This is a genomic window from Streptomyces erythrochromogenes (assembly GCF_040684695.1).
GTDB classification, from domain to species: Bacteria; Actinomycetota; Actinomycetes; order Streptomycetales; family Streptomycetaceae; genus Streptomyces; species Streptomyces erythrochromogenes_C.
Map to the genome: position 1 here is coordinate 1 of NZ_JBFBGM010000036.1, position 55,465 is coordinate 55,465.

At 72.2% G+C, this 55,465-nt stretch carries 57 protein-coding genes and 1 tRNA gene (1 of these 58 cut by a window edge); 26 read left to right on the forward strand and 32 right to left on the reverse strand.

The features are described from left to right. Positions 1–105 precede the first annotated feature (105 nt). The gene (locus AB0O53_RS34810; protein ID WP_351000232.1) at positions 106–681 is read right to left on the reverse strand and encodes a TetR/AcrR family transcriptional regulator; all 576 of its coding nucleotides are present in this window, start codon (positions 679–681) and stop codon (positions 106–108) included. Between the two features lie 177 nt (positions 682–858). Here AB0O53_RS34810 and AB0O53_RS34815 point away from each other — a divergent pair, with 177 nt between their 5' ends. Further along, entirely contained in the window at positions 859–3,312 is a 2,454-nt protein-coding gene (locus AB0O53_RS34815; protein WP_351000235.1) for a beta-glucosidase family protein, read from the forward strand. 87 nt (positions 3,313–3,399) lie between these two features. On the opposite strand, the gene AB0O53_RS34820 is transcribed toward AB0O53_RS34815, so the two are convergent. Then, on the reverse strand, positions 3,400–4,296 hold the full coding sequence (locus tag AB0O53_RS34820; protein ID WP_351000236.1) for an SGNH/GDSL hydrolase family protein: 897 nt from the start codon (positions 4,294–4,296) through the stop codon (positions 3,400–3,402). Between the two features lie 249 nt (positions 4,297–4,545). On the opposite strand from AB0O53_RS34820, the gene AB0O53_RS34825 reads away from it, so the two are divergent. After that, positions 4,546–5,040 carry a DUF3145 domain-containing protein gene (locus tag AB0O53_RS34825; protein ID WP_351000238.1) on the forward strand — a complete coding sequence of 165 codons (495 nt, stop codon included), beginning with the start codon at positions 4,546–4,548 and terminating at the stop codon, positions 5,038–5,040. Positions 5,041–5,142: 102 nt separating this feature from the next. Here AB0O53_RS34825 and fabF read toward each other — a convergent pair whose 3' ends face one another. The 5 genes from fabF to AB0O53_RS34850 all read right to left on the reverse strand — a co-directional run bounded on the left by fabF (position 5,143) and on the right by AB0O53_RS34850 (position 10,040). Further along, a complete protein-coding gene (gene fabF / locus AB0O53_RS34830) occupies positions 5,143–6,408 on the reverse strand; it encodes a beta-ketoacyl-ACP synthase II (protein WP_076043578.1) in 1,266 nt (421 codons plus the stop codon). Positions 6,409–6,487: 79 nt separating this feature from the next. Then, a complete protein-coding gene (locus AB0O53_RS34835) occupies positions 6,488–6,736 on the reverse strand; it encodes an acyl carrier protein (protein WP_030657054.1) in 249 nt (82 codons plus the stop codon). A 55-nt stretch (positions 6,737–6,791) separates the two neighbouring features. Continuing rightward, complete coding sequence (locus tag AB0O53_RS34840; protein ID WP_351000241.1) at positions 6,792–7,796, reverse strand: ketoacyl-ACP synthase III; 1,005 nt, start codon at positions 7,794–7,796, stop codon at positions 6,792–6,794. A gap of 19 nt (positions 7,797–7,815) precedes the next feature. Next, positions 7,816–8,733, reverse strand: coding sequence for an ACP S-malonyltransferase (locus tag AB0O53_RS34845; RefSeq protein WP_359118845.1), 918 nt, complete (start codon positions 8,731–8,733; stop codon positions 7,816–7,818). Positions 8,734–8,822: 89 nt separating this feature from the next. Continuing rightward, complete coding sequence (locus tag AB0O53_RS34850; protein ID WP_351000247.1) at positions 8,823–10,040, reverse strand: PucR family transcriptional regulator; 1,218 nt, start codon at positions 10,038–10,040, stop codon at positions 8,823–8,825. Between the two features lie 92 nt (positions 10,041–10,132). On the opposite strand from AB0O53_RS34850, the gene AB0O53_RS34855 reads away from it, so the two are divergent. Next, positions 10,133–10,789, forward strand: coding sequence for a pirin family protein (locus AB0O53_RS34855; protein WP_351000250.1), 657 nt, complete (start codon positions 10,133–10,135; stop codon positions 10,787–10,789). A 50-nt stretch (positions 10,790–10,839) separates the two neighbouring features. On the opposite strand, the gene AB0O53_RS34860 is transcribed toward AB0O53_RS34855, so the two are convergent. After that, a complete protein-coding gene (locus tag AB0O53_RS34860) occupies positions 10,840–11,658 on the reverse strand; it encodes a serine hydrolase domain-containing protein (RefSeq protein WP_365201106.1) in 819 nt (272 codons plus the stop codon). Between the two features lie 78 nt (positions 11,659–11,736). Between AB0O53_RS34860 and AB0O53_RS34865 the strand changes: the two genes are divergently transcribed. Then, positions 11,737–12,147: a MerR family transcriptional regulator gene (locus tag AB0O53_RS34865; protein ID WP_351000252.1), complete on the forward strand. Its 411-nt coding sequence runs from the start codon at positions 11,737–11,739 to the stop codon at positions 12,145–12,147. Further along, a complete protein-coding gene (locus AB0O53_RS34870) occupies positions 12,144–13,166 on the forward strand; it encodes an aldo/keto reductase (RefSeq protein WP_365201059.1) in 1,023 nt (340 codons plus the stop codon). The genes AB0O53_RS34865 and AB0O53_RS34870 overlap by 4 nt, the downstream gene beginning before the upstream one ends. Before the next feature lie 13 nt (positions 13,167–13,179). On the opposite strand, the gene AB0O53_RS34875 is transcribed toward AB0O53_RS34870, so the two are convergent. The 6 genes from AB0O53_RS34875 to AB0O53_RS34900 all read right to left on the reverse strand — a co-directional run bounded on the left by AB0O53_RS34875 (position 13,180) and on the right by AB0O53_RS34900 (position 18,409). After that, positions 13,180–14,091, reverse strand: coding sequence for an ABC-2 membrane transporter-related protein (locus tag AB0O53_RS34875; RefSeq protein WP_365201062.1), 912 nt, complete (start codon positions 14,089–14,091; stop codon positions 13,180–13,182). Further along, on the reverse strand, positions 14,088–14,975 hold the full coding sequence (locus AB0O53_RS34880; protein WP_351000256.1) for an ABC transporter ATP-binding protein: 888 nt from the start codon (positions 14,973–14,975) through the stop codon (positions 14,088–14,090). Before AB0O53_RS34880 ends, AB0O53_RS34875 begins: the two co-directional genes overlap by 4 nt. Further along, the gene (locus AB0O53_RS34885; protein ID WP_351000464.1) at positions 14,972–15,325 is read right to left on the reverse strand and encodes a GntR family transcriptional regulator; all 354 of its coding nucleotides are present in this window, start codon (positions 15,323–15,325) and stop codon (positions 14,972–14,974) included. The genes AB0O53_RS34880 and AB0O53_RS34885 overlap by 4 nt, the downstream gene beginning before the upstream one ends. 131 nt (positions 15,326–15,456) lie before the next feature. Then, positions 15,457–16,299 carry a DUF4429 domain-containing protein gene (locus tag AB0O53_RS34890; RefSeq protein ID WP_403142763.1) on the reverse strand — a complete coding sequence of 281 codons (843 nt, stop codon included), beginning with the start codon at positions 16,297–16,299 and terminating at the stop codon, positions 15,457–15,459. 75 nt (positions 16,300–16,374) lie between these two features. Further along, positions 16,375–17,514, reverse strand: coding sequence for an alpha/beta hydrolase (locus AB0O53_RS34895; protein WP_351000470.1), 1,140 nt, complete (start codon positions 17,512–17,514; stop codon positions 16,375–16,377). Between the two features lie 238 nt (positions 17,515–17,752). Beyond that, positions 17,753–18,409, reverse strand: coding sequence for a TetR family transcriptional regulator (locus AB0O53_RS34900; protein ID WP_351000259.1), 657 nt, complete (start codon positions 18,407–18,409; stop codon positions 17,753–17,755). Between the two features lie 393 nt (positions 18,410–18,802). On the opposite strand from AB0O53_RS34900, the gene AB0O53_RS34905 reads away from it, so the two are divergent. Beyond that, a complete protein-coding gene (locus AB0O53_RS34905; protein WP_351000262.1) occupies positions 18,803–19,198 on the forward strand; it encodes a peptidase inhibitor family I36 protein in 396 nt (131 codons plus the stop codon). Here AB0O53_RS34905 and AB0O53_RS34910 read toward each other — a convergent pair. Then, a complete protein-coding gene (locus tag AB0O53_RS34910; RefSeq protein ID WP_351000264.1) occupies positions 19,179–19,985 on the reverse strand; it encodes a potassium channel family protein in 807 nt (268 codons plus the stop codon). The genes AB0O53_RS34905 and AB0O53_RS34910 overlap by 20 nt on opposite strands. Positions 19,986–20,088: 103 nt before the next feature. After that, positions 20,089–22,821 carry a pyruvate dehydrogenase (acetyl-transferring), homodimeric type gene (gene aceE / locus AB0O53_RS34915; protein WP_365201066.1) on the reverse strand — a complete coding sequence of 911 codons (2,733 nt, stop codon included), beginning with the start codon at positions 22,819–22,821 and terminating at the stop codon, positions 20,089–20,091. Between the two features lie 475 nt (positions 22,822–23,296). On the opposite strand from aceE, the gene AB0O53_RS34920 reads away from it, so the two are divergent. The 6 genes from AB0O53_RS34920 (at position 23,297) to AB0O53_RS34945 (ending at position 27,777) form a co-directional block, all read left to right on the forward strand. Beyond that, a complete protein-coding gene (locus AB0O53_RS34920; protein WP_030841248.1) occupies positions 23,297–23,725 on the forward strand; it encodes a DUF3052 domain-containing protein in 429 nt (142 codons plus the stop codon). 175 nt (positions 23,726–23,900) lie between these two features. Beyond that, on the forward strand, positions 23,901–24,359 hold the full coding sequence (locus AB0O53_RS34925) for a peroxiredoxin (protein ID WP_030009301.1): 459 nt from the start codon (positions 23,901–23,903) through the stop codon (positions 24,357–24,359). 139 nt (positions 24,360–24,498) lie between these two features. Next, positions 24,499–25,074, forward strand: a complete 576-nt coding sequence (locus AB0O53_RS34930; RefSeq protein WP_030026013.1) for a TerD family protein — start codon at positions 24,499–24,501, stop codon at positions 25,072–25,074. A 118-nt stretch (positions 25,075–25,192) separates the two neighbouring features. Continuing rightward, complete coding sequence (locus tag AB0O53_RS34935; RefSeq protein ID WP_030957497.1) at positions 25,193–25,768, forward strand: TerD family protein; 576 nt, start codon at positions 25,193–25,195, stop codon at positions 25,766–25,768. 33 nt (positions 25,769–25,801) lie between these two features. Next, on the forward strand, positions 25,802–26,914 hold the full coding sequence (locus AB0O53_RS34940; RefSeq protein ID WP_351000272.1) for a DUF475 domain-containing protein: 1,113 nt from the start codon (positions 25,802–25,804) through the stop codon (positions 26,912–26,914). A gap of 122 nt (positions 26,915–27,036) precedes the next feature. Beyond that, positions 27,037–27,777: a TerD family protein gene (locus tag AB0O53_RS34945; protein ID WP_351000275.1), complete on the forward strand. Its 741-nt coding sequence runs from the start codon at positions 27,037–27,039 to the stop codon at positions 27,775–27,777. A 78-nt stretch (positions 27,778–27,855) separates the two neighbouring features. Here the strand turns inward: AB0O53_RS34945 and AB0O53_RS34950 are convergent, their stop codons facing one another. Beyond that, a complete protein-coding gene (locus AB0O53_RS34950) occupies positions 27,856–28,623 on the reverse strand; it encodes a TerD family protein (RefSeq protein WP_351000278.1) in 768 nt (255 codons plus the stop codon). A 194-nt stretch (positions 28,624–28,817) separates the two neighbouring features. Between AB0O53_RS34950 and AB0O53_RS34955 the strand changes: the two genes are divergently transcribed. The 4 genes from AB0O53_RS34955 to AB0O53_RS34970 are packed head-to-tail and all read left to right on the forward strand — an operon-like array spanning position 28,818 to position 34,037. Further along, the gene (locus tag AB0O53_RS34955; RefSeq protein ID WP_351000281.1) at positions 28,818–29,996 is read left to right on the forward strand and encodes an HpcH/HpaI aldolase/citrate lyase family protein; all 1,179 of its coding nucleotides are present in this window, start codon (positions 28,818–28,820) and stop codon (positions 29,994–29,996) included. Positions 29,997–30,004: 8 nt separating this feature from the next. Further along, the gene (locus AB0O53_RS34960) at positions 30,005–32,554 is read left to right on the forward strand and encodes a phosphoribosyltransferase (protein WP_365201071.1); all 2,550 of its coding nucleotides are present in this window, start codon (positions 30,005–30,007) and stop codon (positions 32,552–32,554) included. Further along, on the forward strand, positions 32,551–33,381 hold the full coding sequence (locus tag AB0O53_RS34965; protein WP_351000287.1) for an HAD family hydrolase: 831 nt from the start codon (positions 32,551–32,553) through the stop codon (positions 33,379–33,381). Before AB0O53_RS34960 ends, AB0O53_RS34965 begins: the two co-directional genes overlap by 4 nt. Next, the gene (locus AB0O53_RS34970; protein ID WP_351000290.1) at positions 33,378–34,037 is read left to right on the forward strand and encodes an O-methyltransferase; all 660 of its coding nucleotides are present in this window, start codon (positions 33,378–33,380) and stop codon (positions 34,035–34,037) included. The genes AB0O53_RS34965 and AB0O53_RS34970 overlap by 4 nt, the downstream gene beginning before the upstream one ends. A gap of 67 nt (positions 34,038–34,104) precedes the next feature. Here AB0O53_RS34970 and AB0O53_RS34975 read toward each other — a convergent pair whose 3' ends face one another. The 3 genes from AB0O53_RS34975 to AB0O53_RS34985 form a co-directional block, all read right to left on the reverse strand. After that, positions 34,105–34,329 carry an FmdB family zinc ribbon protein gene (locus AB0O53_RS34975; protein ID WP_365201074.1) on the reverse strand — a complete coding sequence of 75 codons (225 nt, stop codon included), beginning with the start codon at positions 34,327–34,329 and terminating at the stop codon, positions 34,105–34,107. A gap of 89 nt (positions 34,330–34,418) precedes the next feature. Then, positions 34,419–35,153: a DUF4383 domain-containing protein gene (locus tag AB0O53_RS34980; protein WP_351000295.1), complete on the reverse strand. Its 735-nt coding sequence runs from the start codon at positions 35,151–35,153 to the stop codon at positions 34,419–34,421. Positions 35,154–35,530: 377 nt separating this feature from the next. Further along, positions 35,531–36,814 (reverse strand): hypothetical protein, encoded by a 1,284-nt coding sequence (locus AB0O53_RS34985; RefSeq protein WP_351000297.1) that lies wholly within the window; start codon positions 36,812–36,814, stop codon positions 35,531–35,533. Positions 36,815–36,879: 65 nt separating this feature from the next. Here AB0O53_RS34985 and AB0O53_RS34990 point away from each other — a divergent pair. Both AB0O53_RS34990 and AB0O53_RS34995 read left to right on the forward strand, forming a co-directional pair. Continuing rightward, positions 36,880–36,954 (forward strand) — tRNA-Val (locus tag AB0O53_RS34990). Positions 36,955–37,234: 280 nt separating this feature from the next. Further along, on the forward strand, positions 37,235–37,618 hold the full coding sequence (locus tag AB0O53_RS34995; RefSeq protein ID WP_351000300.1) for a hypothetical protein: 384 nt from the start codon (positions 37,235–37,237) through the stop codon (positions 37,616–37,618). A gap of 31 nt (positions 37,619–37,649) precedes the next feature. Here the strand turns inward: AB0O53_RS34995 and AB0O53_RS35000 are convergent, their stop codons facing one another. From AB0O53_RS35000 to AB0O53_RS38370, 3 genes are all read right to left on the reverse strand, one after another. Continuing rightward, the gene (locus AB0O53_RS35000; protein WP_365201077.1) at positions 37,650–37,850 is read right to left on the reverse strand and encodes a hypothetical protein; all 201 of its coding nucleotides are present in this window, start codon (positions 37,848–37,850) and stop codon (positions 37,650–37,652) included. Positions 37,851–38,317: 467 nt separating this feature from the next. Beyond that, positions 38,318–38,977: a DUF4389 domain-containing protein gene (locus AB0O53_RS35005; RefSeq protein ID WP_365201080.1), complete on the reverse strand. Its 660-nt coding sequence runs from the start codon at positions 38,975–38,977 to the stop codon at positions 38,318–38,320. 198 nt (positions 38,978–39,175) lie between these two features. Beyond that, positions 39,176–39,250, reverse strand: coding sequence for a 50S ribosomal protein bL37 (locus tag AB0O53_RS38370; protein WP_099895366.1), 75 nt, complete (start codon positions 39,248–39,250; stop codon positions 39,176–39,178). A gap of 124 nt (positions 39,251–39,374) precedes the next feature. Here AB0O53_RS38370 and AB0O53_RS35010 point away from each other — a divergent pair, with 124 nt between their 5' ends. Beyond that, the gene (locus tag AB0O53_RS35010; protein ID WP_351000308.1) at positions 39,375–40,049 is read left to right on the forward strand and encodes a TRADD-N-associated membrane domain-containing protein; all 675 of its coding nucleotides are present in this window, start codon (positions 39,375–39,377) and stop codon (positions 40,047–40,049) included. Positions 40,050–40,065: 16 nt separating this feature from the next. Beyond that, positions 40,066–40,290 (forward strand): DUF2277 family protein, encoded by a 225-nt coding sequence (locus AB0O53_RS35015; RefSeq protein ID WP_031146011.1) that lies wholly within the window; start codon positions 40,066–40,068, stop codon positions 40,288–40,290. A 46-nt stretch (positions 40,291–40,336) separates the two neighbouring features. Here the strand turns inward: AB0O53_RS35015 and AB0O53_RS35020 are convergent, their stop codons facing one another. The 4 genes from AB0O53_RS35020 to AB0O53_RS35035 all read right to left on the reverse strand — a co-directional run bounded on the left by AB0O53_RS35020 (position 40,337) and on the right by AB0O53_RS35035 (position 44,312). Next, positions 40,337–40,828 (reverse strand): hypothetical protein, encoded by a 492-nt coding sequence (locus AB0O53_RS35020; protein WP_351000310.1) that lies wholly within the window; start codon positions 40,826–40,828, stop codon positions 40,337–40,339. 209 nt (positions 40,829–41,037) lie between these two features. Beyond that, positions 41,038–41,679: a DedA family protein gene (locus AB0O53_RS35025; protein ID WP_365201084.1), complete on the reverse strand. Its 642-nt coding sequence runs from the start codon at positions 41,677–41,679 to the stop codon at positions 41,038–41,040. 182 nt (positions 41,680–41,861) lie between these two features. Beyond that, the gene (locus tag AB0O53_RS35030; RefSeq protein WP_351000316.1) at positions 41,862–43,538 is read right to left on the reverse strand and encodes an alkaline phosphatase D family protein; all 1,677 of its coding nucleotides are present in this window, start codon (positions 43,536–43,538) and stop codon (positions 41,862–41,864) included. Positions 43,539–43,667: 129 nt separating this feature from the next. After that, positions 43,668–44,312 (reverse strand): GmrSD restriction endonuclease domain-containing protein, encoded by a 645-nt coding sequence (locus AB0O53_RS35035; protein ID WP_351000472.1) that lies wholly within the window; start codon positions 44,310–44,312, stop codon positions 43,668–43,670. A 530-nt stretch (positions 44,313–44,842) separates the two neighbouring features. Between AB0O53_RS35035 and AB0O53_RS35040 the strand changes: the two genes are divergently transcribed. Both AB0O53_RS35040 and AB0O53_RS35045 read left to right on the forward strand, forming a co-directional pair. After that, positions 44,843–45,424, forward strand: a complete 582-nt coding sequence (locus AB0O53_RS35040; RefSeq protein WP_351000319.1) for a TMEM165/GDT1 family protein — start codon at positions 44,843–44,845, stop codon at positions 45,422–45,424. A gap of 199 nt (positions 45,425–45,623) precedes the next feature. Further along, positions 45,624–46,145, forward strand: coding sequence for a DinB family protein (locus tag AB0O53_RS35045; RefSeq protein ID WP_351000475.1), 522 nt, complete (start codon positions 45,624–45,626; stop codon positions 46,143–46,145). Positions 46,146–46,172: 27 nt separating this feature from the next. Here AB0O53_RS35045 and AB0O53_RS35050 read toward each other — a convergent pair whose 3' ends face one another. Further along, complete coding sequence (locus AB0O53_RS35050; RefSeq protein ID WP_351000322.1) at positions 46,173–46,880, reverse strand: HAD-IA family hydrolase; 708 nt, start codon at positions 46,878–46,880, stop codon at positions 46,173–46,175. Positions 46,881–47,103: 223 nt separating this feature from the next. Further along, entirely contained in the window at positions 47,104–48,021 is a 918-nt protein-coding gene (locus AB0O53_RS35055; protein ID WP_351000325.1) for a peptidoglycan-binding domain-containing protein, read from the reverse strand. Between the two features lie 191 nt (positions 48,022–48,212). On the opposite strand from AB0O53_RS35055, the gene AB0O53_RS35060 reads away from it, so the two are divergent. After that, positions 48,213–50,282, forward strand: coding sequence for a DHA2 family efflux MFS transporter permease subunit (locus AB0O53_RS35060; RefSeq protein ID WP_351000328.1), 2,070 nt, complete (start codon positions 48,213–48,215; stop codon positions 50,280–50,282). 87 nt (positions 50,283–50,369) lie between these two features. On the opposite strand, the gene AB0O53_RS35065 is transcribed toward AB0O53_RS35060, so the two are convergent. After that, complete coding sequence (locus tag AB0O53_RS35065; RefSeq protein WP_351000331.1) at positions 50,370–50,912, reverse strand: GNAT family N-acetyltransferase; 543 nt, start codon at positions 50,910–50,912, stop codon at positions 50,370–50,372. A gap of 107 nt (positions 50,913–51,019) precedes the next feature. Between AB0O53_RS35065 and AB0O53_RS35070 the strand changes: the two genes are divergently transcribed. Continuing rightward, positions 51,020–51,415 (forward strand): nuclear transport factor 2 family protein, encoded by a 396-nt coding sequence (locus AB0O53_RS35070; protein WP_351000334.1) that lies wholly within the window; start codon positions 51,020–51,022, stop codon positions 51,413–51,415. A gap of 136 nt (positions 51,416–51,551) precedes the next feature. Here the strand turns inward: AB0O53_RS35070 and AB0O53_RS35075 are convergent, their stop codons facing one another. Continuing rightward, a complete protein-coding gene (locus tag AB0O53_RS35075) occupies positions 51,552–51,908 on the reverse strand; it encodes an antibiotic biosynthesis monooxygenase family protein (protein ID WP_351000336.1) in 357 nt (118 codons plus the stop codon). Between the two features lie 107 nt (positions 51,909–52,015). Here AB0O53_RS35075 and AB0O53_RS35080 point away from each other — a divergent pair, with 107 nt between their 5' ends. Beyond that, positions 52,016–54,097: a phosphatase PAP2 family protein gene (locus AB0O53_RS35080; protein ID WP_365201090.1), complete on the forward strand. Its 2,082-nt coding sequence runs from the start codon at positions 52,016–52,018 to the stop codon at positions 54,095–54,097. A 30-nt stretch (positions 54,098–54,127) separates the two neighbouring features. On the opposite strand, the gene AB0O53_RS35085 is transcribed toward AB0O53_RS35080, so the two are convergent. After that, a complete protein-coding gene (locus AB0O53_RS35085) occupies positions 54,128–55,069 on the reverse strand; it encodes a GlxA family transcriptional regulator (RefSeq protein ID WP_351000342.1) in 942 nt (313 codons plus the stop codon). A gap of 107 nt (positions 55,070–55,176) precedes the next feature. On the opposite strand from AB0O53_RS35085, the gene AB0O53_RS35090 reads away from it, so the two are divergent. After that, positions 55,177–55,465 carry the 5' portion of a PaaI family thioesterase gene (locus tag AB0O53_RS35090; protein ID WP_365201093.1) on the forward strand. 278 nt of this gene lie beyond the right edge of the window, so 289 of the gene's 567 nt are visible here — the first part of the coding sequence; the start codon lies at positions 55,177–55,179; the stop codon falls past the right edge of the window.

Here is a 55,465-nt window from a genome sequence, read left to right on the forward strand (position 1 = left end):
CTCCTCGTGTACTGGCCGTACTCGGGAGCCCCGACAACGCAGCGAGGTGCGGTGCCGGGCAGCGCGGGCCCGGCAAGATCCGAAAGAGACGGCCTGGACATCCCGTCAGGCTTCCGGGCCCCGCAGCAGGGTCAGGAAGGCGCGGAAGGCGGCGGGCATGTCCACGGACTCCGGGGCCAGCAGCCACTGGTACTGGAGTCCGTCCATGACCGCCGTCAGGAGCGGGGCCGCCTGCTCCGGAGTGAGACCCGAGGGCAGGCGGTCGCCGAACTCGGCGCGTAGTACCGCCGCCATCTCCGAACGGACCTGGGCGTAGCGCTCGGTGAAGAACTCCCGGGCCGGGTGTCCGTCCGTGACGCTCTCGCCCAGCAGCGCCGAGAAGGTCTGCACGATGCCCGGGCGCATCGCGTTGTAGTCCACCAGCGAGGCCAGCAGGTCCAGGCGCCAGGTGTCCGCCGCGGCGCGCGAGCCGCCGCCCGTGTCCCACCGGTCGCGTTCCTCCAGCACCGCGACGAGCAGCGCCTCCTTGGTCGGGAAGTAGTGCAGCAGCCCCTGCTGGGTCAGGCCCACGCGCTCCGCGACCGTACCCAGGGAGGCTCCCCGGTAGCCGCGCTCCGCGATCACCTCGACGGCCGCGCGGAGGATCTCCCCGCGGCGCTCCTCGCTCCTCGCCCTGGCCATCGCCATGGCACCCCTTCCGTGCGATCCGGTCGGCAGGACCGTAGGAGGACGGTACGACATTCGCATATCACGAAGAGATAACAAACCCTACCGCTCACCAGGCAACGGGTCCACGATGGGGGCACCGCACAGCGCCGCACCGCGCAACCGCACCGCTCTCGACGAGGAGGCACGGCCGTGACCGATGCCGATCAGGTCCGCGATCAGATACGGGACGACGCCGTGGAGGCGGCGCTCGGCAAGCTCGACCTCGACACCAAGACCCTTCTGCTGGCGGGCCAGGACATGTGGTCCCTGCCCGCGATCCCCGCCATCGGGCTGAAGTCCCTGGTCATGTCCGACGGCCCCATCGGGGTGCGCGGCGTGCGCTGGACCGCCGACGACCCCTCCGTAGCCCTGCCCTCCCCGACGTCGCTCGCCGCCGCCTGGGACCCGCAGCTCGCCCGCCGCGCCGGCCGCCTCCTCGCCCAGGAAGCCCGCCGCAAGGGCGTCCACGTCCTGCTGGCGCCCACCGTCAACCTGCACCGCTCCCCGCTCGGCGGCCGGCACTTCGAGTGCTACTCCGAGGACCCGCACCTCACCGGCGCCATCGGCAGCGGCTACGTGAGCGGCGTGCAGGACGGCGGGGTCGGGACCACCGTCAAGCACTTCGTCGGCAACGACGCCGAGACCGACCGCTTCACCGTCGACAGCGCCATCGCCCCCCGCCCGCTGCGCGAGCTCTACCTCGCGCCCTTCGAGGCCATCGTCGCCAATGCCCACCCCTGGGGCATCATGACCGCCTACAACCAGGTCAACGGCACGACGATGACCGAGCACCGGTACCTGGTCAACGAGGTCCTGCGCGGGGAGTGGGGCTTCGACGGCTGCAACGTCTCCGACTGGATGGCCGCCCGCTCCACCGCCGGCGACATCCTGGGCGGCATGGACGTCGCCATGCCCGGCCCGACCACCGTCTACGGACCCGCCCTCGCCGAGGCCGTCCGCGCCGGTGAGGTCCCCGAGTCCGCCGTCGACGACGCCGTGCGCAACGTCCTGCGCCTCGCCGCCCGCGTCGGGGCCCTCGAGGGTGCCCCCGCCGTCGTCGAGACCGCCCCGGCCCCGGTCGACGGGCAGGCCCTGGCCCGTGAGCTCGCCGCCCGCGGGTTCGTCCTCGTGCGCAACGAGGGCGGCGCCCTGCCGCTGGACGCCTCCGCCGGGCGCACCGTCGCCCTCCTCGGGGCCGCCGCGCGCGACGCCCGGGTGCTCGGCGGCGGCAGCGCCACCGTCTTCCCCGAGCGGATCGTCTCCCCGCTCGACGGGCTCGCCGCGGCCCTCCCGGACGGGGCCCTGACCTACGCGGTCGGGGCCGACCCCTCCGAGGAACCCACCCCCGCCGACAAGGGGTTCGAGCTCGTCGCCGTGTGCCGCGACGCCTCCGGGGCCGTCCTCGGCGAGGGCGGCCTGCCCACCGGCCAGGTCCAGTGGATCGGCGACGACCTGCCCGCGGGCGCCACGTACGAGACGATGGCGAGCATCGAGGTCCGCGGCAGGTTCGTGCCGCGCGAGAGCGGTGAGCACGTCTTCGGCACCCGCGGACTCGGCGCCTTCTCCCTCGCGGTCGACGGCCGGCACCTGTGGAGCGGCGTCCAGGAGATGGGCGACGAGGCCGACCCCTTCGAGGCCTTCTTCGGGGCGCCCAGCGAGCGCGCCCGCGTCACCCTCGCCGAGGGCGAGCCCGTCGAGGTGTCGCTGACCTACCAGGTCCCCGACATGACCGCGCTGCCGCTCAAGGCGGTCATGTTCTCCCTGCTCCACCTCGGCCCGCGGCGCGACCCCGACGAGCTGATCGCCGAGGCGGTGGAGGCCGCCCGCGGCGCCGACACCGCCGTCGTGGTCGTCGCCACCACCGAACGCGTCGAGTCCGAGGGCTTCGACCGCGCCGACCTCGCCCTCCCGGGCCGCCAGGACGACCTCGTGCGGGCCGTCGCCGCCGTCAACCCGAACACCGTGGTCGTCGTCAACGCCGGCTCACCTGTGGAGCTCCCGTGGCGCGAGGACGTCGCCGCCGTCCTGCTGACCTGGTTCCCCGGGCAGGAGGGCGGGGCCGCGCTGGCCGACGTACTCCTCGGCGAGGCGGAGCCGGGCGGGCGGCTGCCCACCACCTGGCCCGCCCGGTTCGAGGACGCGCCCGTCACCGAGGTCGTCCCCACCGACGGGCGCCTGGAGTACGGCGAGGGGCTCTTCATCGGCTACCGGGCCTACGAGAAGCACGGCGTGGTCCCCGCCTACCCCTTCGGGCACGGCCTCGGCTACACCGACTGGGCGTACGAGTCCCTGGAGGTCACCGCCGAAGCCGTACGGGTCCGCGTCACCAACACCGGCAGCCGGCCCGGCCGCGAGGTCGTCCAGGTCTACCTGGCACCCGTCGACGACGCGGTCGAGCGCCCGGCGAGCTGGCTGGCCGGCTTCGCGAGCGTCGCCGCCGGCCCCGGCGAGAGCGTCGAGACCGAGATCCCGCTGCCCGCGCGGGCCTTCGAGATCTGGGACGAGGAGGCCCGCGGCTGGCGGCGGATCGGCGGCACCTACGAGGTCCGCGCGAGCCGTGCGCACGGCGACACCCGGCTGACCGCGACGCTCGACATCGAGTGACACGCCGTATGGCCGGAAATCACCCCTGAAAGCCGGTCCGGGGGCGGGCCCTGACACCCGCCCCCGGACCCTGCGCGCGCGAGGACGTCAACGCGGCGGTTCGGCCGACGTCACCTGGCGGTGCGCCAGTTCCGCGAGCCGCGCCTGGCCGTCCTTGCCCGGGTGGAACCAGTCCCAGCGGCTCAACTGCTCCGCCGCGAAGGGGTACCGGAACACCGCGCCGCCGTCGTAGCGGCACAGCGCGTCCTTCCCGCAGACCTCGCGCAGCACCTCGTTGTACTCGACCACCCGCGCCCGCACCTGCTCGCGCCGCGCCGTGGCCCCCGTGGCCAGCGACAGCGGATCGGCGAGCATCGACTGGCAGATGCCCAGCTTCCAGACCTGGCGCACCATCGGGAGGTCCTTGCCCTGCTCCCACAGCCGTTGCAGGTCGGGCACGCTGGAGACGTACACCTGGGAGGCCGGGGACGCGGCCCGCAGCTGCGCGAGGGCCTGCTCGAAACCGGACCGGAACTCCGCTACCGGGGTCATCGACGAAGCCGTGGGCCGGCAGGCGTCGTTCGACCCCACCATCACCGTGACCAGGTCGGGCTTGTGCGCGGCGGCCGCCGTCAGCTGTCCCGGCAGGTCCGCCATCCGCGAGCCGGTGACCGCGTAGTTCCAGCTGCGCCCGGGCACGGCGGCGTCCCCGAGCAGCCGGGCGGCGAGGGAGCGGACGGCCGGGTCGCTGCCGGTGGCCCAGGAGACCTCGGGGCAGTCGGCGAGGACCGAACAGGCGTCGAAACCGCGTGTGATGGAGTCGCCCGCGGCGGCGATGGAGGTGGGCGCGGTGTTCCACCGGGGGGCCGACTGCGCCCCGCGCTCGCCCGGGTCGGCCGACCCGCCCGACTGGCACCCGGTCAGGGCCCCTGCCAGCAGCGCGACCGACGCGCCCGCACCCGCGAGAGCACGGCGCGCGCGGCGGCGGGGAGCGGTGGTGCGCATGGGAAGGACCCCTCCTTGTGGCCCCCACGCCGTACGGGGGGTCCTGCTGAGTGAAAGCTCGGTGTTTGCCGGCCTCGGAGCGACCGTACGTCACACCAGGACCCCTGGCGCACGGTAGCTTTTTCCCGTGGCGTTTCGGCCGCAGGTCCCGTTGCGCAATGTCAAATAATTTCCGTTACATTACATCACGTCACATACTGTCCGTTTTCTGGAGTTTATTCCCGACCTCGTCCACCACTGGAGGTCCCGGTGACGACACGTGGAGTTCTGTACGTGCATTCCGCACCGCGCGCGCTCTGCCCGCACGTGGAATGGGCCGTAGCGGGCGTGCTCGGGGTGCGGGTGAACCTCGACTGGATCCGGCAGCCCGCCTCCCCGGGCACCTGGAGAGCCGAGTTCTCCTGGCGGGCCGAGGCGGGCACCGCCTCGAAACTCGCCTCCGCGCTGCGCGGCTGGCACCTGCTGCGCTTCGAGGTGACCGCGGAGCCCTGTCCGACCGCCGAGGGCGAGCGCTACAGCTCCACGCCGGAGCTCGGCATCTTCCACGCCGTCACCGGCCTGCACGGCGACATCATGATCCCGGAGGACCGGCTGCGCGCCGCGCTGGCCCGGTCCTCGCGCGGCGAGACCGACCTGGAGGCGGAGATCGCCGAGCTGCTCGGCAAGCCCTGGGACGACGAACTGGAGCCCTTCCGCCACGCGGGCGAGGGCGCGCCGGTCCGCTGGCTCCACCAGGTGGTCTGACCGGCGCCACGCCCGGACGGAACGTGAAGGGCCCCGCACGGCGACTGCCGTGCGGGGCCCTTCACGTGGAACGGATCCGTTGGATCCGACGGATCCGTCGGATCAGACGCTGCGGAAGGCGAGCGTCACGTTGTGGCCGCCGAAGCCGAAGGAGTTGTTGATCGCGGAGATCGGACCGTCGGCCGGCAGCTTGCGCGGCTCGTCCCGGACGATGTCCGCGTCGATGTCGTCGTCGAGCGCGTCGACGTTGATCGTCGGCGGGGCCAGGCGGTGGTACAGCGCCAGCACGGTCGCGACGGTCTCGATACCGCCCGCGCCGCCCAGCAGGTGACCGGTCATCGACTTGGTCGCGGAGATCGCGATGTGGTCGAGGTCGTCGCCCAGGACCTTGCGCAGGGCCTTGATCTCGGCCGTGTCACCCTGCGGGGTGGACGTGGCGTGCGCGTTGACGTGGACCAGCTCGGCCGGGTCGAGACCCGTGTTGTCGAGCAGGTTCTGCACCGCGGCGGCGACACCGCGGCCGGTCGGCTCGGGCTGCGCGATGTGGTGGCTGTCCGCGGACAGGCCCTGGCCCAGCACCTCGCAGTAGACCCGGGCACCGCGCTTGGCGGCGTGCTCGGCCGACTCCAGGATGACGACGCCCGCGCCCTCGCCCAGGACGAAGCCGTCACGGGCCTTGTCGTACGGGCGGGAGGCCGTCTCGGGGCTCTCGTTGTTCTTCGACATCGCCATCATGTTGGCGAAGGCGGCGATCGGCAGCGGGTGGATCGCGGCCTCGGTGCCGCCCGCGACGACCACGTCGGCGCGGCCGGTGCGGATCATCTCGACGGCGTAGCCGATGGCCTCGGCGCCGGACGCGCAGGCGCTGACCGGAGTGTGCACGCCCGCCTGGGCGTTGACCTCAAGACCGACGTTGGCCGACGGGCCGTTCGGCATGAGCATGGGGACGGTGTGCGGGGAGACCCGGCGCACACCCTTCTCCTTCAGTACGTCGTACTGGTCGAGCAGGGTGGTGACGCCACCGATGCCGGAGGCGATCACGGTGCCCAGACGGTCGGGCGCGACGGACTCGTCCTCGCCCGCCGGGGCGGTGTAGCCGGCGTCGGCCCACGCCTCGCGGGCCGCGATGACGGCGAACTGCGCCGAGCGGTCCAGCTTGCGGGCCAGCGGCCGGGGCAGGACCTCACTCGGGTCCACGGCGACCGGGGCGGCGATGCGTACCGGGAGTTCGGCGAAGCGCTCGCCCTCCAGGGGCTTGACGCCGGAACGGCCGGCGAGCAGACCTTCCCAGGTCGAAGCGCTGTCGCCACCCAGCGGAGTGGTTGCGCCGATACCGGTGACGACCACGGTGCGATTGGTCGGGCTCACAGGAATTCTTTCTCCACGTCTCAGAGGGTGCTGAATTGTCACGGCGCCACCGCCGGGTGGCGACAAACGCTCGTCAGGCTCAGGCCTGGTGCTTCAGGATGTAGTCCGCGGCGTCGCCGACCGTCTTGAGGTTCTTGACGTCCTCGTCCGGGATCTTGACGTCGAAGCGCTCTTCGGCGGCGACGACGACCTCGACCATGGACAGGGAGTCGACGTCCAGGTCGTCGGTGAAGGACTTGTCGATCTCGACGTCCTCGACCGGGATGCCCGCGATCTCGTTGACGATCTCGGCGAGGCCCTCGACGATCTCCTGCTGCGTGGCGGCCATGTGGCGCTCCTTCTCTGGGTAACTGGGTAGAAAGACCGGGATGTGGATCCCGGCCCTAGGGGAGGGTAACGACCGTCGCGGCGTAGACGAGCCCCGCCCCGAAGCCGATGACGAGCGCGGTGTCGCCGCTCTTCGCCGCTCCGGTCGCCAGGAGCCGCTCCATGGCGAGCGGGATCGAGGCGGCCGAGGTGTTGCCGGTGGTCTCCACGTCACGGGCGACCGTGACGTGGTCCGGCAGCTTCAGAGTCTTCACCATCGAGTCGATGATCCGCATGTTCGCCTGGTGCGGGATGAAGACGTCCAGGTCTTCCGCGGTGATACCGGCGGCGTCGAGCGCCTGCTGGGCCACCTTGGCCATCTCGAAGACGGCCCAGCGGAAGACCGCCTGACCCTCCTGCGTGATGGCCGGAAACTTCTCTCCGGCGTCCTTGCCGAGGTACTCGTCCCACGGCACGGTCTGCTTGATCGTCTCGGACTTGTCGCCCTCCGAACCCCACACGGTGGGGCCGATGGCCGGCTCGTCCGAGGGACCGACGACCACGGCGCCGGCACCGTCGCCGAACAAGAAGGCCGTCGCGCGGTCCTCCAGGTCCGTGAGGTCCGAGAGCCGCTCCACGCCGATGACGAGGACGTACTCCGCGGAACCCTCCACCACCATGCCCTTGGCCAGGGTCAGGCCGTAGCCGAAACCGGCACAGCCCGCGGAGATGTCGAAGGCGGCGGGCTTGACCGCGCCGATCCGGTGCGCGATCTCCGTCGCGACGGCCGGGGTCTGCTTGAAGTGCGAGACCGTGGAGACGATCACCGCACCGATCTGCTCGGGGGCGACACCGGCGTCGGCCAGCGCCTTGCCCGAGGCCTCCACCGACATCGCGGCGACGGTCTCCTGGGGCGAGGCCCAGTGCCGGGTCGCGATGCCGGAGCGGGAGCGGATCCACTCGTCGGAGGAGTCGATGGTCTCGAGGATGACCTCGTTGGGCACCACACGGGTCGGGCGGTAGCCGCCGACGCCGAGGATGCGGGCGTAGGGGGAGCCCTTGGCCGGCTTGATCTTGGACATGCTGTGTGGGCTCCTTCTCTCAGGCCGTCAGTTCGGCGACCAGCGCCGCGGCCTTCTCGAGATCGTCCGGGGTCTTCAGCGCCACGCTCGGTACGCCCTTCAGCGCGCGCTTGGCCAGACCCGTCAGGGTGCCGCCGGGGGACAGCTCGATGATCCCCGTGACGCCCAGCTCGGCGAACGTCTCCATGCACAGGTCCCAGCGGACCGGGTTCGCGACCTGGCCGACCAGGCGGGCGACGACGTCGGCGCCCGTGGTGACGACGAGGCCGTCCTTGTTCGAGACGTACTTCAGGGCCGGGTCCGCCGGGGCGAGGGCCTCGGCGGCCTTCGCCAGCTCGGCGACCGCGGGGGCCATGTGGTGCGTGTGGAAGGCGCCCGCGACCTTGAGGGGAACGACCTTCATGGAACCCTCGGGCTTGTCGGCCTGCAGGGCTTCGATCTGCTCCATCGTGCCGGCGGCCACGATCTGGCCCGCGCCGTTGATGTTGGCCGGGGTCAGGCCGAGCTTCTCCAGGTGCGCGACGACGACGGCGGGTTCCCCGCCGAGGATCGCGGCCATGCCCGTCTCGGTGACGGCGGCGGCCTCCGCCATGCCCAGCCCGCGGGTCCGGACGAACGACAGCGCGTCCTTCTCGGGCAGCACGCCCGCGATGGCGGCGGCGGTGATCTCACCGACGCTGTGGCCGGCGACGGCGCCGAAGACGGAGGTGGAACCCAGCGCGGAGGCCGACAGCAGACCGGCGGCGACCAGCAGGGGCTGGGCGACCGCGGTGTCGCGGATCTCCTCGGCGTCGGCCGTCGTGCCGTAGCGGGCAAGGTCCAGCTTGATGGCGTCGGACCACTCGGCGACGCGGTCGGCGGCGCCGGGGAGTTCGAGCCAGGGAGTCAGGAAGCCGGGCGTCTGAGCGCCTTGGCCGGGAGCGACGAGTACGAGCACCCTCACACTCTCTCTTGTGGATGGTCCCTGCCGCCCGTGGGGACAGGGACCAAGAACCGTCGGGGTAATTGTTGATGTCCCACAAATGGCTAGGACTGGGTGTCGCCGTCGGCCAGACGCCCCAGAATCAGGGCGATCCGCAGCGTGAACGCCGATCGGACATCCGACGGCGACCATCCGGTGACGTCGGTCACACGTCGTAGCCGGTAGCGCACCGTATTGGGGTGCACGAACAGCATCCGAGCCGCCCCTTCGAGGCTGCTCGCCTGCTCCAGATAGACGCTCAACGTCTCCAGCAGTGCCGACCCCGCCTCCTCAAGCGGTCTGTAGATCTCCTCCACCAGCTGTTCCCTCGCAGCCGGATCGGAGGCGATCGCGCGTTCCGGCAGGAGATCATCCGCCAGGACCGGCCGCGGCGCGTCCTGCCACGCCGTACAGGCCTTCAGTCCGGCCGCGGCGGCCTGCGCCGACTTCGTCGCGTTCAGCAGATCGGGCACCACCGGGCCGGCCACCACGGGCCCCGCCGCGAACGGCCCGATCAGGGACTTCGCCACCTGCATCGGGTTGTCGCTGCCGCCCGCGATGACGACCAGACGGTCCCCGAGCACCCCGGTGAGGACCTGCAGCTTGTGGTGGCGGGCCGCCCGCCGGATGGCCTCGACCGTGAGCTCGCTGTCGCCCTCCGGCGCGGTGCCGAGCACCACGCACACGTGCTCCGGGGAGTTCCAGCCCAGCGCCGCCGCCCGCGACAGCGCGCCCTCGTCGGCCTCGCCGGACAGCACCGCGTTGACGACCAGGGACTCCAGCCGGGCGTCCCACGCCCCGCGCGCCTCGGCGGCCTGCGCGTACACCTGGGCGGTCGCGAAGGCGATCTCCCGCGCGTACACCAGCAGCGCCTCGCGCAGGATCGACTCGTCGCCGGGAGCCGCCACCTCCTCGATCGCGGTCTCCATGACCTCGATCGTGGTGCGGACCATCTCGACGGTCTGCCGCAGGGTGATCGCCCGGGTCAGCTCGCGCGGAGCCGTGCCGAAGACGTCGGTGGAGATCGCCTGCGGGGTCTCCGGATGCCGGAACCACTCGGTGAACGCGGCGATACCGGCCTGCGCGACCAGACCGATCCACGAGCGGTTCTCGGGGGGCATCGCCCGGTACCACGGCAGGGTCTCGTCCATGCGCGCGATCGCGTTGGCGGCGAGCCGGCCGGAGGACTTCTCCAGGCGGCGCAGCGTCGCGGCGTGCGGATGGGCCGGAGCGGGATGCGCGGCGTGTGTGGCGGGCGAATGCTCACGTTCGGGTTGGGGCACGGGACAAGACTGCCTTATCGGGAGGGCTGCGCCGAGTCCGGTCCCGTGTCCGGGCCCGGCTCCGCCCCGCGCCGGGGACTACCGTGGCCCTCATGATTGATGTACGCCGCGGCGCCGACCGGTACGAGGGAGGGGACCCGGCGGCCGGGATCACCACCCGGCACGCCTTCTCCTTCGGGTCCTTCTACGACCCGGACAACCTGCGCTTCGGCCCCGTCCTGGCCTGCAACGAGGAGACCCTCGCGGCCGGCGCGGGCTTCGACGAGCACCCGCACAGCCACACCGAGATCGTGACCTGGGTGATCGACGGCGAGCTCACCCACCAGGACAGCACCGGAGAGAAGAGCGTCGTCCGGCCCGGGGACGTGCAGCGGCTCAGCGCCGGATCCGGGGCGCGCCACGTGGAGCGCAACGACGGCGACCGGCCGCTGCGCTTCGTCCAGATGTGGCTCTCGCCGCTCGCCGCGGGCGGCGACCCCTCGTACGAGGTGGTGCGGGGTGTTTCCGACGCCGCGTCCTACGAGGTCCCCGCGGCCGGCGCCACCCTGCACGTGCGGCGTCCCGGCGCGGGAGAGCGGGTCTCCGTACCGGCCGCCGAGCGGGTGTACCTGCACGTGGTGCGCGGGGACCTGCGCCTGGACGGGGCGGAGCTGGGCCCCGGGGACTCGGCGCGGATCACCGCCGAGAAGGGTCTGGAGATCGTCGCCGGATCCCCGGGGGAGCTGCTGATCTGGGAACTTCCCGCTTAGGAGGAACTCCCCGCTCAGGCGGAACCTCCCGCTCAGGCGGAACCTCCCGCTCAGGCGGAACGCAGTTCGGCCAGGACCGCGTCGGTGAACGGGGTCCAGGCCTCGACCGCCCACGGGCCGAAGGGCCGGTCGGTCAGCGCCACGCACGCGGCGCGCGCGTCCGGGTCCACCCACAGGAAGGTGCCGGCTTGGCCGAAGTGGCCGAAGGTGCGCGGGGAGGAGGTCAGGCCCGTCCAGTGCGGGGACTTGCCGTCGCGGATCTCCATGCCGAGGCCCCAGTCGTTGGGGGACTGGCTGCCGTACCCCGGCAGGACGCCCTTGAGCCCGGGGTGGACCACCGAGGTGGCCTCGGCGACCGTGCGGACGTCGAGCAGCCGGGGCGCCTGCAGTTCGGCGGCGAAGCGCAGCAGGTCGGAGACGGTGGAGACGCCGTCCTTGGCGGGCGACCCGTCCAGGGTGGTCGACGCCATGCCCAGGGGCTCGAAGACGGCCTGGTGCACGTACTCCGCGAAGGGGATGCCGGTGGCCTTGGCGATGTGGTCGCCGAGCACCTCGAAACCGGCGTTCGAGTACAGCCGGCGCGTACCGGGAGCGGCCATCGCGCGGTGCTCGTCGAAGGCCAGGCCGCTGGTGTGCGCGAGCAGGTGACGGACCGTCGACCCATCGGGACCGGCCGGCTCGTCCAGCTCGATCGCGCCTTCCTCGTACGCGACGAGGGCGGCGTACGCGGCGAGCGGCTTGGTCACCGACGCCAGGGCGAACCGGTGGTCGACGGGCCCGTGCGAGCCGGCGAGGCTCCCGTCGGCGCGCACGACGGCCGCCGCGGCGGTGTCCACGGGCCAGGTCTCGATGATCCGCAGGCTTTCCATACCGCTCAGGGCCTCCTTGCTGTCCATGCGGCCGAGCCTACTTGCTTGGAGTGCACTCAAGGGTTTTAGCGTGGGGCCATGAGCCAGAGCCACAGCCTGAGCCTGACGCAGACGCGGTACACGATCAGCGAGGTGGAGGCCCGGACCGGTCTGAGCCAGCACACCCTGCGCTGGTACGAGCGGATCGGCCTGATGCCGCACGTGGACCGGTCCCACTCGGGCCAGCGCCGCTTCACCGACAAGGACCTCGACTGGCTGGGCTTCGTGGGCAAGCTGCGCGCCACGGGGATGTCGGTGGCCGACATGGTCCGCTACGCCGAGCTGGTCCGCGAGGGCGAGCACACCGTCGCGGAACGCCGTGAGCTGCTGGAACGGACACGGCGCGAGGTGCGGGCGCGGATCGGGGAGCTGACGGACGCACTGGCCGTACTGGACTACAAGATCGACATGTACGCGATGAAGACGGTCTCGGGGAAGGGACAGCAATGACGGAGTACCGCGACACCCTGGAGCGGGCCGAGCTCGGCAAGGGCGGCCCGGTGGTCGGCGTCCAGGGCCTGGGCTGCATGGGCATCAGCGAGTTCTACGGGGACACCGACGAGGCGGCCGCCCGGGAGACCCTGGAGACGGCGCTGGCCGCCGGGGTCACCCTCTTCGACACGGCGGACGTCTACGGCCGCGGCCGCAACGAGGAGTTCCTGGCCCCGTTCGTGGCCGCGCACCGCGACGAGATCACCCTGGCGACGAAGTTCGCCATAGAGCGCACCGACGACCCCTCCTTCCGGGGCGTCCGCAACGACCGCGCGTACGTCCGCGCAGCCGTCGAGGGCAGCCTGCGCCGGCTCGGCGTGGAGGTCATCGACCTCTACTACATGCACCGGCGCGACCCGGCCGTGCCGTTCGCCGAGTCGGTGGGCGCCATGGCGGAGCTGGTGCGGGAGGGCAAGGTGCGCCACCTCGGGCTGAGCGAGGTCACCGGCGCGGAGCTGCGCGAGGCGCACGCGGTGCACCCGATCGCGGCGCTCCAGTCGGAGTGGTCGCTGTTCAGCCGGGACGTGGAGCGCAGCGCGGTGGCCGCGGCGGCGGAGCTGGGCGTGGCCTTCGTGCCGTACTCCCCGCTCGGCCGGGGCTTCCTGACCGGGGCCTTCGCGGACGCGTCCGCGGAGCTGTCGCAGGACGACTTCCGGCGCCACCAGCCGCGCTTCACCGGCGACAACGCGAAGGCCAACGCGGCGCTGCTGGCACCGGTCCGGGAGATCGCGCGGGAGCGGGGCGCGAGCCCCGCGCAGATCGCCCTCGCCTGGGTGCAGCAGCGTGCGGCCGTGCACGGGCTGACCGTGGTCCCGATCCCGGGCACCCGCCGGGCGGAGCGGCTGCGCGAGAACCTCGCGGCGACCCGGATCACGCTCACGCCGGCGGAGCTCGCCCTGCTGGAGCCGATCGCCGCGCAGGTCGCCGGGGACCGCTACCCGGACATGACCTTCACGTCGGCGGCCCGGGAGGCGTAGCCGCCGCCCGCCCTCAGGGGTGCCGGGTCCGCAGTACTGCGAAGGCACCCCAGAGGGCGAGCGCGGCCAGGACCAGGACGACGGCCGTCTCGATGGACTGGGTCGGCCAGTAGTCCGCGTACGAGTGGTAGTCGACGTACTGCCCGGTCACGTTCAGTCCGGCGGGGCACCCCTCCAGGCTGCCGGAGCGCGTGCAGGCCCATTCGGGCAGGCGCCCGCCGGAGGACGTGATGAGGCCGAAGTCCGTCGTGAAGGCGTCGCGCGGCGGATACGGGTACGGGTTCCCCAGCGGGCCGGTGACGGTCCGGGCGGGCACGAAGGACCAGCGCACCGCGCCGAGCGCCGCCATCACCAGGCCGGTGACGAGCCCGGTGACCGCCATCGCGGCGATCGTGCGCCGCACGAGCTGACCGACGACGGCTCCGACGGCCACGCCCAGCAGGCAGTACGCGGGGAGCACCGTGCCGAGCGTCGCGTAGGGCCCCGGCTCCGCCCACGAGTAGTGGTACGTGGTGGTGAGGGGGGTCCGGGCGAACCGGTGGACCAGTCCGAAGGCGACCGCACAGGCCGTGACGGCCACCGAGGCCACCGTGATCTTCGCGGCGAGCCAGGCCCGGGGCGTCGACGACTGGGTCAGGGCGAGGCGGTAGGTACCGCTCTCCAGCTCGCGGGCGACCATCGGGCCGGCGACGAACGCCCCCACCAGCAGCGGCAGGAGCAGGGCGGCGAGCCCGCCGTACCCCAGCGCATCCCGCAGGGGTCCGTACGGATCGGATCCGTACGGGGTGGTCGCCCCGGTGGCCTGCCAACGTGCCGCGGCGAAGACGGCCAGGCTCACCGCGACGGCGGCGGGCAGCGCCCACAGGACGCGCCGGTGCTGGCGGACGGTGACCCAGCGCGGGCCGGTCAGGGTCGGCGCGTTCATGCCCGCACCGCCTCGGCGCCGGCCGGAGCGAGGGTGAGGGCCGGGGCCCCGGGGGAGCGCAGATGGGCGAGCAGGAGTTCCTCCAGAGACGGTTCGTCGGTCTGCCAGGTGTCCGCGTCCACGGGCCCGTGCGGCCGGGTGAGCGCGGTGAGCAGGCGGCCGGTCGTCCGCGACTCGACGACGGTGTGGGCCGCGAGGCCGGCGGCTGCCGTGGCGGGGCCGGTGAGCAGGCGGTGGGCCGCGACGAGGTCGTCGACGGCGCCGGAGAGGCGCACGCGGCCGCCGTCGACGAGCAGCAGGTGGTCGCAGGCGCCCTCCAGCTCGCTGAGGATGTGCGAGGACATCACCAGGGACGTGCCGTGCTCGGCGGCGTCGGCCATCAGGATGCCCATCAGCCGGTGCCGGGCCAGCGGGTCGAGGTCCGCCATCGGCTCGTCCAGCAGGAGCAGGCGGGGGCGCTTGCCGAGGGCGAGGCCCAGGGCGACCCGGGTGCGCTGGCCGCCCGAGAGGGACCGGATCCGGGCGCGGCCGTCGAGTCCGCCCTCCTCGACGACGCGCGCCGCGGCCTCGGCGTCCCAGCGGCCGGGGTTGAGCTCGCGCCCCATGCGCAGGGTCTCCTCCACGGTCAGCTGCGGGTAGAGGGGCTTGTCCTGGCCCACGTACGCCGTCTCCTCGCGCGGCGGCGCGCTGATGGTGCCCTCGGTGGGCCGGAGCAGTCCCGCCGCGAGGGCCAGCAGGGTCGACTTGCCCGCGCCGTTGGGGCCGACGAGCGCGCAGACCCGGTGGGCGGGCAGTCGGAAGGAGCAGTCGCGCAGGGCCCAGCCGCCGCGCCGTGCGTAGCGCACGCCCAGCCCCGACGCTTCGATCACCGGATCGTCCGTCACGTGTCGTCCCCCTTGAAGTGTTGGTCGAGTACGGAGGTGAAGAGGGCGGCCACGTCCTCGCGTTCCATCCCCGCGGCGCTCGCGCGCCGTGCCCAGTCGGCCAGTTCCTCGCGCAGGGGCGAGTCGGCCGGTGAGCCGCCGAGGGACCTGCGTACGAAGGTGCCCATGCCCCGCCGTCCCTCGACGAGGCCCTCGCGTTCCAGCTCCCGGTAGGCCTTCAGGACCGTGTTCGGGTTGATGGCCGTCGCCTCGACGACCTCGCGCGCGGTGGGCAGCTTGTCGCCCGGTTCCAGCAGTCCCAGGCGGAGGGCCTGTTTCGTCTGGTGGACGATCTGCAGGTAGGTGGCCATGCCGCTGCGCCGGTCGATGCGGTACTCCAGCACGTGCAGCACCCTTTCACTAGTTAAGTAGTGAAAGGGTGCTGCACGTGACGCCACATGTCAACGGGCGCCTCGTTCGGGCGTGTTGGGGACCCGGCCGGTCAGCGGGGCTCGGTGGTGAAACGGTCCCTCAGCGTGGCGTACTCGCCGTCGGTCAGCAGGCCGGCCGAGTAGAGCTCGCTCAGGTGCCGCAGCCTCTCGTCGCCGGAGCGGCCGCGGGCGGCGGCGACCGGGGTGCGGCTGCGCGTGGCGGCGAGGACGGCCGCCGCGAACGGCAGCGACTCGTGCACCGCGCCGTAGCCCACGCCGAAGACGGCCGTCGCGAGGTCATGGTCCGGGCGGGGGTCCGCCGGGGTCTGCCGGGGCTCCCGCAGCAGCAGCCGCAGATGGCCTCCGGTGCCGCCCGGGGAGCGCCACTCGACGCCGGTGAGCTCGGCCAGCGGGTACTGCTGGTCGCCCGCCTTCCATTTCGTGCCGGTGGCGCCGGTGCGCGACCAGTGGAAGGCGACCGAGGAGCCGTCGAAGCCCACGCGCGCGTCGTACGCCTTCAGCTGGAGCGGCGGCTGCGGCACGTCGACCAGGAAGCGCGGGGCCGGCTCGGCGGCGTCGGGTCCGAGCCGTGCGCGCAGGGCGGCCGCGAACGCGGCGGCCGAGGTCGCCCGGTCGCCCGGCAGCACCATCCGGTACGGATCGCAGGCGTCCTTCAGCTGCCCGGCGGCGGCCTCCATCAGCGGATCCGCGCCCGGGCGCGGGACGGCACGCAGAACCACCGTGTCCCGCCTTCCGGCGGTCACGGTCACAGCGGACACCGCTTCCAGGGGAATCCGGCGCGAACCCAGCGCTTGCCACAGTCTCGGCGTTCGCATCCCCCGTGCGAAGCGGATGAGCACCGAGTCCGAGTCGAACTCCCAGACGGCATGGTTTCCGGCCAGTACGTCACCCATGCGCCACATGGTAAAGGGAGCCACCCCCGTGCGTCCCCCTCGAAGCGGTGGCCGATTTCCGCTCCTCTACGCGCGTCAGTCCTGCTCTGTCCCGGAAATTCCCCGTCGGCACGCGTCGTCGCCGGTCGCGCACACAACGGAACCGAACGTGCCGGTTCCGATCTTGGCGAAGTTGGCCATCGAGTCCGTACCTGGCGCGAAGTAGCCGGTGTGGCTCCTGGCCCTGGCCGCGGACAGCAGCCGCGCGCCGAACTCCGGGGACACCGGGTCGGCGCCGTGGCCCACGCCGCCGACCTCCAGGTGCGGCACGTCGGCGATCCAGTCGCCCTCGTCGCGCGTCGCCCAGACCCGCGCCGTGGTGTGCAGGCCCGCGACGTTCTCCGCCCGCATGCCGGGGCTGCCCGCCACCACCACGTCGGTCACCCGCCGGGGCAGCTCGTGCGCGGCGACCCCGCACACCACCGACCCGTAGCTGTGGCAGAACAGCGCCACGCTGGAGTTCCCGGGCAGGGACACCGCCAGGGCCTTCAGCCGGACGGCGCCGTCGAAGGCCATCCGGCCCGTGGCGGCGTCCACGCCGACCCCGGTCGGGGCGGTGTATCCGGCCCAGGCGATCACCGCGGTCCGGCTCTTGGGCGAGGCCGTCCGCTCGGCCTCGTACAGGGCCTCGGCCATGCCGACCGGGGAGGTCAGCCGCCGCTGGGTGCGTTCGAAGGTGAGGAGGTCGGTGTCCACACCGGGAACGATCACCGAGACCCTGTCGGCGCCGTCGAGGTCGCCGAAGACCTCGGCGACCCGGCCGCCGCCGGTGGGGTCGAACGCGAGGATCTGCCGGCCGGGTCCGGCGAGGGAGGCGAAGCGGTGGGAGCGCCGGGTGGCCTCGGCCCGGTCGGCCGGGGTCAGTGCGACGTCGCGGCTGCGGGCCTCCTCGACCAGGCGGGCCTGTTCCAGGCCCTGTTGGTTGGCCCGGTAGCGGGTGGCGACCGGCGTTCCGTCGAGGTTGCCGACGACGAGCGGGTAGCCGTCGGCGAGACGGGCCCGCTGCGCTCCGTCGAGGCCGGCGAAGAAGCGGGCCACCGTCCGTACGGGGGCGTCCGCCGGCGGAACCGGGTGGCCGTCCAGCCGGGCCCTGGACCAGGCGTCGAGGGCGGCCGCGCGCAGCGGCGTACCGGCCTCGGGGCGGTGCACGGCCGTCCAGCCGGTGGTCGCCAGCATGATGAAGACGACCGCCAGCGCGAGCAGGGCGCGCAGGGCGGCCGGGCGCGGGTCGGCGCCTGGAACGGTGGTGTGGGCGAGGCCGGGCAGATTCACTGGGACCAGCGTAGGAGACCGATTCCGGGCGTGGCGCGCCGGGTGACGGGGTTCACGCCCGACCGTGGGACACGGTGAGCGCCCGGCCGGCGGCAGCCGAGTCCCGGGCGAAAGATCCGAAATGCCGTCTTTCGGGGGTGGGTCAGCGCCAGCACCCCGCCAGAGCTGGGCCGATGCCGTCGAGGTAAGTGTCCGTCAGTCGGCGGATCGCCTCCACGCTCGTGTCGTCGCCCCGCCCCCACAGCCGCCCCGTGACCCTCATCACTCCGAAGAACGCGGCGGCGGCCACCCGGGGCCGCGGGTCGACGTCCACGTCCAGGCCCTCGCGGGCGGCGATCAGCCGGGAGATCTGCTCCTCCAGTTCCGCGGAGCGGCGCAGGTGCACCGCCAGCAGGGCCGGGGTGGACTCGATCAGCCGGTAGCCGCGCATGTAGAGGTCGACCGGGACCACCTCGGTGAGGGCGTCGTCGACCGTGTCCCAGGCGGCGAGCACGGCGCCCCGCAGCGCGTCGAGGGGCCCCTCGGCCGGCGGCCGGGCGTGCAGCTCGGCGACGAAGTGCGACTCCACCAGGTCCTGGACGGCGAAGACGACCTCCTCCTTGTTGGCGAAGTAGCGGAAGAAGGTGCGCTGGGAGACCCCCACCGCGGCGGTGATCTCGTCGACGGTGGTGCGCTCGTACCCCCGGGACACGAACAGCACGAGCGCGGCGCGCAGCAGCGCGGCGCGGGTGCGCCGCTTCCTGCGTTCGCGCAGTCCGGCCGCCGGCGCGGCCGGCGCCGTCCGCTCGTCGATCGCCACCGCCGGGCTCCTTCCTGACGCCGGGTGGGCGGTCAGATTACCCGTGCCCGGGGGCCCGGCGGCCGATTGGCCGAGCCGCGCCGAGCCGCTCGCGCAGGGCCGTACGACCGGTCCGGGAGCACACGTTCGGGTCGGCCGCGCGGGGCGGCCGCAGCCGTACCGGGGCGGGCACGAGCGCGCCGCGAAGCCGCCGCCAGCCTGCCGCGACGGCTCCCGGACGGGTCAACTCCGTACGGGCGGACGGCCCGCCGGCCGGTTCCGCCGGGGCTGTCGCCTATCAGGGTGGACCGGCCCGCCACCTCTTCCGCCCGAGCGTCACCGCAGGTCAGCGTGGTGTCGGCGGAGCACCGGAAGCGGTCCGGGCGCCCGCCGTCCACAAGGAGTTGACCCGTCATGCGTACGTGTGGAACCACTCGCCTCACCACCGTCCTCGCCGCGACCGCCCTGGCCCTCACCGCCCTCATCCCGACCACCGCCGGCGCGGCGCACGCCGCGGGCCCGCCGGGCCTCGGGGCCTGCGCGAGCGGACAGTTGTGCCTGTGGGCGAAACCGGACTTCAAGGGCGCCCGGCAGACTCACGAGCTCAGCACCCTGGACATCAACAGCTGCACCGCCCTGCCCGCCGGCACCACCGCCCAGTCGCTGGTCAACCGCACCGGGCGCCCGGTCACCACGTACCAGTCGGCGGAGTGCGCGGAGACCGGCGAGTTCCAGACCTACCCGGGCGACGGGGTCTGGCTGCCCCAGTCCCCCTACCAGGTAAGGGCCTTCAAGGTGTGGGAGCGGTAGCTTCCCGCTGCGCCGGGGCACCCGGCCCGGCGGCGGCCGGCGGGGCGGCGGCAGCCGTGTCCGCCGCCCCGCCGAGCCGGGCGACCTCGCCGCGCAGCGCCCGCACCTCCGCCTGGAGCTCGCGGATGGCCGCCAGCTGGAGCCGCTCCGCCTGGTCGTCGCGCTCGAAGCGGGAGATGAACCACGCGGCGATGTTGGCGGTCACCACACCGAGCAGCGCGATTCCCGACAGCATCAGCCCGACCGCCAGGACCCGGCCGAGGCCGGTGGTGGGGGAGTGGTCGCCGTACCCGACCGTCGTCATCGTGGTGAAGGACCACCACACGGCGTCGCCGAGGTTCTTGATGTTGCCGTCGGGCGCGTCCCGCTCCACGCTCAGCACGGCCAGCGAGCCGAACATCAGCAGCCCGACGACCGACCCGGCCACGTACGTCGTCAGCTGGATCTGCGGGGCCATCCGGGCCCGCCGGCCCACCAGCATCAAGGTGGCCACGAGCCGCAGCAGCCGCAGCGGCTGCACGAGCGGCAGCACCACCGCCGCCAGGTCCAGCCAGTGGGTCCGCACGAACCGCACGCGGTCCGCCGAGAGGACCAGGCGCACCAGGTAGTCGGCGGCGAAGGCCCCCCACACCGTCCACTCCACGTAGGTGCAGGCGCCGTGCACCCGCGCGCTCGCGTCCGGAGCGACGATGGGCACGGCGTACGCCACGGCGAAGGCCACGGCGAGGACGAGCAGCGGGGTCTGGCTCCGCCGCTCCCACAGCAGCTGGCGGGATGGTTCCTTCATGCCGAGCATCGTAGGCAACGCATAAAGAGGCGCGGGCCCCGGCCGAAGCCGGGACCCGCGCCCAGGACCGCGTACGCGGCGTCCGCCCTGCCCGCGGCAGGGGTCAGGCGTCGCCGCCGGCCGCACCCGGGTCCGCCGCCGCCACGTCGAGCAGCTGGTACTTGTCGACGGCCTGCTTGAGCACCGAGCGGTCCACCTTCCCCGCCTTGGCCAGCTCGGTCAGGGTCGCCAGCACCACCGACTGGGCGTCGATGTGGAAGAAGCGCCGGGCCGCACCGCGGGTGTCCGCGAAGCCGAAGCCGTCCGCGCCCAGCGAGGTGTACGCGCCGGGCACCCACCGCGAGATCTGGTCCGGAACGGACCGCATCCAGTCCGAGACCGCCACGAACGGCCCCTCCGCACCCGACAGCTTCCGCGTCACGTACGGGACGCGCTGCTCCTCCTCCGGGTGGAGCAGGTTGTGCTCCTCCACCTCGACGGCCTCGCGCCGCAGCTCGTTCCAGGAGGTCGCCGACCAGACGTCCGCCCGCACGTTCCACTCCTCGGCGAGGATCCGCTGGGCCTCCAGCGCCCACGGCACGGCCACGCCGGACGCCATCAGCTGGGCCGGGACGGAGCCCGCCGTGCCCTGCGAGACCCGGTGGATGCCCTTGAGGATGCCCTCCACGTCGACGCCCTCCGGCTCCGCCGGGTGCTGGATCGGCTCGTTGTAGACGGTCAGGTAGTAGAAGACGTCCTCAGCCTCGGGGCCGTACATCCGGCGCAGGCCGTCCTGGACGATGTGCGCGATCTCGTACCCGTAGGCCGGGTCGTACGCGACGCAGCCCGGGTTCGTCGAGGCCAGCAGCTGGGAGTGACCGTCCGCGTGCTGCAGGCCCTCACCCGTGAGGGTGGTCCGCCCGGCGGTCGCACCCAGCACGAAACCGCGCGCCAGCTGGTCGGCCATCTGCCAGAACTGGTCACCCGTGCGCTGGAAACCGAACATCGAGTAGAAGACGTAGACCGGGATCAGCGGCTCGCCGTGCGTCGCGTACGCCGAACCCGCGGCGATCAGGGAGGCCGTGCAGCCCGCCTCCGAGATGCCGTCGTGCAGCATCTGGCCGGTCGGGGACTCCTTGTACGCGAGCAGCAGGTCGCGGTCGACCGCCTCGTACTGCTGCCCCAGCGGGTTGTAGATCTTGGCGCTCGGGAAGAAGGCGTCCATGCCGAAGGTGCGGTACTCGTCCGGCGCGATCAGCACGAAGCGCTTGCCGATCTCCTTGTCCCGCATCAGGTCCTTCAGGATGCGGACGAAGGCCATCGTGGTGGCGATCGACTGCTGGCCCGAGCCCTTCTTGGCGGCCGCGTAGGTCTTCTCGTCCGGCAGCTGCAGCGGCTTGGCGCGCACCACACGGGTCGGCACGTAGCCGCCGTGCGCACTGCGCTGGTCGTGCATGTACTGGATCTCGGGGGAATTGCGGCCCGGGTGGTAGTACGGCGGGGCGCCGCTCTCCAGCTGCGCGTCCGTGATCGGGATGTGCAGACGGTCGCGGAAGCGCTTGAGGTCGTCGACCGTCAGCTTCTTCATCTGGTGCGTGGCGTTGCGGCCCTCGAAGTTCGGGCCGAGCGTCCAGCCCTTCACCGTCTGGGCCAGGATCACCGTCGGCTGGCCCTTGTGCGCCTTGGCCGCCGCGTACGCCGCGTAGACCTTCTTGTGGTCGTGACCGCCGCGGCCCAGGTGCTGGATCTGGTAGTCGGTCATGTTCTCGACCATCGCGCGCAGCCGCTGGTCGCCGCCGAAGAAGTGCTCGCGGATGTACGCGCCCGACTCGGTGGCGTACGTCTGGAACTGCCCGTCGGGCGTGGAGTTCATCTTGTTGACCAGGATGCCGTCGCGGTCCTGGGCCAGCAGCGGGTCCCAGGAGCGGTCCCAGATCAGCTTGATGACGTTCCAGCCGGCACCCCGGAACTGCGACTCCAGCTCCTGGATGATCTTGCCGTTGCCGCGGACCGGGCCGTCGAGGCGCTGCAGGTTGCAGTTCACGACGAAGGTCAGGTTGTCCAGGCCCTCGCGGGCGGCGATCGACAGCTGGCCGAGCGACTCCGGCTCGTCCATCTCGCCGTCGCCGAGATACGCCCAAACGTGGGACTTGGAGGTGTCCGCGATCCCGCGCGCCTCCATGTACCGGTTCATCCGGGCCTGGTAGATCGCCCCCAGCGGGCCGAGGCCCATCGAGACGGTCGGGAACTCCCAGAAGTCCGGCATCAGCCGCGGGTGCGGGTAGCTGGAGAGACCGTACGGCGCCTTCGACTTCTCCTGGCGGAACGCGTCGAGCTGCTGCTCGGTGAGCCGGTCCAGGAGGTAGGCGCGGGCGTAGATACCGGGGGAGGCGTGGCCCTGGAAGAAGATCTGGTCGCCGCCGTCGCCCTCGTCCTTGCCCCGGAAGAAGTGGTTGAAGCCCACGTCGTAGAGGGAGGCGGAGGAGGCGAAGGTGGCGATGTGGCCGCCGACGCCGATCCCGGGACGCTGGGCGCGCGAGACCATGACGGCCGCGTTCCACCGGGTGGCGTTCAGGACCTTGCGCTCGATCTCCTCGTTGCCGGGGAAGAACGGCTCGTCCTTGGTGGCGATGGTGTTGACGTAGTCCGTGCTGCGCATCTCGGGCACGGCGACGCGCCTCTCGCGCGCCCGCTCGATCAGCCGCAGCATGAGGTAGCGGGCGCGTTCACGGCCCCGCTCGTCGACCGCTGCGTCCAGGGAGTCGAGCCACTCCTGCGTCTCTTCCGGATCGAAGTCCGGGACCTGACTCGGGAGGCCGCCAATGATGATCGGATTGCGATCGGATGCGGAAGCCACGCTGTTCCTTCACTGTCGGGGGAGTCGTGCTGGAGCTGTAGCTGGGGGGCGCCGCCTCCCATGGTCTTACGCTCGGCCGTAATCGTCATCCGTACCACTGGGTAATCCCTGCGATCGGCGGGGAAGACCCGGCAAGGTGCGGGCGGGGGTCCGGTTCCGCGGTGCGGGGTGGCGGGTGCGACCAAATCGCAACCTTACGCCCAGGCCGGTCACCGCCCCCGGGAGGCCGTTCGTCCCTCAAACAGGTAGGAAAGTCCTCATGCGATGCGAATGAGCTGGAATGGTGTGGGATGAATCACCAGAGGTGCACACGGGCACGCTGAAAGTTGCGGCGAGACGGCCGTAATCGTCACCGTTTCGACGGTCTCGGCGGCCGGGTACTTGCGCGATCCGCCGCGCCCGTGTGGACTACGCCCAATGCTGCGCGTACGCGCGCCGCCGAAGACATTCACCGAACATGAGCAGGAGGCACCCCGTGAGCGCGACCGCGGACCACGCGGAGAGCCTGGCCGCCCGGCTGGGTTTCCAGTCCGAACAGGTGGTCCAGGAGATCGGCTACGACGACGACGTCGATCAGGAATTCCGTGACCTCGTCGAGGAACTCGTCGGCGAACTCGTCGACGAGGAGTACGACGACGTCGCCGACGCTGTTCTGCTGTGGTTCCGCGAGGACGACGGCGATCTGACGGACGCGCTGGTCGATGCCACCGAGCTGGTCGAGGACGGCGCACTGATCCTGCTGCTGACCCCCAAGACGGGCCGTGACGGCTACGTCGAGGCCAGCGACATCAGCGAGGCCGCCGAGACCGCCGGCCTCTCGCAGACCAGGAGCGTCAGCGTCGGCAAGGAATGGGCCGCCACCAAGCTGGTGACGCCCAAGACCGCCGCCAAGTCCAAGCGCTGAGCCGCGCCCGCTGCCGAGCGGACACGCTTCCACACCCCGCCGACCAGGTGATCCCGGTCGGCGGGGTGTGTGCGTTCCGGGCGTTTCGAGGGTCCGGGTACGCCCGGTCAGGATCTAGGCTGTGACTCACCCGAACAGCCCAACGCGGGGATGCGGGAACGAAGGGATGCGAGAGATGGCGATCGAGGTCGGCGACAAGGCCCCGGACTTCGAGCTCAAGGACAACCACGGCGCCACCGTGCGGCTCTCCGACTTCCGGGGGGAGAAGGCCGTGGTGCTGCTCTTCTACCCGTTCGCCTTCACCGGTGTCTGCACCGGCGAGCTGTGCGAGCTGCGCGACCGGCTCCCGCGCTTCCAGAACGACGACGTCCAGCTCCTCGCCGTCTCCAACGACTCCGTGCCGACCCTGCGGGTCTTCGGCGAGCAGGAGGGCCTGGAGTACCCGCTGCTGTCGGACTTCTGGCCGCACGGCGAGACCTCGCGCGCCTACGGCGTCTTCGACGAGGACAAGGGCTGCGCGGTCCGCGGCACCTTCATCATCGACAAGGACGGCGTGGTGCGCTGGACTGTCGTCAACGGCCTGCCCGACGCGCGTGACCTGAACGAGTACATCAAGGCGCTCGACAGCCTCTGAGTGCGTCTGCACGGTCCGATACGTGCAGTTCCCTGCGAAAACCGCTTACGGGCGGGAACCCGTCACTAGGATCGAAACGTTGATCCGGTAGCAACCGCACGACGGGGCACCGCCCCACACAGAACCCAATGGAGGACCCGTGGGAGTCAGCCTCAGCAAGGGCGGCAACGTCTCGCTGACCAAGGCCGCGCCTAACCTGACGGCGGTCATCGTCGGTCTGGGCTGGGACGCTCGCACCACCACCGGTGTCGACTTCGACCTCGACGCCAGCGCGATCCTGACCAACGACCAGGGCAAGGTCGCCAGCGACGCGAACTTCGTCTTCTTCAACAACCTCAAGAGCCCCGACGGCTCGGTCGAGCACACCGGTGACAACACCACCGGTGAGGGCGAGGGCGACGACGAGGCGATCAAGGTGAACCTCGCCGGCGTTCCGGCCGACGTTGCCAAGATCGTCTTCCCGGTCTCGATCTACGAGGCCGAGACCCGCCAGCAGAGCTTCGGCCAGGTCCGCAACGCCTACATCCGCGTCGTGAACCAGGCCGACAACACCGAGCTCGCCCGCTACGACCTCTCCGAGGACGCCTCGACCGAGACCGCCATGGTCTTCGGCGAGCTCTACCGCAACGGTGCGGAGTGGAAGTTCCGTGCCATCGGCCAGGGCTACGCCTCCGGCCTGCGCGGCATCGCGCAGGACTTCGGCGTCAACGTCTGAGTCCGAGAGCAGTCTCCGTCCGGCGCCGTGCACTGTGTGTACGGCGCCGGACGCGCTTCACCGCACCACTGTGCTCCACCGTCACATCGCCACACCGTCGTCCGGGGAGGACCACAACATGGGCGTCACACTCGCCAAGGGGGGCAATGTCTCCCTGTCCAAGGCCGCACCGAACCTCACCAGGGTTCTGATCGGTCTCGGATGGGACGCGCGCTCGACCACGGGAGCCGACTTCGACCTCGATGCCAGCGCGCTGCTCTGCAACGGCGGCCGGGTGCTGGGGGACGAGTACTTCGTCTTCTACAACAACCTGAAGAGCCCCGACGGCTCCGTCGAACACACGGGGGACAACCTCACGGGCGAGGGCGACGGCGACGACGAGTCGATCATCATCGACCTCACCAAGGTCCCGGCGAACGTGGACAAGATCGTATTCCCGGTCTCGATCCACGAGGCGGACACCCGCCGGCAGAGCTTCGGCCAGGTCAGCAACGCCTTCATCCGCGTCGTCAACCAGGCCGACGGCCAGGAGCTGGCCCGCTACGACCTTTCCGAGGACGCCTCCAGCGAGACGGCGATGATCTTCGGCGAGGTCTACCGGTACGGCGGCGAATGGAAGTTCCGAGCGGTGGGGCAGGGGTACGCGTCGGGCCTCCGGGGCATCGCTCTAGACTTCGGGGTCAACGTTTCGTAAAGCCGTACAAGACGCATGGGGTGCCAGGTGCCAGTGGTTCTGAAAACCTTCGGCTGGTCGTTCGCCATCACGGCGCTCGGCCTCGCCTTTGCCGCGTGGCAGTGGGGGTGGGAGGCGTTCGGGGTCGTACTGATCCTGTCGATCCTCGAAATCTCGCTGTCCTTCGACAACGCGGTCGTCAATGCCGGAATCCTGAAGAAGATGAATGCCTTCTGGCAGAAGATCTTCCTCACCATCGGCATCCTGATCGCCGTCTTCGGCATGAGGCTGGTCTTCCCGGTGGCGATCGTCGCCATCAGTGCGAAGGTCGGCCCCATCGAGGCGATCGAGCTGGCCCTGGACCAGCCCGAGCAGTACGAAGCCCTGGTCACCGACGCCCACCCGGCCATCGCCGCGTTCGGCGGAATGTTCCTGCTGATGATCTTCCTCGACTTCATCTTCGAGGAGCGCGACCACAAGTGGCTCGCGTGGCTGGAGCGTCCGCTCGCCAAGCTCGGCAAGGTCGACATGCTGTCGGTCTGCGTCGCCCTGATCGCGCTGCTGGTCTCGGCGATGACCTTCGCCGTCCACGCCCACACCAGCACCGGCCACCAGGACAAGTCCGCCACCGTGCTGCTCGCCGGCGTCGCCGGTCTGATCACTTACCTCATCGTCGGCGGTCTGTCCTCGTACTTCGAGGACAAGCTGGAGGAGGAAGAGGAGCGCGAGCACGAGGAGGAGGAGAAGGCCAAGGCCGCGGGCAAGCCCGTCTCCGCCGTAGGCCTCGCCGGCAAGGCCGCGTTCTTCCTCTTCCTCTACCTCGAAGTCCTCGACGCCTCCTTCTCCTTCGACGGGGTCATCGGCGCCTTCGCCATCACCAACCACATCTTCTGGATGGCGCTCGGCCTCGGTATCGGCGCCATGTACGTCCGTTCGCTCACGGTCTACCTGGTCCGCCAGGGCACCCTGGACGACTACGTCTACCTGGAGCACGGCGCGCACTACGCGATCGGTGCCCTCGCCGTCATCCTGCTGGTCACCATCCAGTACGAGATCAGCGAGCTCATCACCGGCGGCATCGGCGTGGTGCTGATCGCCCTGTCCTTCTGGTCCTCGGTGCGCCGCAACAAGCGCCTGGAACTGGAGGGTTCCACCGCCGAGGCATGACCGCGGCGTTAATGCGGAACGCTCCATTGCGGGGCGGTCCACCGGGTTCACGGACCCGGCGGGCCGCCCCGTTTTCCGTAGGCTTCGCGGGGACCAGGGGATCAGGACCAGGGGGGTAGGGGATGGGCTTCTTCGACGGCATCTTGGGCAGCCGGGCGGTGCAGTTCCAGTCGGGCAGTGCCTCGTCGAACGCGATCGAGCTGACCAAGCGACATGCGACGGTGTCGCTCACCAGGCAGGGCGCCGTCCACGGCAACCTGCGCGTCAATCTGTCCTGGCGCATGCGCACTTCGGACATCGGAGGCCGCTCCGGCCAGAGCGGCCAGCTCTTCCGCCACCCGTTCAAGCTGTTCAAGCCGGACATCGTGCAGGCGCACACCCAGGGCATGGTCAACGTCGACCTCGACATGGGCTGCCTGTACGAGCTGGCCGACGGCACCCGCGGCGCCGTCCAGCCGCTCGGCAACCTGCTGGGCGACCTCAACGACCCGCCGTACGTCAAGCTCAGCGGGGACGACCGGTTCGGATCGGGGTCGGGCGAGACCCTCTACATCAACCTCGACCACGCCGACGAGATCAAGCGCCTGCTGGTCTTCGTCTACATCTACGACCAGACCCCGGCCTTCGACCGGACGCATGCCATGGTCACCCTCTACCCCGTGACGGGCCCGCGGATCGAGATCCCGCTGGACGAGCGGCACCCGCAGGCCCGCTCCTGCGCCGTCGTCTCCCTGGAGAAGGTCAAGGGCGAGCTCGTCGTCAAGCGCGAGGTGAAGTTCGTGTACGGGTTCCAGTCCGAGCTGGACCGGCTGTACGGCTGGGGGCTCCAGTGGGGCCGGGGCTACAAGAGCACCAAGAGGTGACCGGAGCGGGAGCCGCCCGGCCCCTCGGCAGCCCCAGGCCCCTCGGCAGCCCCAGGGCCCCCGGCCGCCCGCGGGCCCTCAGCGGCGGATGAACTGCGGGCCCTGCGCCGGCAGCCGGAAGGACGGGTCGCCGCCCGGGCCCGGCACCGGGGACACCGGCTGCGGGTAGCCGTAGGCGGGCTGGGCGGTCGGCGGAGCCTGCGTCGGCGGGGTCATCAGGGCCGTCTGTTCGGAGGCCGGACCCGCCGCGGGGGCCGCGGCGCCGGCGCCCGCGCCCGTGCCCGCGTCGGGCTCGGCGGCGTTCTCGTCGACCGAGATCCCGTGGTCGGTCGCCAGGCCCACCAGGCCGTCGGAGTAGCCCTCGCCGAGCGCCCGGAACTTCCACCCGTCGCCCCGGCGGTACAGCTCCCCGCAGATCAGCGCTGTCTCCGCGCCCGTCTCGGGCCGTACGTCGAAGTAGGCCAGCGGCTCGGAGCCACCGGTCGCGGTGGCGTCGTAGAGCAGGATCCGCAGGTCGCGGACCCGTTCGAAGGGGATGTCCTCGGCCGAGGCGACCACCAGGATCCGGTCCACGCTCGGGGTCACCGTGCGCAGGTCCGCCTGGACGGCGTCGGTGACCGCGTCGCCGATCTGCTTCTTGCCGAGGCGCCAGACGGCCCCCGAGGGGTGCCGGGGCTGGTTGTAGAAGACGAAGTCCTCGTCCGAACGCACCCGGCCGTCCGGGCCCACCAGCAGCGCCGAGGCGTCCACGTCCGGCACCTCGGGGCCGCCGGTCCAGCGCAGCACCGCCCGGACCGCCACGGGGGCCACCGGGATGTTCGAGCCCTTCTGCATCGCGTGCGTCATGCACGTCATCCTGCCCTCCCGGGGTGGAGCGGGACAATGCGGCCCCCCGTAGGGCCTTGTACCGATCGCGAGAGCTGGGCATGGTGCAAGAGGGTTACCGGAACTTCATGTGCTTGAGGAACTCTTGGTTCACGTTCGTACGTACTATTACCGGCCATGCCAGTCGGGCCGCCGAGGTTGTACGGGGGAAGCACATGCGTCACTTTGGGCACGTATCGCCCACGGTCCGTAAGGACCTCTTCCACCAGGAACCGGCGGAATTCACCGGAGCCTCGCCCGCCCGCGTCCTCGCGGCGGCCCTCGGTGCCACCCTCTACAGTCCCGCCACCCGCCCCGCGCTGGCCGCCGACGTCCGCAAGCAGGCCGGCCGCGGAGTCGTCTCCATGGTGCTCTGCCTGGAGGATTCCATCAGCGACGCCGATGTCGTCGGTGCCGAGGAGAACCTCGTCCGCCAGTTCGCCGACCTCGACGGCGACCCCGGTGCCGACGCCGCCGAGCTCCCCCTGCTCTTCATCCGCGTCCGCACGCCCGAGCAGATACCGGACCTGGCGCGCCGCCTGGGCCGCTCGGTGCGGCTCCTGGCCGGATTCGTACTCCCGAAGTTCGACGAGCGGACCGGCATCCCCTTCCTCGAAGCCGTCGCCGACGCGGAGGCCGCCACCGGACGGGACCGGCTCTACGCCATGCCCGTCCTGGAGACCCCCGAGCTCCTCCACCTCGAAACCCGCGTCGAAGCCCTCGCCGGCATCTCCCGCACGGTCAACAGCCACCGCGAGCGGGTCCTGGCACTGCGCCTCGGCGTCACCGACTTCTGCTCCGCCTACGGGCTGCGCCGCACCCCCGACATGACCGCCTACGACGTCCAGATCGTCGCCGGCGTCATCGCGGACGTCGTCAACGTCCTGAGCAGGGCCGACGGCACCGGCTTCACCGTGACCGGCCCCGTCTGGGAGTACTTCCGCAGCCAGCAGCGCCTCTTCAAGCCGCAGCTGCGCCGCAGCCCCTTCCTGGAGGAGGGCGTCGAGGAACTGCGCACCGCGCTGATCGAGCACGACCTGGACGGGCTGCTGCGCGAGATCGAGCTCGACCGGGCCAACGGGCTCCTGGGCAAGACCTGCATCCACCCCGCCCACGTCACACCCGTGCACGCCCTGTCGGTCGTCTCCCACGAGGAGTTCTGCGACGCCCAGGACATCCTGCGGCCCGAGCGCGGCGGCGGCGGAGTGATGAGATCGGCTTATACGAACAAAATGAACGAGGTGAAGCCCCACCGGGCCTGGGCCGAGCGCACCATGCTGCGGGCCGAGGTCTTCGGTGTGGCGAAGGAGCAGGTCGGCTTCGTCGACCTGCTCACGGCCGGGCTCCAGGTGTGACCGGGCCGGTGCCGAAGCAGACGACGAGGAAGGGCAAGACGATCGACGAGGTGCGGCCGAGTGGCGAGGTGTGGTCCGGTACCTGGGTCGCGGACCGGCTGGGAGTCGGCCTGCACGACTCCGAAGGGGGTCCGCGGCCGGGCCCGAGGCTGAGCCCGCGGCTGACGGACCTGCTCGGGCTGGCCCTGCGCCGCAACCCCAAGCGCGCACACCTGCTCGTCTCGCAGGTGCTGGGCAAGCACGTCCCGCAGTCCCCGAGCACGGTGTACGACGCCGGCCACGGCCTCGGCAGACGCGTACGGGCGCTGCTCGGCGACGAGGCCGCGGCGACGGCCGTGGTCCTGGGCTACGCCGAGACCGCCACCGGACTCGGCCACTGCGTCGCGGACGGCCTGGGCTCCGCCCCCTACCTGCACTCCACCCGCCGGCCCGTGCCGGGCGTGGCGACCGCCGGCGGCTTCGAGGAGGCGCACTCGCACGCCACCTCCCACCTGCTGCTGCCCGAGAACCCCGCACTCCTCGCCGGAGACGGGCCCCTCGTCCTCGTCGACGACGAGTTCTCCACCGGCAACACCGTCCTCAACACCATCCGCGACCTCCACGCCCGCCACCCGCGCTCGCGCTACGTGGTCGTCGCCCTCGTCGACATGCGCTCCCCGGCCGACCGCGACCGGCTCACCGCCTTCGCCGCCGAGCTGGGCGCCCGGGTGGACCTCATCGCCCTCGCCTCGGGCACGGTCTCCCTCCCCGACGGCGTCCTCGCCAAGGGACAGGCCCTGGTCGAGGAGTACGAGCGGACCGCCGCGGCGGACGCGTCCGGGCCGGCGGGCTCCCCGCGGCCCGTCCTGCGCGCCGACCTGCAGTGGCCGCACGGCCTCCCCGACGGCGGCCGCCACGGCTTCACCCCCGCGCACCGCCGGCGCCTGGAGGCCGCCCTGCCCGACCTCGCCGCCCGGCTCACGGCCGCGCTCGGCACCGAGCCCGGACGGGTCCTCGTCCTGGGCAACGAGGAGCTGATGTACGCGCCGCTGCGCCTGGCCAAGGCGCTGGAGGAGTCGGGCGCGGCCGCCGAGGTCCGCTTCTCCACCACCACCCGCTCCCCGGTGCTCGCCCTGGACGACCCCGGCTACGCCATCCGCACCCGGCTCGTCTTCCCGGCCCACGACACCCCCGCCGACGGACCCGGCGACCGCTACGCCTACAACGTCGCCCGCCCCTCGGACGGCGCCGGCTTCGACACCGTCGTCGCCGTCGTGGACTCGGCCGGCGACACCCCCGAACTGCACACGGGACTCCTCGCGGTCCTCGCCCCGCACACCGGCCGCCTCGTCCTGGCCGTCGTCCCGTCCTACATACCGCCCGCGGCGTCCCTGGCGTCCGCGCTCTCCCGCACGCCCCACCACCGGCAGGAGCCGATCATGACCGAGCCCCTGCGCGGCCCCGCCTTCTCCTCCTACGCCCCCGAGGACGTCGGCTGGCTGCTCCAGGACCTCTCCGGCGTCCAGCTCGAAGCCCCCACCGAGGAGCGCGAGGAGGCCATCCAGGCCGGCGGCGCGCACTACGCCGAGTCCCTGCCCGTCGAGTACCAGCCCTCGCCCCAGTACCAGGAGCTCTACCGCAGCGCGCTGACCGCCTCCGCCGCCCGCGTCGCCCGCGCCGTCGGCACGGTCACCGAGACCGTCCTCGCCGAACGCTCGCCCTCCCCGGTCCTGGTCTCTCTGGCCCGCGCCGGCACCCCCGTCGGCGTCCTGATGCGCCGCTGGGCCCGCGCCCGGCACGGCCTGGACCTGCCGCACTACGCCGTCTCCATCGTGCGCGGCCGCGGCATCGACGCCAACGCCCTGCGCTGGCTGGCCGCCCACCACGACCCCGCCGACGTCGTCTTCGTCGACGGCTGGACCGGCAAGGGCGCCATCACCCGCGAGCTGAAGGACGCCCTGGAGGAGTTCCCCGGCTTTGACCCGGAGATCGTCGTCCTCGCCGACCCCGGCTCCTGCGTGCCCACCTACGGCACCCGCGAGGACTTCCTCATCCCCTCCGCCTGTCTCAATTCCACCGTCTCCGGACTCGTCTCGCGTACGGTTCTCAGGTCCGACCTGGTCGGACCCGACGACTTCCACGGCGCGAAGTTCTACCGCGAGCTCGCCGGGGCCGACGTCTCCGTCGCGTTCGTCGACGCCGTCGCCGCCCACTTCGACGACGTGGCCGACGCCGTCGACGAGGAGGTCAAGGAGCTCCTGGCGGCCGACCGCACGCCGACCTGGGAGGGCTGGGCGGCGGTCGAGCGGATCAGCGAGGAGTACGGCATCCACGACGTGAACCTCGTCAAGCCCGGCGTCGGCGAGACCACCCGCGTGCTGCTGCGCCGGGTGCCGTGGAAGATCCTGGCGCAGCGCGGCGCCGGGGCCGACCTGGACCACGTACGGCTGCTCGCCGAGCAGCGCGGCGTCCCGGTGGAAGAGGTAGACGGGCTGCCCTACACCTGCGTCGGCCTCATCCACCCCCGATTCACGCGCGGCGCCACCGGCGCCGACGGAAAGGCTGTGGCCTCCAAGTGACTGTCCTCGTAGCCAGTGACCTCGACCGCACGCTCATCTACTCGACGGCCGCCCTCGGTCTGACCATGCCCGACCCGGTGGCCCCGCGGCTGCTGTGCGTCGAGGTCCACGAGAGCAAGCCGCTGTCCTACATGACGGAGACGGCCGCGGCGCTGCTGGCGGAGCTCACCGAGGACCCGTCCGTCGTCTTCGTCCCCACCACCACCCGCACGCGCAAGCAGTACCAGCGCATCCGCTTCCCCGGCCGCCCGGCCCGGTACGCGATCTGCGCCAACGGCGGGCAGCTCCTCGTCGACGGCGTGCCCGACCGCGACTGGCGGCGGCAGGTCGCGGCCCGCCTGGCCGAGGAGTGCGCCCCGCTGGAGGAGGTCCACGCGCACCTGCTGTCCACCGCCGACCCGGCGTGGCTGCGCAAGGCCCGGGTGGCGGAGGACCTCTTCGCCTACCTCGTCGTCGAACGCGCCCTGGTGCCCGACGCCTGGCTGAAGTCCCTGACCGAGTGGGCCGCGGCCCGCGGCTGGACGGTCTCCCTCCAGGGCCGCAAGATCTACGCCGTGCCGCGCCCGCTCACCAAGAGCGCCGCGATGCGCGAGGTAGCCCGCCGGACCGGAGCGACCACGACCCTCGCCGCCGGCGACTCGCTCCTCGACGCCGACCTGCTGCTCGCGGCCGACGCCGCCTGGCGCCCGGGCCACGGCGAACTGGCCGACGCGCGCTGGACCGCACCCTCGGTGACCGCCCTCACCGAGGCGGGCGTCCTGGCCGGCGAGGAAATAGTGCGCGCATTCGCCCGCGAGGCCGGGCGGCTCGGCAGACTGGACGCATGAGCAAAGGCAACAGCACGAAGATCACGGACGAGCTGTACCAGTACATGCTCGACCACAACCCCCCGCTGGACTCCGTCCAGCGGGGGCTGGTCGCGAGGACCTACGCCTCGTTCCCGGACGTCGCCGGGATGCAGTCCGCGGAGGAGCAGGGGCCGCTGCTGGCCTTTCTCGTCCGCCTGACCGGCGCCCGCCACATCGTCGAGGTCGGCACCTTCACGGGCTTCTCGGCCCTGTCGATGGCCCAGGCACTGCCCGCCGACGGCCGCATCATCGCCTGCGACGTCTCCGAGGAGTGGACGGCGTACGGCAGGCAGGCGTGGGAGGAGGCGGGCGTCGCCGACCGCATCGAGCTGCGCATCGCGCCGGCCCTGGAGACCCTGCGCGCGATGCCCGCCGAACCCCACATCGACATGGCCTACGTGGACGCCGACAAGGAGAGCCAGATCTCCTACTGGGAGGAGCTCGTCCCCCGGCTCCGCCCCGGCGGCCTGATCGTCACGGACAACACGCTGTACCACGGCACGGTCCTCGACGAGTCGGCCACCGGCTCGGCGGCGGGCGTACGCGCCTTCAACGACCACGTCGCGGCCGACCCCCGCATGGACTCCGTCCTGCTGGCGATCTCGGACGGGCTGACGCTCTCGCGCAAGCGGTAGCGCGGGGGCCGGCAGGCGGGAGGGGCGGGTCGGCGGGGGAGCGGCGGGAGTGGCGGGAGTGGCGGTGTCAGCCGCAGCCGCCGCCACCGCAGCAGCCCCCGCTGCCTCCGCCGCCCATGGGACGCGCGGCCGCGGGGGCACTGCTCGAACCGCCCACGGCGACGGCGGACAGCAGCTTGACGGTGTCGGCGTGACCGGCCGGGCAGTCGGCGGGGGCGGAGGACTCGGCCATGGGGCGGCTGACCTCAAAGGTGTCGTCGCAGGTCCGGCAGCGGAATTCGTAACGAGGCATGCGCACAGGCTAAGCGCGCCCGCCGCCCGCGCGCTACGACTCCCGGACGGTGTCGGGCCTGGCGCTCGTACGGTGGCTGCCGGGGGCTCTCAGACGGTGCCGGGTCGTGCGAGCCGCCCCTGCGCCGCCAGCCGCGCCCGGTCCTCGCGTGCCGCCTGCTCGGGGTGACGGGCCCGCCAGTACGGATTGTCGTGCGGCAGCGCGCTGCCCACCCGCCCGTACATCCCGAACCACATCAGCATCACGCCGACGACGAAGCTGAACAACACGTTCTGGATCTTGAAGGCCAGGAAGTTCAGCCCCGTGTCGAGCAGCGCGAGGTTCACGAACCCGCTCGCGATGAACAACACGCCCAGCACGATGTTCAGCGTCGAGGCGAACGTCCCGCCCACCAGCATCCCGGCGATGAGCAGGCCTCCGATGCAGATCGACAGGACACTCAGCGCACCGTTGGTGTTCAGCGCGAGCACCGTGTCGCCGCCCGTGTCGAAGAACCCGATCCGGTTGACCAGGCCCAGGATCCCGAAGACCACCAGCAGCACACCGGTCAGCCCCGCCCCGACCCGGTACACCTGGCTGAGCTTGTGATCGGTGGGCAGATGCTCGTCGAGCCGGGCATTGACCGGATGCAGGGCGCGCTGCACGCGCCGCGCCACGGGGTGCGGGTCCTGCGGCACAGGCGGCCCGTAGGGCTCGTGGGCCACGTAGGGCGCGTAGTGCTCATGGGGCTCGGTGCACCCGTACGCCGCGTGCGGCGCATACGGGGCATCGGACACCGGGGGTACCTGGGACGCACGCGGCTTGTGGAAGGTATGGGCAGCCATGGAGGCCTCCTCTGCTCCGTCCCGTACCCTCCAGCATCCGTCGCCGGACGCCCTACGACAACCAGCGGGCCCGCCGGGCGAAGAAGCCGGGACAGCGGCACGGCGGCGAGCCGGCCACCGCCAGCCCGGGCGCCGGGCTCGCCGCCGTGCCGGGGCTGCCGTCTCTTTCGGATCTTGCCGGGCCCGCGCTGCCCGGCACCGCACCTCATCCCCCAGACTTCGTCCGGGGGGACCCCCAGGTTGTCGGGGCTCCCGAGTACGCCCAGTACGCGAGGAGCTCCTCCGCCTTGCGATCCTTCCCCTCGGCCCTGCGGGCCTGGGGAGACCCCATGGCACCGGACAACGCGGCTCGGCCGACAAGATCCGAAAGAGACGGCCTAGCCGTGGCCGAGCTCCTCCCGGATCCCGGTGACCACCCGGTTCACGGAGGCCCGTACCGCCTCCATCTCCTGGAGGAACGCCCAGTAGTCCGGGTGCCGCCCCTCCAGCCCTTCCAGTGCCCGGCCCACCCGCGCCACCGCATCGTCCAGCGGCCGCGCGTGCCGCGGATCCGGCACACTGCGGCCCGCCATCGCCAGCCGCTGCGCGTCCCGGATCGCGAAGCGGGTCCGCTCCACCTCCGCCTGCGGATCCCGGGCCACCGCCTCCAGCCGCGTCAGCCGGTCCTGCGCCGCCGACACCGCCTCGTCCGTCGCGTCCAGCGAGCCCCGAACCGCCTCGATCAGCGCCCCGACATCGGCCCACCGCTGCTCGTCCCGGGCCCGCCCGGCCTCCCGCAGCTGCTCCTCGGCCCGCGACACGTCCCGCACCGCCTCGTCCGGCACGTGCTGCAGGTCCTGCCAGCACGCCGCACTGAACCGCCGCCGCAACTCGCTCAGCACCGGATCCACCCGGTCCGCCCGGTTGCGCAACGCCTGCGCCCGCGTCCGCAGGCTCACCAGCCGCCGGTCGATCTCCGCCGCCCGCTCGGGCAGCCGCGCCGCCTCGGCCCGTATGGCCTCCGCGTCGCGCAGGATCCGGTCGGCGCGCTGCACCGTCTCCTGCACCCCGTGCTGCGCCGCGCCCTGGTTCAGCTTGGTCAGCTCCGGCCCCAGCGCCGCCAGCCGCGCCGCCAGATCGTCGGCCCGCATCCCCTTGGCCCGTACGGCGTCCAGCGCGTCACTGGCCCCGATCAGCGCGGCCCTGGCCCGCTCCCGCGCCGGCGCGACCCGCGCCAGCTGCGTCTCGGCCTTGTCCAGCAACGGCTGCAGGCCCTGCGCGAACCGGTCCAGCTCCCCCTTGACCCGCACGAGTTCGTCCCGGGCGCGGGTCAGCTGCTCCCGCGCGCGCGTGGCCACCGAGGCCTCCAACTCCGCCCGGTCCAGGTCGTGCGCGTCGACCGCCTCGATGTAGACGTGGCTGACCTGGTCGATGCGCTGCCCGAGTGCGGCGAACCCCTCGGTCGCCTGCCGCGCCGCGGGCGACCCGTCCGCCGCGGCGATGGTCTCGATCGAGATCCGCAGATCCCGCTGCGCCGTGTCCAGCTCGTAGAACGCGGCCGCGGCGGCGTCCTTGGCCGCCTGCGCATCCGCCCGCCGACTCTCGTCCCGCCCACCGAACCACCGCCGGGATGCCGTCGTCACAGTCCCTCTCCCGTACGTGTCCGCCATGCCCCGGTCCATTCTCTCCCACGCGAACCGGTTTGCGTGGGGGGTGCGCCCGCCATGTAGGCTGTCCACTCATCCACGGGTGCGTAGCTCAGGGGTAGAGCGCTGCTCTTACAAAGCAGATGTCGGCGGTTCGAAACCGTCCGCGCCCACCACCACGAAGGCTCCCAGCCGATCACGGCTGGGGGCCTTCGACATCTCCAACGGACATCAACGGAGCGACCGTGCCACCCCCGGTAGCCGAACCGCGCCAACGGCTGAGGGCTTGAAGGGGAGGGCTCGGCCTGACCGGTCGGCTGTCTGTCAGGACTAATGCCTCCGGCGGGGGTGCTCCGGCTCCGGGATGCGGGGGCCCGTCGTGCATCCGCGGGTGCGTTGTGGTTCGGGACGACAGGCCGCGTGAGCTGCCCGCCGACGCAGGCCCGAGTGGTCGGCGTGTCCCGATTCGATATCGCGGTCGAGTGGCCATGGGGCGAGATTGATCCGCAGTCCCGGTTCAAGTGGGACGGCCAGAGAGCCTTTGCGTCGTCGCCCGATAACCCAGATTGGACCACGAGCCTGTTCAGGACTGACCCTGAGCCGTGGAATCTGAGCGCCGGTCGCAACTGCCTCGTAGGCATACCTGAGACGCTGGTGCGGATCATCGTTATCGGCCGCTACGACCCTCCACAGGATGTGGGCTGGCTTCCCCGCCCTCATACGCTGCTCGGCGTGGTGCCGGCCGACTACCCCGACGAGACTCTTTCCGAGGACGACGCAGACACGCTCTACATCGATTCGGCGGAGCCGGTGACGATCGAGCTGGTCTCCCGGGGCTGATCCGGTCACCCTTCGCCGGCCTGGCAGGCGGTCAGCGGCGCAGGCCGTGTTTGTGCAGTGCGGCCGATGCCCGGAAGCGGAGGCGGGCGCACTGCTCACGCTCTTCCTCAGAGGTGTCGTCGGAACAGCAGCAGTGGGCTGCGAGTCGATGAAGGTCGTCGGCTTCCAACCAGAGTGCGATACGTCCTGCGGCGCGCTCGGCTTCCGGATCCGTCGGCTTGATGTCAGGCATGAGCCGCAGCCTAACCGGGCCTGCGGCGGCCAAGTGCCTCCCGATACGATCGTGTTGGAGAGGGGGCGCCGTGGAGTCGCTCGGGTATGCGTTCAGTGCCCTGGTATGGGGTGCTGCGGTGCGCTGGCGACGCAAGGCGATCGCCGCCTTGGAGCGCGAAGCGTTGTAGAGCGCCCTGCCGAGTCGCTTTGCCGCTGGGGGAAGGCGTTCGGGTACGGGCCGAGTTGGGCTGGTGTGGGGTCGGAGGAAGTAGCTTTCCTCGCCGCGTAGTTCAGTCGAGCCCTATATCGGTTTGCATGAGGCCGCGCTCCATCGAACACGCATAGCCGCGAGGCTGAAGTCCCAAGCCTGCTGCCTCAGCGTTTTCATGCCCTTACCTGGAACACGAGCGCGCGCCGGGTGCCGCGGGCGGGGTGGTCGGCCTCGGGTTGAAGAGGGCCGGCTGAGGGTCCCGCCCGCCGGGTGGGTCAGGCCGGGGTGGGGTCGGCGCCGCCCGGGTGCAGGCGGAGCGGGGGGTACCTGTCGGTCATCAGGGACGCGTAGGCCAGTACGCGCAGGGTCCAGCGGAAGAGGCCCATGAGGAAGTCGAACAGGCCGCGCGGGTAGCGGCCCGTGCAGGCCAGGATCACCACCGCGATCAGGGACAGCAGGCCCATGATGCCGGAGAACGGGCTGTACTCGTCGATGTACCGGTACGTGGTCCAGGTGGTGACGAGCGCGCCGATGATCAGCAGTTGGGGGAGGATCAGGAGCCACTTCACCAGGACCAGCCAGCGGGACAGCCGCTCGGGATAGGCGATGTCGACGCGGACCGGGTATGCGGGCACGTCCTTGAGGGTGAACGGCGGGTACTCGTCGGTGCCCAGCACCACCGAGCAGTAGTAAGTGACGCGCGTGTTCCAGCGTATGACGCCGACGTTGAAGTCGAAGAGCGGTCGCGGATACCGGCCGGTGATGAGGATGCAGAAGAAGGCGACCAGGCTCACCAGCAGGAAAGCGGTCTGCAGGAAGACCAGGCAGATGTAGTGCGGGATGGCGAATATCCATTTCACCAGCCACATCCACCGGGTGAGCCGGGGGTCCAGCGTCGCCTCGATACGCAGGGGGTAGGGAGGGGAGGAGAGCATGACGGTCACATCATTTCCGGTGCGGGCCGCACCACCGGTGAGGTGCGGGCGGATTGCTTTTCCGCCATTACGCCCCGGAACGTCGGTGGGGGTCATGTCACTGGATCGCGTGACAGGGAGACCCGTGACTTGACGGTCGTGGCGCCTCCTGGAATGCGAAGACCCCCGGCCCAGGGGGCCGGGGGTCTTTCGGTCGGCTCAGGCGTTGGGACGCTTGCCGTGGTTGGCCTTCTTCTTCTTGCGGGCCCGCTTCTTGTTGCCTCGCTTGGCCATGGTGACAGTCTCCCTACTCTCGGTGACGTTCATGACGCCGCCAGTCTAGGCGCGGGCGCGGGCGTCCGCATCAGCGCCGCCGCGCACCCTTGGCCGTCGCCGCGGGGCGTGGGATCGTCGGAGGATGGGCGACTGGCTCGCATGGGGCGCGGTGGCCGCGGTGGTGGTCGCGGCCGTGCTGGTAGTGGTGGTCACGGAGCGCTCCCTGGGCGGGGGCTTCGAGCGGAAACGGAACGAGGAGCGGGAGCGGCTGCTCGCCCACCTCGCCCCCAGAGCCCCCGAAGCTCCCGACACCGCCGGACCGGCCACCGCCCTGCCCGGGCCCCGGAAGTTCGAGGACGTCGGCGGCATCCGGACCCCGCATCCGCAGGCGGAACTCGGCGACCGGCGGGACGACTTCACCCCGATCCTCGTGGAGTACTACGCCTACGGGCTCACGCAGGCGCGCAGCAGCTTCGGCACGAGCCAGCGCTTCGCCGGCGCCGGCGCGGCGATCCTGCTCCTCGGCATCGGGCTCGCCGTGCGGAAGGCCGAAGCCGGCGGGGAGCTGTACCTCGGCATCGTCACCAGCGCGACGGGCCTGGTCACGACCCTGATCGGGCAGCTCTTCCACCGTCGGGCGGACATCGCGCTGCGGCACATGGCCGACCAGACCGCCGCACTGCGCGACGACCGCCGGGCAGCCGAGACGACCCAGCAGGCCATCGGGCTGTTGGAGACGGTCGACGACCCGGAGCTGCGGGCCCGCCTGCAGGCCGGTCTGATCATGAAGCTTTCCGGAGCCGAACTGCCCCGGTGAGCGGGATAGTGGAGACATGTGCCGATCGATTAAGACCCTGCGCCCGCCCGCCATCCCCGAGAGGGCGACCGAGGAGGAGATCCGGGCCGCCGCGCTGCAGTACGTACGGAAGGTGTCCGGGTTCCGGGTACCCGCCGCACACAACCGCGAGGTCTTCGACGCGGCGGTGGACGCCGTGGCCGAGGCCACCGCGGCCCTGCTCGACGGGGTGCACGTACGGGGGCAGGCCGCCCCCGCCTGAACGGCCCGGCCCGACCTGGCTCGACCCGGGCCCGACCGGGCCCGGTCTACGCAGCCGCGCGCCGGCGCAGCACCCACACCCCGCCCACCAGGGCGGCTGCGGCGAGGCTGCCGCCGACGGCGACCTGGGTCGTGCTCATCGAGCCGATGCTGCCGCCCGTTCCGCCGCGCGCCGCCCCGGGGGTGACCTGGAGGGAGACGGTGACGCTCTGACCACCGGGGCCGCCGCACTCGAAGGTGACCCGGTGCGCGCCGGGGCTCGCGTTGGAGAAGACGGTGGCGTTGCCGAAGAGGTTGGTGGCCTCCAGGTTGCCGGGGGTCAGCCGTACCTCGTTGAACGCGGTCGAGGTGACCCTGGCCTCCTTGGTCCCGCACCCCGCGACGTTCAGCGCGACCCGGCCGCCCGGGGCGACCGTGGTGGGGGAGACGCTGGCGGAGGGGGCGGCGTGGGCGAGCGTGACGGGAGTGGCGGCGGCGACGATGAGGGCGGCGGCCGCGGCGGTCAGCAGGCGGCGCGGGGCGAGCGGCGTGGCGGGCATGGAGAGAACTCCTCGGCTCCTCGAAACGGCGCGGCCGGGCCACGGATGTGACGCGGATTCGGTTGCGCACCGTTCTCCGGACGCTAGGAGCCGGGCCCGCGGGCGGCGATCGGGGCCGGGTGAACGGGTGAGCCACTGCTCCACACGGGGGAGCCCGCCGGGCCCGCGCGGCCCGCCCGCGGTCCGCAGCCTCGGATTCGGCTCTCCTCCTACGCCGCGGGGGTCGCCGCCGGAGCCGAGGGCGGGCGGCGCACGAGGAAGGCCGCTAGGGCGCCCGCGGCGAAGAGGGCGACGATCGACACGGCGGTGCCGAGCCACTGGGTACCCAGCCACTGGGTGCCGAAGTAGCCGAGGGCCACGCTGTAGCCGGCCCACGCCATGCCCGCCAGGACCGACCACGGCAGGAATTCCGCGACCTTGCGCTGGGTCTTGCCCGCGCCCAGGGACACCACCGAGCGGCCCGCCGGGGCGAAGCGGGCGATCACCACGAGGGCGCCGCCGCCGCGTGCGAGGGCCGTGCCCAGGCGTTCCTGGGCACGCGTCAGCCGACGGGAGCGGGCGATGGCCCGGTCCAGGCGGGCTCCGCCGCGCCGGCCCAGCCGGTACGCGGCCATGTCGCCCAGCACCGACGCCGTCGTCGCGATCACGAGCAGCATCAGGATGTCCGGCACCTGCTCGGGCCCCGGGACCGCTACCGGTCCCGCCGCCCCGGCGGCGGCCGCCGCAGCCGCGGCGGTGATCACCAGGACCCCGCTCGGCAGTACCGGAAGGAAGACGTCGAGCACGACGGACAGCGCCACCAGGGCGTAGATCCATGGGCTCGCGGTCAGCGACCCCAAAGTCTCAAACAAAGCGGGACTCCCCAGTCCGGTTGACGTGCTGCGGCATGAAGCGCCGCGACGTCGCGGGGAGCGGCAGGGGCGGCTGACAGCCATACAGCGTACGCCCGGCACTCCCGCCCCGGGAGCCCGGGGCGTACCGCACACCACAACGGTGTCGACGCGGCCACGCCACCGACGGCGCCCCTACTCCGCTACTCCGCCGCAGTGAGCTCCCGGTCCAGCACCGTCACCAACCGGGCCCGCCCACGCTTCTTGCGCGCCTGGTCCAGTCGCAACCGCGCCGTCCGCCCGGACAGCGCCAGCGTCATCAGCTGGTTCCCGAACCACGGACCTCCCGTACGCCGCCAGTTCAGCGGCGGCCGACCCGTCCGCCCGTGCAGGGAGAAGCCGCGCCCCAGCCACCGGCCCGTCCGCGACCAGCCCAGCCGGAACCCCCACTTCACCACGGTATGAATGGAATTGTGGACCGGTGAGCACGTCAGCTGGAATATGCGGGACGTGCTCGGTATGCGCGGTTCCGCCACGTACGCGTGGTGCACGTCCCCCGACAGCACGCACACCGTCGCCGGCGCCCGGGGTCCCGTGCCCACTTCCTCGATCAGATCCGTCAGTGCCGCGAACGACGCCGGGAACGCCGCCCAGTGCTCCAGATCGCTGCGCCGCCGCAGATCCTCACCGATCCGGGCCCACCGCGGCCCGCGCTCCCCGCGGCACAGCGCCGCATTCCACGTCTCCGCGTCATGGATCAGCGGCGGCATCAGCCAGGGCAGCGAGGACCCGATCAGCAAGTGGTCGAAGCCCCCGTGCCCGGCGAGGGCGTTCTCCCGGAGCCACTGCTGCTCCGCCGGATCGAGCATCGCCCGCCCGTCCTCGGCCAGCACCCGGGCGGCCCGGGTGTCCACCATCAGCAGCCGGGTCCGCCCGAAGTCGCGCCGGTAGCTCCAGCGCACCGTGGCCGGATCGGCGTCCGCCGCGGACGCGAAGGCCCGGAGCGCGTCCGTGCCGTCGGGGTCCTCGCGGACCGCCCGGTACAACCCGTCCGCCTCCAGCTCGGCGGCCGAGAGATTGCCCAGGTGCTGGTACACCCAGTACGACATCAGGCCGCTGAGCACGCGCTCCCGCCACCACGGGGTCGCGCGCATCTCCGCCAGCCACGCCGCGCTCGTGTTCCAGTCGTCGATGACGTCGTGGTCGTCGAATATGTGCAGGCTCGGCACCGTCGACAGCAGCCAGCGGATCTCCGGGTCGAGCCACGACTCGTAGTAGAGCCGGGTGTATTCCTCGTAGTCCGCGACCTGGGCGCCGGGCGCCTCCCGCAGATCCCGGCGGGCAGCCAGCCACTGCCGGGTCTCCCGCGACAGGGCGTCCGCGTACACCTGGTCGCCGAGCAGGAGCAGGAGGTCCGGGCGCTCCGCCTCCGGATCGGCGGCCAGCCGCGCCGCGAGGGTGTCGAGCGCGTCCGCGCCGTGCGGCCCGTGCCGGCCGGCCGGCGGCGCGGCCTGCCGGCAGGAGCCGAAGGTGACGCGCAGCCCGGGACCGGGGCCGGGCGCGGGCGCAGTGCGGCCCGAGCCCGTGACGGCCGGAGTGGTGATCGTGCTCGGCGGGAAGCCGCTGTCGGGCAGCGGCCACACCTGCCGACCGTCGAGCAGCACCTCATACGGCGTCGTGGCGCCCGGGGTCAGGCCGGTCACCGGCACCAGCGCGTAGTGGTGTCCGGCTATCTGGAAGGTCCGCGCGCTGCCGCCGGCCCCGCCCGCGCACCGCACCTCGGCCGTGCACGGGCGGTCCGCCTCGACCCATATGGTGGCCGCTCCGCCCGTTTCCCAGTCGACGTGGCGCAGCAGCGGCCCCAGACGCAATCCGGCCATGCAACTCCCCCTCCTCCGTATCCCCTTCGATCACGGTACGACGGGGAGGGGGAGCCACGCCTCCCCCTGGCGGGGGAAAGATCGGCCGGCCGCATGCCTGCGCCGGGCCTGCGGCGGGTCAGCAGTCCGTCAGCAGCCGTTCAGGACGTTGACCAGGGCCGTCTTCTCGCCGGAGTCCATGCTCAGGCCGTAGTACTGCTTCACGTTGACCCACATCCGTGCGTACGTACAGCGGTAGGACGTCCGCGAGGGCAGCCACTTGCCGGGGTCGAGGTCGCCCTTGGCCTGGTTGACGTTGTCGGTGACCGCGATGAGCTGCGGGCGGGTGAGGTCGTTGGCGAACTGCTGGCGCTTGGACGTGGTCCAGGAGGAGGCGCCGGAACGCCAGGCCTCGGCGAGCGGGACGACGTGGTCGATGTCGAGGTCGGAGGCGGCGGTCCAGGTGGCGCCGTCGTACTCCGAGTACCAGCTTCCGCTCACCGCGGCGCAGGAGGAGTCCTGGACGACGTTCACCCCGTCCCGCTTCAGGACGGTCTCGCGGGTGTTGCAGGAGCCGGAGACGGTGCTCCAGTGCGGGAAGAGGTCGCGGCTGTACCCGCTGGTGGAACCTTCGGTCTTCGGGGTGACCGTCGCCAGGTAGGCGCGGGCGGCCGAGGCGCTCATGGGGGTGGGCGGGGCGGCCTGGGCGGTCGGGGCGTTGAGGAGGGAGGTGAGCGCCGCCAGCGCAGCTGCTGACGCGAGCACGCCAATTCGACGCGCGTAGACGTTGGGTATGAGTGCCATGAGGGGCTCCCTGGGTGCGGGGGGTCAGGCCGGTTCGCCCCGGCGGGGCGTGGCCATGCTGGCGCCATCGGGTTGCCGGGGGATGGGCGCCGGGTGACAGCCTGGCGACATGAGCACGTCACATCAAGCCACGCAAGGCCCCTGATTTAAATGGAAGTTGAGATTCCGCAGGTGTGGGACGGACGGGACGGACGTGAGGCGGGGGGCAGGACGGCGCAGGGCGGGACCAAAGACCCATTCCGGCCGGCCGTCGACGTCGCGTACTCTGTTGGGAGCAGAAGGGGAGTAGCTCTTCGCCGGACCGTCGACATACTGCTGGGTCACCCAGCCGGCGCCCGGAGGCAGGCCGTGCAGCAGCGGCCCGCCAGCGAGACCTTCGGCCGCAGTGTCCTGTCCCGTCGTGGGCGCGTTCCGTACGCGCACGCGCAGCCAGGGCGCCGCCGAGCCGAAGCGACCCCTGAAACACCCCAGGTCTCTCGGTACCGATGGCGTCCTGCCCGACCGATTGAGGTTCCACCTCCGTGTTCAGCTTCAGCATCACGGCGATCGCCTTCGGCGTCGTCTTCCTTGCCGAACTCCCCGACAAGACGGCCCTCGCCGGCCTGATGCTCGGCACGCGCTACCGCGCCTCCTACGTCTTCGCGGGCGTCGCCGCCGCCTTCGCCGTACACGTCGCCCTCGCCATCGCCGCCGGCAGCGTGCTCACCCTGCTCCCGAACCGCCTCGTCCAGGCCGTCGTCGGCATCCTCTTCCTCCTGGGCGCGGCCATGCTGCTCCTGAAGAAGGACGACGGCGACGAGGAGATCAAGCCGCCCGCCGACCAGTCCTTCTGGAAGGTCTCGGGAGCCGGCTTCATGCTGATCCTGGTGGCGGAGTTCGGTGACCTGACCCAGATCATGACCGCCAACCTGGCGGCACGGTACGACGACCCCGTCTCCGTCGGCATCGGCGCCGTGCTGGCGCTGTGGGCGGTCGCCGGCATCGGCATCCTGGGCGGTCGCACCCTGATGAAGTACGTGCCGCTGCGGCTCATCACCAAGATCGCGGCCGCCGTGATGGCGGCGCTGGCCGCGTTCTCGCTGTACGAGGCGATCGCGGGCTGATTGGCCCGGAGGCTGGGGGAGGGGGCGGGGGCGCGGGGGCCGCCCGGGCCGTCCGGGCCGCGGCGGTGGAAACTCCGTTGCGGAAGGTGCGCCCGGGCGGCACGCTCGGCGCGTGATCGACTCGACCTCCTCCACCGGCCCCGCCGCCACCGGCTCCGACTCCGCGCCCGCCCCGGAACGCCGCTTCGGCTGGTCCAACATGTTCGTCGGCCCCGACGCGGACCCCCGTACCGACGGGGGCTTCCGCGGCGAGCGGGACGTGCTCATCGGCTACCTCAACGACCAGCGGCTCACCCTGGAACTCAAGTGCGCGGGCCTCGACGCCGAGGCCCTCGCGCGGCGCTCCGTGGAGCCGTCCGACCTGTCCCTGCTGGGGCTCGTACGCCATCTCGCGGGTGTCGAACAGTACTGGTTCCGGCAGGTCATGGCGGGCCAGGACATACGCCGGCACTACCGCTCGGAGGCGGAACCGGCCGGGGAGTTCACCGGCGCGGCGGCCGACCCGGAGCTGGTCGCGGACGCGTGGGCGACCTGGCGGGTCGAGGTCGCCTTCGCGGAACAGTTCGTCGCGCAGGCACCGGGGGTGGACGTCACGGGCGACTGCGGAGGCGAGCCGATGGAGCTCCGTGAGGTGCTGGTCCACATGATCGAGGAGTACGCCCGCCACAACGGCCACGCGGACTTCCTGCGGGAGCGCATCGACGGGCGCGTGGGGCAGTAGCCCCGCGCGCCCGACGGTCGACCGGTTCTACTGCGCGGGCGCGTCCTGGGGCTGCGGCTGCGGGAGCAGCGTGATGCGGACCGAGCCGTCCGCGTCGGCCGTGACGTCGAGGTGCGTCAGGTCCGGGACGTGCACCGTCGGGCCGTGGGCCGCGGCGCGGGGGCCCACGCCGATCACGCGCATGCCCGCAGCCCGGCCGGCGGCTATGCCCGCGGCGGAGTCCTCGAAGACGATGCAGTCGGCCGGGGCCACGCCGAGCGCGGCGGCGCCCTTGAGGAAGCCCTCCGGGTCCGGCTTGCTGGCACCGACGGACTCGGCCGTGATCCGCACCTCGGGCATCGGGAGCGCCGCGGCCGTCATCCGGGCGGTGGCCAGCGCGGCGTCGGCGGACGTGACCAGGGCGTGCGGCAGGCCGGCGATCGCGGTCATGAAGGCCGGTGCGCCGGCGACCGGGACCACGCCATCGGTGTCGGCGGTCTCGCGCGCCAGCATCTCGGCGTTCTCGGCGAGGTTGATCTCCATGGGGCGCTCGGGCAGGAGCACGGCCATGGTGGCGTAGCCCTGGCGGCCGTGGACCACCTTCAGGGCTTCCTGTGGGTCCAGCCCGTGGGAGACGGCCCAGTCGCGCCAGCAGCGTTCGACCACCGCGTCGGAATTGACGATCGTGCCGTCCATGTCAAGGAGCAGGGCCTTGGCGGTGAGGGCTACGGGCGCGGTGGTGGTGCTGGCCGGCATCGACGGGGCTCCAGACGGGCGGGAAAAGAGAACAAGTGGTTCCGTCCACCGGTCAGGGAGTGAGGACGGAACCACTTTGTTCCTTCACGATACAAAACTCTGGACGGCCCGCGCCACTCGCGGTCGTGTGACCCCTGTCGCCCTGTCGCCCTGTCGCCCTGTCGCCCTGTCGCCCGTCGCGGGCCACGCTCCTGACCGCGCCCGCCCCCGTCGCCACGTCGCCCTAGCCCTCCAGGGCCTTGCGGGTGAGGGGCCCGTAGACGCCCCATTCCTGGTGGTCGATCCCGTTGTAGTACTGGAAGGTCGACAGCGCGTCCTCGACCTTCGAGTCGAACCTTCCGTGGAACCTGCCCCGGTAGAGCCCCTCGGCCGCCAGCAGCCGCTGGAGCTTCTCCACCTCAGGGCCCGAATCCCCGTAGCGCAGGACCGGGGCCGCAGCAGGCGGCGGCGTACTGGCGGAACGGCTCGCGCTGGGCGACGCGCTCGGCGACGGGGGCGCGGAGGGAGTGGAACGGGACGCGCTCGGCGACGGGGACGCGGACGGTGACGCCGACTTCGAGGCGCTCGCCGACGCGGAGGCCGAGGGGGAGGCACTGGCGCGGCTCGGGCTGGCCGACGGCGCGACCGGAGCCGCCGCGCTCACCGCGGGCGCCGACGCCTTCGCGTCCAGCAGGGTCGTATCGCTGTCCGGGGAAGCGGGCAGCACCCACACCGCCACGGCCGTGCCGCTGAGGGCCACCGCCGCCGCGGCTCCCACCAGCAGCGCCAGCGGCCGGCGGCGTGAGGCGGAACCGGACCGCTCCTCCGGGCCCCCGCCCCCGCCCCCACCCCCTCCTCCGCCGGTCGTGGCAGCGGCCGCCGGGACCGCGCGGAGCCGCACCGTCTCCGCCGGGTGCGGTGCGGGGGCAGCCGCCGGCCCCGCCTGCCACGGGCCGTCCTGCCACGGCCCGGCCGCGGGCGCCACGGGTATCCCGTACGCAGGGGTGTCGTCCTCCCCGCGCACCGGCTGTGGCGCGGTCGCCGGCGGCGGGGACACCACACCGGAGACGGGCTGCGGGGACGGCGGCACGGACTCGGCCGCAAGCTCGCCGGGATCGGACAACGTCACGTACGGACGGATGCGCAGAGGGTTGAAAGCCACACCCGGTGCACACCCGCAGGCGGCGCCGGCAGCGTCGCAATTCGGACAGTGCTCACCGTTCACTGGGGACTCCCTCCCTGGCCATTGCCTGCGATTATGCAGACCCGCCGCAACCCTCCCAACCGCCCGAGAGGCCATAACCGGACACACCACTCAGGATGGAAATGTTGATCCGGCCGGAGGAGGAATCGATGGCTCAGGATGCGACCAGAGGTACCGTGGACCCCGTCCCCGGCGCGCAGAAGTCCGGCCCCGCAGGCGAGCACAGCTCCCGCGAGGTACTCGTCCCCATCGGCGCCCTGCTCCTGGGCCTGCTGATCGCGGCGCTCGACCAGACGATCGTCTCCACCGCCCTGCCGACCATCGTCAGTGACCTCGGCGGCATGGCCCACCTGTCCTGGGTCGTCACCGCCTACATGCTCGCCGCCACCGCGGCCACGCCCCTGTGGGGCAAGCTCGGCGACCAGTACGGACGCAAGAGGCTCTTCCAGTACGCCATCGTCCTCTTCCTGATCGGGTCGGCCCTGTGCGGACTGGCCCAGGACATGCCCCAGCTCATCGGCTTCCGAGCCCTCCAGGGCCTGGGCGGCGGCGGACTGATCGTGCTGTCGATGGCGATCGTCGGCGACATCGTCCCGCCCCGCGAACGAGGCCGGTACCAGGGCCTCTTCGGCGGCGTCTTCGGCGCCACCAGCGTCCTCGGCCCCCTGCTGGGCGGCCTGTTCGTCGACAACCTCTCCTGGCGCTGGGTCTTCTACATCAACCTCCCCATCGGTCTCGTCGCCCTCGTCGTCATCGCCGCCGCACTCCACATCCCGGCGCGCTCCTCGAAGCACACCATCGACTACCTCGGCACCTTCCTCATCGCGTGCGTCGCCACCTGCCTCGTCCTCGTCGCCTCCCTCGGCGCCACCTGGGGCTGGGGATCCGCCCGGATCATCGGCGTCGCCGTCCTCGGAGTGGTGCTGCTCGCCGCCTTCCTCCTCGTCGAGCGCAGGGCCGCCGAGCCCGTCCTGCCGCTGAAGCTCTTCCGCATCCGCACCTTCAGCCTCTGCTCGGCGATCAGCTTCGTCGTCGGCTTCGCGATGTTCGGGGCGATGGTCTACCTGCCCACCTTCCTCCAGGTCGTCCAGGGCGTCTCACCGACCATGTCCGGCGTCCACATGCTGCCGATGGTCATCGGCATGCTGATCTCCTCCACCGCCTCCGGCCAGATCGTCAGCCGGACCGGCCGCTGGAAGGTCTTCCCCATCGCCGGCACCGGTGTCACGGCCATCGGCCTGCTCCTCCTCCACCAGCTGCACCGCACCAGCTCCACCTGGGAGATGAGCGTCTACTTCTTCGTCTTCGGCGCCGGACTGGGCCTGGTCATGCAGGTCCTCGTCCTCGTCGTGCAGAACGCCGTCAGCTACGCCGATCTCGGCGTCGCCACCTCAGGTGCCACCTTCTTCCGCTCCATCGGCGCCTCCTTCGGCGTCGCGATCTTCGGCACGGTCTTCACCAACCAGCTCGACGACAAACTGGCCGCCTCCCTGGCCGGCGTCACCCTGCCCGCCGACGCGGGCATCCCCCAGCTGGAGGCGGACCCCCGGGCCATCAGCGCACTCCCCGCCGACCTCCGCCCCCGCGTGCTCGACGCCTACGCCACCGCCATCACCGACGTCTTCCTCTACGCCGTCCCCGTCGTCCTGGTCGCCTTCGTCCTGGCCTGCTTCCTGAAGGAGGACAAGCTCCGCGCCTCCGTCACCGCACCCGACGTGACCGAGACCCTGGCCTCCAACCCCGTCCAGCGCTCCTCCCACGACGAGGTCGCCCGCGCGCTGTCCGTCCTCGGCACCCGCGAAGGCCGCCGCCACGTCTACGAGAAGATCACAGAGAAGGCCGGCTACGACCTGCTGCCCGCCTCCAGCTGGCTGCTGCTGCGGATCAACAAATACGGGTCGGCGGAACCGGCTCTGCTCGCCGAACGCGTCAACGTGCCGGTGAAGGTCATCACGGACGCCGCCCGCCAGGTGGAGGAGCGCGGACTCGCAGTCCGGGACGGGCTGCCGCTCGTGCTGACCGAACAGGGCAGCGAGGCAGCCGCCAAGCTCAGCGCGGCCCGGCAGGAGTCCCTCGCCCAGCTCCTCGGCGACTGGTGGGGCCCGGACCGCCCGACCGACCTGGTCAAACTGGTCGAGGAGCTCAACACGGAGCTGTGCGGATCCGACGCCGAAGAGCCCTACGACGCCGAGCCGCGGCGCGATCACGCCGCTCCCTAGCCGCCCGGCCCCCCCCAGTCGTCCGGCCGGGCTCCGGTCGTCCGACCGCGCGCGGCCGTCCGCCCGCGTGCGCCTTCCGCGGAGGAGTCAGACCAGGTGCTTCTCGAACCAGTGCTCCGCATACGGGCCGGAGTTGTACGCGGGTATCTCGGCATAGCCCTGACGCGCATACAACGCTCGGGCCTCCACGAGATCCGACCGGGTGTCCAGCCTGACCCGCTGCGCGCCCAGCGCCCGGCTCTCCTCCTCCAGGACCTGGAGCAGGGCCGCCCCGCCGCCCGTACCGCGGGCGCGCCGGTCGACGAAGACCCTCGTGAGCTCGGCGGTCACCGCGTCGAGCAGCCGGACCCCGCCGCAGGCGAGCGCCTCGCCGCCCAGGCGCCCGACGACGAACTGTCCCGTCGGCGGTTCCAGCCCGTCGCCCGGGAACTCCAGCAGCCCTTCGTCGATCTCGGCCTCGGTGACCTCGCGTTTCCAGTACCGGCCGGCGACCTCGGCGTAGTAGGCGCGGCGCAGCCGGGTTGCATCGCCGCTCGTGAACGGTTCGGTGGACACGGTCCACGCGGGGGACACGGTCCACGAAGCGGAAGCGGACGGCGTCGAAGTGCGGTGTTCGCTGTGAGTGGTCATGGCGTCATTGTGGAGTTGGCGCGCGATCTCCCGCGTGGAATATCCACAGGGGCGGGCCGATGATAGGAAAAGCGACCATTCCGCCTACCCGGAGGGTGTGAAACGCCATGGCAGAGCATCCGGACTGTGCCCTGATCCGCCGCGGTTACGAGGCCTTCGGCTCGGGCGACATGGAGGCGCTGGGCGCGCTCATGACCGCCGACGTCATCCACCACGTGCCCGGCAACAACCCCATGTCCGGACACCACAAGGGCCGGGAGCACGTCCTCGACTTCTACCGCCGCCTCGGCGAGGAGACGAAGGGGACCTTCCAAGTGCACCTGGAATCGGTGCTCGTGGACGGGCGGGGGCACGTGATGAGCTTCCACACGGCGCGCGGTGACCGAGGTGACCGCGGCATCGAGATCCGCCAGGGGCTCTTCTTCACGATCGTCGGCCACAAGATCACCGACATCGACCAGTGCACCGCGGACATCGACGAGGAAGACGCCTTCTGGAGCTGACCCGCTCCTGATCCGGAGCCGACCCGCCCCCGATCCCGGAGCCGACCCGCCCCGGATCGCCCGCACCGACGCCACCGGCCCGATCCCGGCCGTTCGGCCCCGGGACAACGCCCCGGGGCCGAACGCCGGCGCTCGCTCAGGCCTTCTTCGGCGCCGCCTGCTGCACGACCTCGAACGACCACACCGTCGAGGCCGAGGCCGCCGGCTTTGGCCGCTCCGCCGCGCCGCCGTCCGCACCGCCCTCGCCGCCCGCACCGCCGCCACCCTGGTGAGCGGCCTTCATCGGCCCCTCCATCCACGCCTGGAAGTCCTCCTCCGAACGCCACCGCGTGTAGACGAGGTACTGGTCGGTGCCCTCCACGGGGCGCAGCAGCTCGAACCACTCGAACCCGTCCGAGCTCTCCACCGCCCCGGCCCGCGAGGCGAAGCGCCGCTCCAGGACCTCCCGCTGCTCGGCGGGAACCGTCAGTGCGTTGATCTTCACGATGCTCATGGGAGCCATCCTAGGGATCCTGCGGGGGATATCGTCGTGCGGGTAATGGTGCGCGGCAGCCAGGCGAAGTCGGGGTTGCGGTCAACAGGGCGGGAGGCCGGCGAGGCGTGGCTAACGCGGCGGAGCACAGCACGGCGGACGGACATGCCGGAGTCATAGGCGGCAACAGCAGGCTCGGCGCGGCGCGGCTCCTCCTGTGGGCGCTGGCCGGCGCGCTCGCCGTCAGACAGGCCGTCGCGGTGCTGCGCGTGCCACCGGCCGAGTGGCTGGGCGCCTTCCACCTCCCCGGCACCCTCCCGGGCCCGGGCGGCCCGGTCGCCGGCCCGGTCGCAGGCTCCGTCTACGACGTCGGACAGTTCGCCGGCACCCCCTTCGCCGGGCTGGTACTCAAGCCGCTCGCCGGTCTCGCCGCCCCCTCCCTGGAGGTCGCCTGGACCTGCGTGACGCTGCTGTTCGTCGCCGCCATCGGGCTCGTCGCCGCCCGCGGCCTGCCCGACCCCGTGCCCCGGCGCACCGCGCTGCTGGCCGCGCCCGTCCTGACGGCCCTGATGATGGTCTCGCTGCCGGTCCGCGAGGCCGCCTCGCCCGGCCGGACCGCCGTCGTCCCCGTCCTGCTCGTGCTCCTCGCCGTCTTCCGGGTGCCCGGCGACCGCCCCGCCGGCCTCCTCGTCGGCCTCGCCGCCGCGCTCCAGCCGGCTCTGCTGCTCTTCGCCCCGCTGCTGTGGCTGACCGGACGCCGCCCCGCCGCCCGCACCGCCGCCGTGACCTTCGCCGCGGCCACCGCCCTGTCGTGGGCGGCCCTGCCGCGCGACTCCTGGACGTACTGGGTGCACCACCTGGGCGGCACCGGCCTCGGCGGCGCCCCCGACGGCCTCGCCAACCAGTCCGTGCACGGCGCGCTGCTGCGCCTCGGTCTGACCGGACCGGCCGAGGTCCTGCTCTACGCCGCCCTCGCGGGCACCGTCGTCTGGTTCGGCCTGCGCCGTGCGGTCCGCTACGCCCGCGACGGCCAGCTGCTGCTCGCCGTCGCCGTCACCGGCTGCGTGGCCGTCGCCGTGTCCCCGACCGGCTGGCGCCACCAGCTGCTGTGGGTGCTGCTCGCCGTGGCCGGGAAGGTGGGCCGGCGCGCCGCCGACCGGCGCGTGTGGCCGGTGGCCGTGGTCCTCGCCATGACCCTGCCGAGCGCCGTACTGCTGCCGAACCTGACCGCGCTGGCGCCCGTACGCGACAACGTGCTGCTGCTCACCGCGGTGGCGGCGGCCTGCGCGGTGCCGTTCCTGCCCCGCTCCTCCCCGTACTGGCGCGATCCCGTACCGACGGACTACGGGCGGCCGGTGGCGGCCCGCTGGTCGCGCGTGCCGCTGCTGCCGTTCTGGCGGCGCGTGCTGTCCCGCCCGAACCTGCTGCTGGAACTCCTGCTGATACGGGTCGGCTACTCGCTCTACTCCCACATCCGGGCGGCGGCGCCCACCAGCCGCTCCCTCGCCGAGGGCAACGGCAGCCAGATCCTCGGGATCGAGCAGGCGCTCGGCCTTGACATCGAGCACGCCGTGAACCACGCCGTGGTGGCGACGCCCTGGCTGGAGGCCTTCTTCAACTTCTACTACACCTCCTTCCACTTCGTGGTCCCGCTGACGATCCTGGCGGTCCTGTACTGGCGGCGCCCCGGCGACTACCGCTGGGCCCGGGCCTCCCTGGGCCTGGCCACCGTCCTGGCCCTCGCCGGATTCTGGCTGTACCCGCTCGCCCCGCCGCGCCTGATGCCCGGCCTCGGCTTCGTCGACACCGTGCACGGCCCGCAGGACCTGGCCAACCCGTCGTACGGGGCCATGACCGCGATCTCCAACCAGTACGCGGCGATGCCCTCGCTGCACTTCGGCTGGTCGCTGTGGTGCGGGATCGTGATCGTCGTGCTCGCCCCGAAGGGCTGGCAGAAGCTGCTCGGTGCACTGCACCCGCTCATCACGGTGTGCGCGATCGTCGCCACCGCCAACCACTGGGTGCTGGACGCGGTCGGCGGGGCGGTCGTCGTGACCGCCGGCTTCGGGCTCGTGCATGTCCTGTCCGGGCCGCGCGGCCTGCGCGTGGACCTCCCGGCGCAGCAGAGCGGGAACGGTACGGAACGCTCCCCGGCGGCCGATGCCCCCGCGAAGGCGGCGGCCGAGCCCGTCGCGGGTTCGCGCCCCTGACCGACCGGGCTCCCGGTCGGCGCGCCCGGGTCAGCTCTCGCCGCGCCTCCTGCGCAGCAGCGTCCGCAGCGGTCCCGGGCTCTCGTACCCGACCCGCCGGGCCACCGCCGCCAGCGGCAGGTCCGTCGTGCGCAGCAGGTGCTCGGCCTGCTCGACCCGCAGGTCCTGGACCAGGCCCACGGGCGTGCGGCCGAGGGTACGGGCGACCGCGCGCTGGAGGGTGCGCTCGCTGACGCCGAGTTCCCGCGCCGCGTCCGCGATCGGCGCCGGCTCCGCGAGGCGGGTCCGTGCCCACTGCTCGAAGGCGGCGACGAGCGGGTCGTGGCGGGCCAGGGCGCTGGGGATGGCGTACGCCGCCTGTGAGGCCCGGTCGTCGACGACGAGGTAGCGGCGGACCAGGTCCGCGAGGGCGGGGCTGCGGGTGCCGACGATCGACAGGGCCAGGTCGAGATGGCCGAACGCGGCGCCCGCCGTGGTGATCCCGCCGGAGCTGACGACCATCCGGGTCTCGTCGAGCGTGACCTTCCGGTACCGGTCCCGGAAGAAGGGGGCGAGCCACCAGCTGGTCGTCGCCCGCCGGTCGTCCAGCACTCCGGCCTCGGCCAGCAGGAACGTTCCCGTGCAGGAGGTGGCGAGCGGGGTGCCGCGTCCGCGGGCCTCGGCGAGGACCCGGCGGGCGGGCCTGCACGCGGCCGACGCGACGGCCTCGACCAGGGCCTCCGGGCGGCGCTCCATCAGCGCGGGCACCACGAGCAGGTCGGCGTCCTCGGCGACGGAGACCGGCTCGGTGTCGATGCGGTGGCCGAGCCCGGTGCGGATCCGCCGCCGCACGCCGACCGTGCGGATGTCGAAGGCGGGCGGCGGGGCGCCGGCCACCCGGCCGCGCAGCACGTCGGCGGTGTGCAGCACGTCGAGGACGGCGGAGATGCCCGAGTCGAAGACCCCGTCGAGGGCCAGTACGGCGACTTTCACCGCTCCACGGTAGCGCCGGACGGCCTCGACGCGGGTGTCGGAATCCGTGCGGAAGCTGCCGGATCCGACACTCCCGATCGGCCCGGCGCGTGCCTAGGGTCGTTGCCATGACCACGTATGAGACCGGCGCCCCCGAGACCAGCGCCCCGCCGCGGACCGGTGCCCCGCCGCAGACCGGGGCCCCGCTCCGCAGCCGTACGCACACCTGGGAGCCGCGTCCGGAGATGACGCCCGAGATCCTCGGCATGAGCGGGCTGGAGATCCTCCGGGCGAGCCTCAAGGGCGAACTGCCCGGCGCGTCGATGATGAGCACCCTGGGCTTCCGGCTCACCGAGGCCGCCGAGGGCGTCGCCGTCTTCGAGGGGGACCCGGGCGACCACCTGCTCAACCCCATGG

Coding starts and splice junctions, on each gene's coding strand:
- AB0O53_RS34810 (WP_351000232.1), bottom strand. CDS start 681: ATGGCCAGGGCGAGGAGCGAGGAGCGCCGCGGGGAGATCCTCCGCGCG.
- AB0O53_RS34820 (WP_351000236.1), bottom strand. CDS start 4,296: ATGCGCACCACCGCTCCCCGCCGCCGCGCGCGCCGTGCTCTCGCGGGT.
- AB0O53_RS34835 (WP_030657054.1), bottom strand. CDS start 6,736: ATGGCCGCCACGCAGCAGGAGATCGTCGAGGGCCTCGCCGAGATCGTC.
- AB0O53_RS34840 (WP_351000241.1), bottom strand. CDS start 7,796: ATGTCCAAGATCAAGCCGGCCAAGGGCTCCCCCTACGCCCGCATCCTC.
- AB0O53_RS34855 (WP_351000250.1), top strand. CDS start 10,133: ATGATTGATGTACGCCGCGGCGCCGACCGGTACGAGGGAGGGGACCCG.
- AB0O53_RS34860 (WP_365201106.1), bottom strand. CDS start 11,658: ATGGAAAGCCTGCGGATCATCGAGACCTGGCCCGTGGACACCGCCGCG.
- AB0O53_RS34865 (WP_351000252.1), top strand. CDS start 11,737: ATGAGCCAGAGCCACAGCCTGAGCCTGACGCAGACGCGGTACACGATC.
- AB0O53_RS34870 (WP_365201059.1), top strand. CDS start 12,144: ATGACGGAGTACCGCGACACCCTGGAGCGGGCCGAGCTCGGCAAGGGC.
- AB0O53_RS34875 (WP_365201062.1), bottom strand. CDS start 14,091: ATGAACGCGCCGACCCTGACCGGCCCGCGCTGGGTCACCGTCCGCCAG.
- AB0O53_RS34885 (WP_351000464.1), bottom strand. CDS start 15,325: ATGGCCACCTACCTGCAGATCGTCCACCAGACGAAACAGGCCCTCCGC.
- AB0O53_RS34890 (WP_403142763.1), bottom strand. CDS start 16,299: ATGGGTGACGTACTGGCCGGAAACCATGCCGTCTGGGAGTTCGACTCG.
- AB0O53_RS34895 (WP_351000470.1), bottom strand. CDS start 17,514: ATGCTGGCGACCACCGGCTGGACGGCCGTGCACCGCCCCGAGGCCGGT.
- AB0O53_RS34905 (WP_351000262.1), top strand. CDS start 18,803: ATGCGTACGTGTGGAACCACTCGCCTCACCACCGTCCTCGCCGCGACC.
- AB0O53_RS34910 (WP_351000264.1), bottom strand. CDS start 19,985: ATGAAGGAACCATCCCGCCAGCTGCTGTGGGAGCGGCGGAGCCAGACC.
- AB0O53_RS34925 (WP_030009301.1), top strand. CDS start 23,901: ATGGCGATCGAGGTCGGCGACAAGGCCCCGGACTTCGAGCTCAAGGAC.
- AB0O53_RS34935 (WP_030957497.1), top strand. CDS start 25,193: ATGGGCGTCACACTCGCCAAGGGGGGCAATGTCTCCCTGTCCAAGGCC.
- AB0O53_RS34945 (WP_351000275.1), top strand. CDS start 27,037: ATGGGCTTCTTCGACGGCATCTTGGGCAGCCGGGCGGTGCAGTTCCAG.
- AB0O53_RS34950 (WP_351000278.1), bottom strand. CDS start 28,623: ATGACGCACGCGATGCAGAAGGGCTCGAACATCCCGGTGGCCCCCGTG.
- AB0O53_RS34955 (WP_351000281.1), top strand. CDS start 28,818: ATGCGTCACTTTGGGCACGTATCGCCCACGGTCCGTAAGGACCTCTTC.
- AB0O53_RS34970 (WP_351000290.1), top strand. CDS start 33,378: ATGAGCAAAGGCAACAGCACGAAGATCACGGACGAGCTGTACCAGTAC.
- AB0O53_RS34975 (WP_365201074.1), bottom strand. CDS start 34,329: ATGCCTCGTTACGAATTCCGCTGCCGGACCTGCGACGACACCTTTGAG.
- AB0O53_RS34980 (WP_351000295.1), bottom strand. CDS start 35,153: ATGGCTGCCCATACCTTCCACAAGCCGCGTGCGTCCCAGGTACCCCCG.
- AB0O53_RS34985 (WP_351000297.1), bottom strand. CDS start 36,814: ATGGACCGGGGCATGGCGGACACGTACGGGAGAGGGACTGTGACGACG.
- AB0O53_RS35000 (WP_365201077.1), bottom strand. CDS start 37,850: ATGCCTGACATCAAGCCGACGGATCCGGAAGCCGAGCGCGCCGCAGGA.
- AB0O53_RS35005 (WP_365201080.1), bottom strand. CDS start 38,977: ATGCTCTCCTCCCCTCCCTACCCCCTGCGTATCGAGGCGACGCTGGAC.
- AB0O53_RS35010 (WP_351000308.1), top strand. CDS start 39,375: ATGGGCGACTGGCTCGCATGGGGCGCGGTGGCCGCGGTGGTGGTCGCG.
- AB0O53_RS35015 (WP_031146011.1), top strand. CDS start 40,066: ATGTGCCGATCGATTAAGACCCTGCGCCCGCCCGCCATCCCCGAGAGG.
- AB0O53_RS35020 (WP_351000310.1), bottom strand. CDS start 40,828: ATGCCCGCCACGCCGCTCGCCCCGCGCCGCCTGCTGACCGCCGCGGCC.
- AB0O53_RS35030 (WP_351000316.1), bottom strand. CDS start 43,538: ATGGCCGGATTGCGTCTGGGGCCGCTGCTGCGCCACGTCGACTGGGAA.
- AB0O53_RS35045 (WP_351000475.1), top strand. CDS start 45,624: ATGTTCGTCGGCCCCGACGCGGACCCCCGTACCGACGGGGGCTTCCGC.
- AB0O53_RS35050 (WP_351000322.1), bottom strand. CDS start 46,880: ATGCCGGCCAGCACCACCACCGCGCCCGTAGCCCTCACCGCCAAGGCC.
- AB0O53_RS35060 (WP_351000328.1), top strand. CDS start 48,213: ATGGCTCAGGATGCGACCAGAGGTACCGTGGACCCCGTCCCCGGCGCG.
- AB0O53_RS35065 (WP_351000331.1), bottom strand. CDS start 50,912: ATGACCACTCACAGCGAACACCGCACTTCGACGCCGTCCGCTTCCGCT.
- AB0O53_RS35070 (WP_351000334.1), top strand. CDS start 51,020: ATGGCAGAGCATCCGGACTGTGCCCTGATCCGCCGCGGTTACGAGGCC.
- AB0O53_RS35075 (WP_351000336.1), bottom strand. CDS start 51,908: ATGAGCATCGTGAAGATCAACGCACTGACGGTTCCCGCCGAGCAGCGG.